Here is a 57,671-nt window from a genome sequence, read left to right as displayed (position 1 = left end):
CGGTGTTGGCGTTGAGCGTACTTTCCAGACTTACAGCCCGCAAATCGACAGCCTGGCTGTGAAACGTCGCGGTGACGTTCGCAAAGCCAAACTGTACTACCTGCGTGACCTGTCCGGTAAAGCAGCTCGCATCAAGGAAAAACTGGCTTAAGTCCAGCAATCCGATGCAAAAAAAGCAGCCTTCGGGCTGCTTTTTTGTGTCCGGGATTTTATTGTCCGTGTTCAATAGCGGTCTTTCGCGAAACAACACAAGCGCCCATCACCTATGCCTGCAATCGACCATCCGCTGATCGACCGTTTTCTCGACGCCCTGTGGCTGGAGAAGGGCCTTTCGGACAATACCCGCGACGCCTATCGCAGCGACCTGGCCTTGTTCAATGGCTGGCTGGAAGAGCGGGGCGTGGATCTGATCAGTGTCGGGCGCGAAGCCATTCTTGATCATTTGGCCTGGCGCGTGGACCAGGCCTACAAACCTCGTTCGACGGCACGCTTTCTGTCCGGAGTACGCGGTTTCTATCGCTATTTGCTACGCGAAAAACTGATCCAGATTGACCCGACATTGCAAATTGACATGCCGCAACTGGGCAGGCCCTTACCCAAGTCGCTGTCCGAAGCCGATGTCGAAGCCTTGTTGGCGGCTCCCGATCTGAGCGAAGCCATCGGCCAGCGGGATCGGGCGATGCTTGAAGTCTTGTACGCCTGCGGGCTGCGTGTCACCGAATTGATCAGTCTCACGCTGGAGCAAGTCAACCTGCGCCAGGGCGTGCTGCGGGTCATGGGCAAAGGCAGCAAGGAACGGCTGGTGCCCATGGGCGAAGAGGCCATCGTCTGGATCGAGCGCTACATGCGCGGTGCTCGCGATGAGTTGCTGGCCGGGCGCCCCAGCGACGTGCTGTTTCCCAGTTTGCGGGGTGAACAAATGACGCGTCAGACGTTCTGGCATCGCATCAAACATCAGGCTGCGGTGGCCGGTATTGGCAAGTCACTGTCGCCACATACCTTGCGCCACGCGTTCGCGACCCATTTGCTCAACCACGGCGCAGACCTGCGCGTGGTGCAAATGCTGTTGGGCCACAGCGATCTGTCGACCACGCAGATTTACACCCATGTCGCCCGTGCCCGCTTGCAGGACATGCACGCCAAGCATCACCCGCGCGGCTGAAGGTATCAATGGCAGGAATTGCCCGATATCCGGCGTCGGTCCGGGTCGGTGTTGCAGGCCTTATGTGATAGTCTTTGCCGGTTTCGCAAATGGATGCTGGCACCCGCTGTTTTCAGCGCCGCCCATTTGCCCACCGCCCGAGGAGTTTTCATGCGCGTGACCCAGATTTTCGCCGCCGCAGTCATTGCGCTGGCCAGTACCTTTAGCCTGTTCGCTCAGGCTGATGCGCCCGCCGAACAAGCGATTCGCAAGACGCTGGATTCACTCAAGCTGGAGTTGCCGGTCGACAGCATCGCTGCCAGCCCGCTGAACGGCCTTTACGAAGTCAAGCTCAAAGGCGGCCGCGTGCTGTATGCCAGCGGCGATGGGCAGTTCGTCATGCAGGGTTACCTGTTCCAGATCCAGGACGGCAAGCCGGTCAACCTGACCGAAAAAACCGAGCGCCTGGCGATTTCCAAAACCATCAACGGTATCCCGACCGCTGAAATGGTGGTTTACCCGGCCATTGGCGAGACCAAATCGCACATCACCGTATTTACTGACACCACCTGCCCGTATTGCCACAAGCTGCACGCCGAAGTGCCGCAGCTGAACAAGATGGGTATCGAAGTCCGCTATGTTGCTTTCCCGCGTCAGGGCCTGGGTTCGCCCGGCGATGAGCAGTTGCAGGCGGTCTGGTGTTCCAAGGATCGCAAGGGCGCCATGGACCGCATGGTCGATGGCAAGAACATCCAGGCGCCTAAATGCGCCAACCCTGTGACCAAGCAATTCGAAATGGGCCAGTCGATCGGTGTCAACGGCACACCGGCTATCGTTCTGGCTGACGGTCAATTGATCCCGGGCTACCAGCCTGCGGCGCAAGTGGCCAAACTGGCGCTCGGCGCCGAATAATCCAGCGTCATCAAGGTTTCCTTGAAGGCCGTGGGACGACAGATGTCAGTGTCGTCCCGTTAAATTGAGAGCCGCATGGTGACGTGCGGCTGTTTTCCACGGCCAGCCTCGAGTTGGCCGTTTTACGGGGAGTTCATAGTGAAACCGGTCAAAGTAGGCATCTGTGGGCTAGGTACTGTCGGTGGCGGTACCTTCAACGTACTTCAGCGTAACGCCGAGGAGATTGCCCGCCGCGCCGGGCGTGGAATCGAAGTGGCACAAATTGCCATGCGTACGCCGAACCCCAACTGCCAGATTACCGGTACCTCGACCACCAGCGACGTGTTCGCGGTGGCAACCAACCCTGAAATCGATATCGTCATCGAGCTGATCGGCGGCTATACCATAGCCCGCGACCTGGTCCTCAAAGCCATTGAAAATGGCAAGCACGTCGTCACTGCCAACAAGGCGCTGATTGCCGTGCACGGTAACGAGATTTTCGCCAAGGCGCGCGAGAAGGGCGTCATCGTCGCGTTCGAAGCGGCAGTGGCAGGCGGTATTCCGGTGATCAAGGCGATCCGTGAAGGTCTGTCGGCAAACCGTATCAATTGGGTGGCCGGGATCATCAACGGCACGGGCAACTTCATCCTCACTGAAATGCGTGAGAAGGGCCGCACGTTCCCGGATGTCCTGGCCGAAGCTCAGGCGTTGGGTTATGCCGAAGCCGATCCGACCTTCGACGTCGAAGGTATTGATGCCGCGCACAAGCTGACCATTCTGGCTTCCATCGCGTTCGGTATCCCGCTGCAGTTCGACAAGGCCTACACCGAAGGCATTACCAAGCTGACCACCGCCGACGTGAATTACGCCGAAGCGCTGGGTTATCGCATCAAGCACCTGGGCGTTGCGCGCAGCACTGCCGCTGGTATCGAGCTGCGTGTTCACCCGACGCTGATTCCGGCTGATCGACTGATCGCCAACGTCAATGGCGTGATGAACGCGGTGATGGTCAATGGCGATGCCGCAGGCTCGACGCTGTTCTACGGTGCCGGTGCGGGCATGGAGCCTACGGCTTCGTCGGTCATCGCTGATCTGGTAGACGTCGTGCGCGCCATGACTTCCGACCCGGAGAATCGCGTGCCGCACCTGGCTTTCCAGCCGGACTCGCTTTCCGCACATCCGATCCTGCCGATCGAAGCCTGTGAAAGCGCGTACTACCTGCGCATCCAGGCCAAGGATCATCCGGGCGTGCTGGCGCAAGTAGCGAGCATTCTGTCGGAGCGCGGCATCAACATCGAATCCATCATGCAGAAGGAAGTCGAAGAACATGACGGCCTGGTGCCGATGATTCTGTTGACCCATCGCGTGGTCGAGCAGCGCATGAATGACGCCATCCAGGCACTGGAAGCGTTGCAGGATGTGGTGGGTCCAGTGGTCCGGATCCGCGTGGAACATCTGAATTGAGGCAGTTGCAAGCGCCAAGCTGCAAGCTGCAAGTAAAAGCAAGTAAAAGCAATTAAATCAGCGGCAAGCGGCAAGCTATACGCTGTAAGTAAAGGCTAACTCGCTTTTAACTTGCAGCTTGTAGCTTGAAGCTTTTAGCCCAAACCGAAGGTTTGACCATGCGCTATATCAGTACTCGCGGCCAAGCGCCGGCCCTGAATTTCGAAGACGTGCTGCTCACTGGCCTGGCCAGCGATGGCGGCCTGTATGTGCCGGAAAACCTGCCGCGCTTCACGCAGGAAGAAATCGCTTCCTGGGCCGGCCTGCCTTATCACGAACTGGCCTTCCGCGTGATGCGCCCATTCGTGTCCGGCAGCATCCCGGATGCGGATTTCAAGAAGATCCTCGAAGAAACCTACGGCGTGTTTGCCCACAGTTCGGTGGCGCCGCTGCGTCAGTTGAATGGCAACGAATGGGTGCTGGAGCTGTTTCACGGCCCGACCCTGGCGTTCAAGGACTTCGCTCTGCAACTGCTGGGTCGCCTGCTCGACTACGTGCTGGCCAAGCGGGGCGAGCGTGTCGTCATTCTCGGTGCAACGTCTGGCGATACCGGGTCGGCGGCGATTGAAGGCTGTCGCCGTTGCGACAACGTCGACATCTTCATCCTGCACCCCAATAACCGCGTTTCCGACGTTCAACGTCGGCAGATGACCACCATCTTTGGCGACAACATCCACAACATCGCCGTCGAAGGCAACTTTGACGACTGCCAGGAAATGGTCAAGAACAGCTTCGCTGATCAGGCTTTCCTCAAGGGCACACGTCTGGTCGCGGTCAACTCGATCAACTGGGCGCGGATCATGGCCCAGATCGTCTACTACTTCCACGCGGCCCTGCAGCTGGGTGGGCCGGCGCGTTCGGTGTCGTTCTCGGTGCCGACCGGCAATTTCGGCGACATCTTCGCCGGTTACCTTGCCCGCAATATGGGGCTGCCGATCAATCAGCTGATCGTCGCAACCAACCGCAACGACATCCTGCACCGCTTCATGAGCGGCAATCAGTACGTCAAGGAAACCCTGCACGCCACGCTGTCGCCTTCGATGGACATCATGGTGTCGTCGAACTTCGAGCGTCTGCTGTTCGACATGCACGGTCGTAACGGTGCGGCCATTGCCGGTCTGATGGATACGTTCAAGCAAGGCGGCGGTTTCAGCGTCGAAGACGAGCGCTGGACCGAAACCCGCAAGCTGTTCGACTCCCTGGCCGTCAGTGACGAGCAGACCTGCGAAACCATTGCCGAGGTGTTCGCGCAAACAGGTGAGCTGCTGGATCCGCACACCGCCATCGGTGTCAAGGCGGCACGCGCCTGTCGTCGCAGCCTGGATACGCCGATGGTGATCCTCGGCACTGCTCATCCGGTCAAGTTTCCTGAGGCAGTGGAGAAGGCGGGTGTAGGAAAAGCGCTTGAGCTACCTGCACATTTGTCTGATTTATTCGAGCGTGACGAACGCTGCACGATTTTGCCGAATGACCTCAAAGCCATACAGGCCTTCGTCAGCCAGCATGGCAATCGCGGCAAACCGTTGTAACGGTATCGTTGTGTAACAACTTAAGGCCCGCCACCCGGCGGGCCTTCTCATTTCCGCATGCCAAACTTTGGGGGTTAAGAACCTTGCGGATGAGTCAGTTTTAGTGAAAGAAGCAAACATTCCGCGTGCTTTAAGGGCACCCGGCCACGCAGCGAACAGGCGCGTATTTCACGCGGTTCTCCTGTCGATATTGCTACTGCTCAGTCAACGGGCCTTCGCCGCCCAAAGCCTGCCGTTCAATCTTGTGGCGCCTTTCGTGGTGCTCGAACCCTTGGCGCTCGGCATCCCGGATCGGCAATGGCTGCAGCAGCGCAAAAAATTGCGCGTCGGCATTTCCATTGCTGACTATGAACCCATCGACATCACCAGCGACCACAACCGCTACCAGGGAATCAGCGCCGATTACCTGAGCCTGATTGGCAGCAAGCTGGGTACAACGATCGAGGTCGTGGGTTTTGCAAAAAGGCACGAGGCGGTTGTTGCACTGCGCAACGGGACGATCGACATTCTGACCAGCGCCAACGGCTACGAGCGCGGGCTCAGCGGGTTGGCCTACTCAAGCGACTATATGCCGGATCGCTCGTTCGTCATTGGTCGCGGCTCCGACACAGCGCTGCCGGCCAATCTGGCGGGAAAAAAGATCGTATTGCTGGACGGCTACGCAGATGACCATGTCATGCATACGACGTATCCCGACAGCGAGATCATCCTTGCTCCCAACCTGTTCAGTGCCCTGGAAGCCTTGAGTCACGGTGAAGCCGACGCCTTCATCGGTAACGAAGTGATCGCGCGTTCCTACATCGCCTTGCATCCGTATCTGGATTTCCAGATCAAGTTCGAGAGCTCGTTGCCGCCGATGGGGTTCGCGTTTGCGGTTCGCGACGACCAGAAACGGCTTTTAGCGCTGATCAATGAAGCGTTGCTCAGCCTTGGTGCGGCGCTCAACCGCGAAATCCTCGGTCGCTGGACGCTGGGCCTGGGGTCTGATGTGAATGGCCAGCGTATATCGTTGAGCAATGCCGAAAGAAAATGGATCGTCAAACACCCCAATGTCACGGTGGCCACCAGTCAGCATCCGCCCTATATCTACAAGGACGCGAACGGCCAGTGGGTGGGCTTGAATGTCGATATCCTGGCGAGAATCTCGCGTCTGACCGGGCTGCAATTCGTGCACACGGAAGTCGCTTCAACCCGAGCGACGTTGAACCTCCTGCAAAGCGCTCACGCCGATATGAACACCACCCTGGCGGAAAATAACGAGCGCAGGAAAGTCCTCGATTTCACCTATGCCTTTGGTGGCAACAGTTGGGTGTTCGTGGTCCGGGCAGGCAGCGAGTCGCCTGTTTCTCTCAATGATCTGACGGGTCGGACGCTGGCATTGCCCGCCCGGCATGCGCTGGAAGAAGTCATTCGACGTGAGTATCCCGACGTCAAGTTGCGCCAGGTGGCGACTTATGAAGAGGCGCGTCAGCAGGTCGCCAACGGCCAGGCCGATGCCACTCTGCAGAATGAAGCGGGCGCTCACCTCAATCTTCCCGACACACTCAAGGTCGGGCGCAGCGTCGATGGTCGCTGGTCGCCGGACCGATTTTCGGTGATCAAGGCCCAGCCTGAGTTGCTGAGTATTCTGAACAAGGCCCTTGAGGAGTTTCCAGTCCCTGAAATGCGCGCCATTCGCATGAAGTGGCTCGGTGCGGTGGTCCCGCAGCCTTCTATCTGGAACCGGATTCCGGCCTGGGTTTACTGGGTTCTGGTGCTGGCGTTGCTCATTGGCATGGTTTCGCTGATCTGGAGCAGTCGCCTGAAGATTCAGATTCGCCAGCGCCAGAAAGCCGAAGAAGCACTCAACGATCAACTTGCGTTCAAGCATGCGCTGCTCAACGGCATACCTAATCCGATCTACGTTCGTGATCTCATGGGCCGCCTGGTTTCCTGCAACAGCAGCTACGAAGAAAGTTTCGGGGTCAGTTTCGAACAGATGAATGGGCGGCGTTTGATTGACGTCGACGTGATTCCTCGGGACAGCGCTCAGCAATTGCATGCGGATTACCTGACGTTGCTGGAAACACGTAAACCGGTGTTCGTGGACCGCAGCATGCAGCTACTCGGCAAACAGATCGATGCCAGGCAATGGACCGTGCCGTTTTTCCGTGCCGACGGTCAGCTGCAAGGTCTGCTGGGCGGGTGGATCGATATTACCGACCGCAAACTGCTGGAATCCCGGTTGCAGGAAGCCCGACAGCAGGCGGATCGCGCCAGCGAAGCGAAGAGTGCGTTTCTGGCCAGCATGAGTCATGAAATCCGCACGCCGATGGGGGCAATCATCGGCTTGCTGGAGCTGGAGCGGGAAAAAGCGCTGCGCCTTGGCCTGCCGCCATCCCAAGGCCTGGAAACGGCCTTTCGGTCGGCAACGGAGTTGGTTGAACTGATCGGCGAAAGCCTCGATCTGGCAAAAATCGAAGCGGGAAGTCTGCAGCTGAACCTGGCCCCGGTGGCTTTGCAGCCGTTCATGGCAGGCATCGTTCAGCTGTTCGAGGCTCAGGCTGCCGAAAAAGGCTTGGACCTGTCTCTGGATTTCTCGGAAAGAGCCCAGGGCACTTATCAGCTGGACCCGCTGCGTATGCGTCAGGTTCTGCACAATCTGCTGGCTAACGCATTGAAATTTACCGAGCAGGGCTCCGTGGTTCTGAGCATCGACGCCACGCCCCATGACGCTGAGTCGGTGCAACTGCACATCAGGGTTCGAGACTCTGGTGTCGGGATCAGCCCCGAGCGGCAAATGGAGCTGTTCCAGCCATTCGTCCAGGGTAGCGAAGAGATCGCCGGCACTTATGGCGGAACAGGGTTGGGGCTGAGTATCTGTAAACAACTGGTCGAGCTGATGGGCGGCAAGATCAGTCTATCCAGCGAGATGGGGCAGCGCGGCACTGAAGTTATCGCTGAGGTCCCGGTCAAGCGTGGCGCTGAAGTGCCCGACACCTCGCTTGCAACACCGATTAAGAGCCCCGCGGTACGCCGCTTGCGTTTGTTGGTCGTCGATGATCTTTCCGCGAATCGTCTGGTATTGACTCAACAACTGGAGTTTCTCGGGCATTGGGTCGTGGCGGTTGAAGGCGGTGGGGCAGCGCTGAAGTTGTGGCGTGAAGAGGCGTTCGATCTGCTGCTCACCGATTGCAACATGCCTGGTATGACCGGTTATCAGCTGACTGAGGCGATTCGGCTGCTGGAGGACCAGGAGCAACGTCGGCGTTGCCCGATCATCGGCTGTACCGCCAATGCTTTAGTGGGCGAGGAACAGCGATGCATTGCCGCAGGGATGAATTCGGTCATCGTGAAACCTGTTTCGCTTGAGCGTCTGGCTCAGATCCTCGCGACCCATGCGCCGCCATTGAGCTTCGAGATGGACGCGTTAAGACGCCTGACCCAGGCCAACCATGAGCAAATGCAGCGCATGCTTGCCGAACTCTGGAGGAACCTGGACCAGGAGCAGGATTTGATTCAGCAGGCTGTCGAACGGCGCGACTGGAAGGCCTTGAGCGCCACCACGCACCGTTTGAAGGGGGCTGCGTGTCTGGTTGACGCCGTCGAGCTGGCCAGGGCCTGCGCTGTCGTTGACGAGCATGCGCGCAATGAGTCAGAAACCGCCCTGGATGAACACTGGCCAATCCTCCAGCGGTCCATGGTTCGTCTCAGAGCCGACATCATTTTGCAGCTGGATCGGCCCCCCATTTAGGACATGTCCTATAGAGCGCAGGGGAGTGGCTGGTTAAAGTGCAGACCATTCGGCCAGGCGGCCAGGAGTCAGGAAACAGATCGTGCGTTCACTTACCGTATTGATACTAGAGGACAACCCATTCCAGCTGATGGCGCTGCATCAAATGCTCAACGCCAATCAGATTTTCGATGTACTGACAGCGCCCAGCGTCGCTCAGGCACGGCAATCGTTGAACAAACGCGGCGGGGTCGACATCGCAATTTGCGATCTGATGATGGAAGGGCCGGATGGTCTGGAGCTGATTCGTCATCTGGCGCTGAGCGGTCAGGCGCGTGCCCTGATCATCCTCAGCAGCACCGAGCCCAGTATTCAGGAAAGCGTTGCACAGCTGGCTCGGCAGCAGGGCATCGCAGTGTTGGGCTGTCTGCAAAAACCGGCGTCAACAGTGGCAATCGGCGAGCTGCTGGAGGCCTACGATGCGCTGCCGGATGCTTGCGACGAGCCCTTGCCAGCGCCGTGTTCCGCCCTGAGCTTCGAGGAGCTGTACCCGGCGGCACAGTATGGGCCAATCGACTTGTCGGCGTTGTCCGAGCAATGGGTCGCCTGTTATCAGCCCAAGGTCAGTTTGCTTGGCGAAGTGCTCGGCGTAGAAGCCCTGGTGCGTTGGCAGCATCCCGAGTACGGGTTATTGACCCCCGACCGTTTCATGCCCGCCCTGCAAGACGCGGGATTGATGGTGCCGTTGACCTGGCGGGTACTTGGTCTGGCGTTGAAGCTGTCAGCCGACAGGTTGTGCGAGCAGGGCGAGGCGTTGCCGGTGGCGGTCAATATCACACCGCAAATGCTTGAACAGTCCGATTTTGCCGAGCAGGTGCTCGCCCGGCTGGTGCATTTCGGATTACCCGCTCATATCCTTACCCTGGAAATCGTCGAGCAGGCCGCCCCCGAACCTGCGACCTGGCAAGTCGAAGGCCTGCTGCGCTTGCGGATGCATGGCTGCAAGTTGTCCATCGATGACTTTGGGACCGGCGCTTCGAACCTTGAGCGGCTGCTGCAACTGCCTTTCACCGAACTCAAGGTGCCTGCTGAATTTGTTCGCGACATGGCAGACGACTCGCGCAAGGGTGCCGTGGTTGCCGGAGCAATGCTCATCGCCCGAAGGATGTCGCTGGAAGTGGTGTTCGAGGGGGTTGAGTCAATGGATGACTTCTATTCGGTAATGGCGCTGGGCGGTGCATCCCTGCAAGGATATTTCATCTCCCGGCCGTTGCTGGTGCACGATGTACTGCCCTGGATTGCAGAGCGCAAGGGGCTGGAAGCCAGGCAGGTCGGGCAGCAAAACGGTCTCAGCCGAGGCCATTCTCCTGCAGGTAAATGAACAGCGCGGCTTCGTTTGCCAAGCCCAGTTTGCGCATGGCGTTGATCTTTTGCGCACTTACGGTCTGTTTGCTGCGATTGAGTTGCATGGCGATCCCGCCGATTGTCATACCCGCCGCAAGCAGCCTTATGACTTCGAGCTCGCGTGGTGACAGGGGTTTTATGCTCCCGTTCATGTCATGTTCGGCGGCATCCAGCATGATTTGCCGCACGGAGTCGGCGATATACAGATGTTTGCGGCGCACGTGGGCGATGGCTGCTGGCAGTTCGCCGGCGACGCTGGCCTTGCTTAACAGCCCTTGGACTTTCAATTCGAGAATCGCACGAAACAATGCAGCGTTGTTGAGCATGGTGACCACGACAATGGGCAGCTCCGGAAAGTCCCGGCGGATTTTCTGCAACAACCGCAACCCATCGTTGTGATGTTCGTCGGGCATCATGAAGTCCGTCACCAGCACATCAGCTTCAACCCGTCGAAGGATCTCCAGCAGTTCATCCGGATTGCTGGCCTGGGCGATGACTTTGGCGCAGTTGTTCTGCTCCAGTACCACCCGCAAACCGATGAGAAATATGGGATGGTCGTCGGCCAGGATGATGCGCAAAGATTTCTCGGCGTAAGCGCTCACAGTGTTCATTCCATTTGAATTGCGTATCGGGCGCATCCTCATGAGCGGCGACAGGTTGCGCGGTCCTCATCCTGAGTAGATATCAGAACTCGGCATGCTGCCGCCCCATGGTGGTAGGACTCTGCGTAGGAACAGGTCGTGATTCTCCGCGAAATTTCCTACAGTTTGTTTGCGGTGGCCAGGCTGATCGCTGATACGTCGGAGGTTCTATGATCGGAATGCCTGGCAGTGTGGGAGAGGGGCTTTTGTGGGAGAGGACTTGTCCTCGACAGCCAGCCCAGACGCCCGTGATCCGCCTGACCCACATGCAGTGATGAAATTATAGCCATCGAGGACAAGTCCTCTCCCGCAGGAAGTGGGCGTAACCTTGGATTGTGCTTTACATGGAGCATCGGGTACTTCGCGGGCAAGCCTCGCGCCAACGAATAACACTCTGGCTTTCTGATTCATGAGTTTTTTCTCTGTCACATTCCGCTGGCATGCTCAAGTGCTCGGTTAGTTGCACCCTCTGGTCAAGCAATAAGAACTTTCTGATGACGCCGATGGTCATTGATAAGCACCTTTGCATTCAAACTGTTGAGTGGTGATCTAGATGGAAAATATCAGCTTACTGCTAAGTCAGGCTCTGGCCCCTTACCAAGCCCACCTTGGGCCGGCCGGACCTCAGGGTGAGCGTTTGGTCTCGCTCAAGGATGCGGTTGGAGCGGTAGTGATCAAGCGTGTTTTCAGCGCAGCGCAGCTTGGCGACAAACGCCAGTTGACGGATGTGGTCGACGGATTGCGCCGTGATTTGATGGTTGCCGAGGGGCGAATCGAGCCTTCGGTGATTGCCGCCATGCGCCACGCGGCGTTGAGTCGTCCGTTTATCTCGTCTCCCGTTTTTGTTTAACCAGTCCGGGAACCTTATGGTGGCCGTACGCTCTGATTAATTACGGCAGGTTCAAACATTGTGCTCCGGTGATTGATGCCTGCCGTACTGGTCCCGATGGACCACGGTTTACCCCGAGTAGTCTCCCCGCTGCTCGGGGTTTCTTTTTTTCAGGGCATGCACATTCTTGCCGCCCGATGCTGTTTACCGCTGTTCATCCTCAAAGAACGCCTTGGCATCCTGCAGATATTCTTCGCGTTGTCCGCTGGGCAGCCATTGCGCATAAAGATCGATCAAGCTGGTCTTGCGCAGCACCCGCATCTCCCGATTGATGATCTCCATGGCCTGCAGGCCTTGGGAGGAGTTCGAGCAGCCGACATGGGTAAATTGGTACTTCGGCGTGTCCTTGACTGGCAGGAACTCCAGCTCCTCCGCAACAATGCCCTGCTGGCGGGACTGATACAGCGCTTCCGGCCAATAGCTGATCAGGGCTTGCAAGCGGCCGAGACGTTCCATTTGCAGCAGGCTGCCGATGGCGTCGTTGCCGTAATGCAGATTGAGCTCATGTGCTGGCGTCTCGCGCAGGATCCGGTCGATGACCGGTCCGTAACTGCGTTCAGCAACCACGCCGAGCTTGATCGTCCTGCTCTTGAGCAACGCCGCCAGATCGATCTGGTTGCCGGACATAAACGGCGTGAAGCTATCCAGATTGTCGTGACGCACCACCAGACCATTGCTGCGCACCGCATAGATCGGAATCGAAAACAGCAGGTTTTTCGCCCGCTCGGCAGTCCAGAGCAGCATTGGATCACAGGTGAACAACGACTTGTCGAGAAGCATCTGCATGCCTCTGGCGCGATTCACGTGCATCAGCAGGTGCTCGTATTCGGGCATTCGGGCAATCAGCAGCGGCAACAGCCTGTCGATAGCGCCCTGACCCTGTTGCGGTCCGGAGAAAATCGTCACTGGCGGCATGTCGCGCAGCAGCCAGATCAGTGTTTCTTTCGCCTGACCGCTGGACGGCAGGGCGCCCAGCGTCAGCAAGGCCAGTAAAGAAGCCATGCAGGACCTGGCGGACAGTGCGCTGCAATAAGGCATTCGCGAATGTCTTCCCCGTAAAATGGCTGAGTATAGGACGTCAAAAAAGACGCGGGTGTGATCAGCGCTTGAAACAGACATATTCAGCAACAATGCCAGCTATGCCGACGAGGATATCGTTTTTTTTGATGGAATATCAAAGCCTTGAAACCATTGAGCACCAATTGAACCAATGTGCACGACAGCGGGCTGGATTTCCAGCGATCTGACGCGTTGCAGGTTCGCCGCAAGCGCCCATGAGTGCTTGCCGTCAGATGATCGGCCGGCTTTGGTCGTTCAATGGGGCTGCATCGGGTAGACTTGCCGCCTTTCTCCGCATCTAGAAGCCCGTTCATGGCCCAGCCGTCCACGACCTACAAATTCGAACTGAACCTCACCGACCTGGATCGTGGGGTGTACGAGAGTGTCAAACAGACCATCGCCCGTCACCCTTCGGAAACCGAAGAGCGCATGACCGTGCGCCTGCTTGCCTATGCTTTCTGGTACAACGAGCATTTGTCGTTCGGTCGTGGTTTGTCGGAAGTCGACGAGCCCGCACTCTGGGAAAAAAGCCTCGACGATCGCGTGCTGCACTGGATTGAAGTCGGCCAGCCTGATGCCGATCGCCTGACCTGGTGTTCGCGTCGTACCGAGCGCACCAGCCTGCTGGCTTACGGTAGTCTGCGCGTCTGGGAAGGCAAGGTCATCCCGGCGGTGAAGAACCTGAAGAACGTCAATATCGCTTCGGTGCCGCAAGAGATTCTGGAAGTGCTGGCCAAGGACATGCCCCGCGTTATCAAGTGGGACGTCATGATCAGCGAAGGCACGATTTTCGTGACCGATGATCGTGGTCAGCATGAAGTCCAGTTGCAATGGCTCACGGGCGAACGCGGCTGATTGGCAGGCTCCACGCTTTAGATCGATAACCACAGAGAACCAGCGAAAACCGCATGCGCATCGAACCTCGTCTGTTGCCGGAAACCCTGCCTTTTCTCGGCGATTTGCCGCCATTGCTTACCCGTCTGTACGCCTCGCGGGGTGTATTGTCGGAAGCCGAACTCGACAAGAGTCTGGCGCGGCTGATCCCGTATCAGCAACTCAAAGGCATCGATGCGGCGGTGGATCTGCTGGTGACAGCGCTCAACGAACGCCAGCGTATTCTGATCGTCGGCGACTTCGACGCGGACGGCGCCACGGCAAGTACTGTTGGCGTGCTTGGTTTACGTCTGCTGGGCGCGGCCCATGTGGATTATCTGGTCCCCAATCGCTTTGAATATGGCTACGGCCTGACCCCGGAAATCGTCGCCGTCGCTTTGCAGCGCCAGCCGCAATTGCTGATGACCGTGGATAACGGCATTTCCAGCGTCGAAGGCGTGGCAGCCGCCAAGGCCGCCGGCTTGCAGGTGTTGGTCACCGATCACCACTTGCCCGGCCATGAACTTCCGGCGGCTGACGCCATCGTCAATCCCAACCAGCCGGGTTGCACCTTCCCGAGCAAGGCGTTGGCCGGTGTCGGAGTGATTTTTTATGTGTTGATGGCCTTGCGCGCGCGGCTGCGGGAAAACGGCTGGTTCGAGGCCAATCAACGCACGCAGCCGAATCTGGGCGAGTTACTGGATCTGGTCGCATTGGGCAGCGTTGCCGACGTCGTGCCGCTGGATGCCAATAATCGCATCCTTGTTCATCAGGGCCTGATGCGTATTCGCGCCGGGCGCGCGCGTCCCGGACTCAAAGCCATTCTCGAAGTCGCCCGCCGCGAAGCGTCGCGCATCACTTCCACGGATCTGGGCTTCATCATCGGCCCGCGTCTCAATGCGGCGGGGCGTCTGGATGACATGAGTCTGGGCATTGAATGCCTGCTCTGCGAAGACGAAACCCTGGCGCGGGAAATGGCCGGCCAGCTGGATGAGCTGAATCAGGACCGCAAATCCATCGAGCAAGGCATGCAACGTGAAGCGTTGGCCCAGCTCAAGGATCTGCCGCTGGAATCCATGCCGTTCGGCCTGTGTCTGTTCGAACCGGACTGGCACCAGGGCGTGATCGGCATTCTTGCTTCGCGTCTCAAAGAACGTTATCACCGGCCGACCATTGCTTTTGCCAGCGCTGGCGACGGCGTGCTCAAAGGTTCGGCGCGCTCGGTGCCGGGTTTTCATATTCGTGACGCGCTGGATGCGGTCGCGGCGCGGCATCCAGAACTGATCAGCAAGTTCGGCGGGCATGCCATGGCGGCAGGGTTGTCCTTGCCCGAGGCCAATTTTCCCGCGTTTGCCGAGGCGTTTGATGTCGAGGTGCGGCGTCAGCTCAATGAAGACGACCTGAGCGGCCGCCTGCTGTCCGACGGCGCTCTGGCGGTCGAGGAATTCCATCTGGAACTGGCCCGTGCCCTGCGCAATGCCGGCCCTTGGGGACAACATTTCCCCGAACCGCTGTTTCATGGCGTGTTCCAGTTGGTGGAACAGCGGGTCGTGGGTGAGCGGCATCTGAAGATGGTGCTCAAAAGCGAATGCGGCACGGTCAAGCTTGATGCCATCGCGTTCGGCGTGGATCGTGACATTTGGCCCAACCCGAATATTCGCTGGGTCGAGCTGGCTTACAAACTTGACCTGAACGAGTTTCGCGGCAATGAAACGGTGCAACTGATGGTGGCCCACATCGCCCCACGCTAGCGATCGGCAGGAACCCTCGGTTGCAAAGGATTGTCGACTACTCTCTTGGTACGCTTTACAGCCAGCCAAAACGACATTATTCAGCCTGAGAGGTCCCCATGAGCCTGTTGCTAGAACCCTACACCTTGCGCCAGCTGACCCTGCTCAATCGCATTGCCGTATCGCCGATGTGTCAGTATTCATCGGTGGATGGTCTGGCCAATGACTGGCACCTGGTTCATCTCGGCAGCCGCGCAGTCGGCGGCGCTGGCCTGATTTTCACCGAAGCTACTGCGGTGACCAAGGACGGCAGGATTACTCCCGAAGACCTCGGGCTGTGGAACGACGAGCAGATTGAACCCCTGCAACGCATTACCCGCTTCATCACTGCGCAAGGTGCGGTCGCCGGTATTCAGCTGGCTCACGCCGGACGCAAGGCCAGCACCTGGCGGCCATGGCTGGGCAAGTCTGGCAGCATCAAGGCAGACGAGGGCGGCTGGACACCTTGGGGGCCGTCGCCGATTGCCTTCGATCCGAAACACACTGCCCCGGTGCAGCTCAGCGAAGGACAAATCCAGGAAGTTATTCAGGCGTTCGTCGATGCCGCCAAGCGTGCGTTGACTGCTGGCTTCAAAGTCGTGGAAGTGCATGCTGCCCATGGTTATCTGCTGCACCAGTTCCTTTCGCCGCTGAGCAATCAGCGTCAGGATCAATACGGTGGGTCTTTCGAGAACCGCATTCGCCTGACGCTGGAAGTGACCCGTGCAGTGCGCGCTGTATGGCCCGAAGAGTTGCCGCTATTCGTTCGCGTGTCGGCCACTGACTGGGTCGAAGATGGCTGGAATCCGGATGAGACGGTCGAGCTCGCGCGACGCCTCAAGGATCTTGGCGTGGACCTGATTGATGTTTCCTCGGGCGGCACTTCGGCCAACGCAGAAATCCCGGTCGGCCCCGGCTATCAGACCCGTTTCGCCGAACGCGTGCGCAAGGAATCGGGAATGGCCACCGGCACCGTAGGCATGATCACCGAACCCGCCCAGGCCGAGCACATCCTGCGCACCGGTCAGGCCGATATCATCCTGCTCGCCCGCGAACTGCTGCGCGACCCTTACTGGCCGCTGCACGCCGATGACGACCTGGGCGGCCGCCTGGCAACCTGGCCTGCGCAATACCAGCGCGCGACCCATCGCGATCAGCCGATTCATGAGTCTGATTTGCGCGATTGAGTCGGATCCAAGTTAAATGTCGACCGCAGGTTGCACGTGCTACTTGCGATCGATTGCCATCAAGCCCTCAGTTTAAGTGGTAAGCCTACTCGCCCAAGAAGCGCGCGACGAACCATTGGTAGTCTATGCTCATGGCTGTTGCCAAAATTTTTCCATCGTCTTGCCGTACAAGGTAATAACTTTCGTTACCTGAGTATTCCCACCAGCCTGGCTTGTTGCCAAAGCCAGCATCGGGTGTCCCATCGAGAAAATACCGCGTCAATGCGATGTTTCCCATGTCGCCCAGTAATATGACCCCGTCACCGTCAATAAGGATGTCTTTTAAAGTACATCTGAAGCTGCTGGCACCCAATGCCATCTCAACCGGTTTACCTCCGTTAAACCCTGAATCCCAGGCTCCGCTCGATGTTAAACACATAAGCACCCCGTTCCAGGGGGCGGCTGAGTCGTTATAGTATTTATTGGCCCCAATAATAATCCTCCCGTCCTCATGAAGAGCGATGGCCGTAATATGGCCGCCATCTAGAATTCCTGGTCTTAAAGGCTGTTCGCTGAAAGTAAAAGTTGGGTCCGGCGTACCATTTTCTAAATAACGGCGGACGTAGATTATCGTGTGTTCTTTTTCGATTTGTCCGCAGACTAATATTTTTCCGTCTGGCTGTACCACGTGACTGTCCGCTGTATTGGGATTTCCGACAAGGTCCAGATACCCTTTGGATGCAAATGAATGATCCAATGAGCCGTCTGGGTTCAAGCGACCCAAGATACTTCTACGAGAGGCCAAGAAACCCCGAGTCGGTTCAAGCATGCCACAGAAAACCAGTTTTCCATTGGGTAAAGGTGTTATAGAAAAACTATATGCGTGGGGCTGCTTATCGGGTGGGCCGCCTTTCGGCTGCTCAGTGTCATTGCCAGTATCGGTGACGGATGGGGGGATGAGAAAGTCGAGATGCACGATTCCATTCTCGCCGAAGCTTTCGTCCAGCTGACCGGTGCTTAGATACCCTGCAAGTGCAGGTCGACAAGGGGTGAGGGCTTTTGTTGTGTGGTATCCGGAGAGGATGATCTTCCCTTCTTGCGTAATTGCAACTGATGCTCCGAACGACTCGCCTTCTGCGGTGAAGCGCCCACTCACCGCTCCATTTGTGCCAAAATTTTGGTCAGGGGTGCCATCTTCATTTAACCGAGCCACCAGATAAGCTGCAAGTCGCAGAGGCTGAGTTAGATTGATCGCCGGGATGAGGATCTTTCTATCTTGCGCAGTCGTAGCTTTACCTATACCGAAGAGTTCGAAACCGTATATGGCTTCGGAAAACGTAAAAATGCCCTTATCTGCGAATGTCGGATCCAGTTCGCCAATCGAGCGGGGTCTTGAAGTTGGTGAGTTGTCCATAGGGTGAATCTCCATTTAAAATCTGATCGAGACACTGGTCAGTGGGCTCGGTTCTTTTGATAACGAGTTTTATTGGTCAACAGTCACAGTCTGTTCTGGAATTCTGGCATAAGGTACTGTCATAAATGACAGTGGCCGATGGCAACCATTCAATATGGGACCTAGCTTATTGAATTTTCATCATTTTTTTCTTAAAGTTGTTCTAATAATTATTGGAAGTTAAAACGCAATTTTAATTACGACCTGTCGTACGACCGATTCATGAGTCTGATTTGCGCGATTGATTGAGTGCGCTTGGTGCTTGCTGAGTCCCATGATCAGCAAGCACGGTCCCTGTATAGGCTGTGTGAAAACTACTGCGCTCGGCAATACTGCGTTAAAAACAGGCGGAAAATGCTCATTTAGAACACCTGGACTCCGCTTTTCCGCCTGTTTTTGCCTTGTCTTGCCTTCGCTCGTGACGTTTTCACACAGCCCACGGTTTGAATGCGGTCATCCCGTGGGACCGGATTTATCCGGGAAGGCTTGGAGGCAGACACTGAATCTGCGGCGTCAGGAAACCTTCGCGGGCAAGCCTCGCTCCAACGGGGGCGGTATTTGCTGCCCTACAGCTCCCCTCAATGCTTAAACATCACATGCCTCACCGTGGTGTAGTCCTCCAACCCATACATCGACAAGTCCTTGCCGTAGCCGGACAGTTTTTGCCCGCCGTGGGGCATTTCGCTGACCAGCATGAAGTGCGTGTTGACCCAGGTGCAGCCGTATTGCAGGCGTGCGGCCAGGCGGTGGGCGCGGCCGATGTCCTGGGTCCAGACGGACGAGGCCAGGCCGTAGTCGGATTCGTTGGCCCAGGCCAGCACTTGCGCTTCATCCTCGAACTTCGTCACCGAAACCACGGGGCCGAACACTTCGCGGCGGACGATTTCGTCGTCCTGCTGGGCATCGGCAATGACCGTGGGTTCGAAGAAGAAGCCATTGCCCTCAACGGCTTTGCCGCCGGTAATCAGTCGCGTGTGGGACTGGGCGAGGGCGCGTTCGACGAAACCGGCGACGCGGTCGCGATGCTGGGCACTGATCAGCGGTCCGAGTTCGGTTTGCGGATCGTTTTGCAGGCCGTATCTGATGCTGCTGACCGCTTCCCCCAACTTCTCGACAAACTTGTCGTAGATGCCTTGCTGCGCGTAGATCCGGCACGCGGCGGTGCAGTCCTGACCGGCGTTATAGAAGCCGAAAGTGCGAATCCCTTCGACGGCCGCGTCGATGTCGGCGTCATCGAAAATGATCACCGGCGCCTTGCCGCCCAGTTCCATGTGCATCCGTTTGACCGTGCCAGCGGTGCTGGAAATGATGTGCGAACCGGTGGCGATCGAGCCAGTCAGCGACACCATGCGCACTTTGGCGTGGGTGATCAGCGCATTGCCAACGGTCGAGCCGCGCCCGAACACCAGGTTCAGGACGCCAGCGGGAAAGATATCCATCGCCAGCTCCACCAGCCGCAAGGCGGTCAGCGGCGTTTGTTCGGACGGCTTGAGCACCACCGTGTTGCCCGCTGCCAGCGCCGGGGCGATTTTCCAGGCGACCATCATCAGCGGGTAGTTCCATGGTGCAATAGACGCGATCACGCCAACCGGATCGCGGCGGATCATCGAGGTGTGGCCCGGCAAGTATTCACCGGCTGCCGATCCACCCATGCAGCGGCTGGCGCCGGCAAAGAAGCGGAACACATCGGCAATCGCCGGGATTTCGTCGTTCAAGGCTGCGCTGTAGGGTTTGCCACAGTTGTCTGATTCCAGTCTGGCCAGCTCCTCGCCGTGGGCTTCGATGGCGTCGGCGAGTTTCAGCAGCAACAGCGAACGGTCCTTGGGCGGGGTTTGCGACCAGCTTTGGAAGGCGATGTCGGCGGCGCGCACGGCGGCATCCACCTGAGCTTCGCTGGCTTCCTTGAGTTCCACCAGCACCCGGCCCAATGCCGGGTTGAACACTGCCTGGCTCGGACCTTCACCCGCCACAAGCTGGCCGTTGATCAGCAGTCTGGTTTGCATGATGTTCTCCTCGTTGAAGCCTTCAGGTTATTTACCGCCGCTGCCCGCCACGCTTTCACCACCGCGCGTCAGGTAGTACGCGCCGAGAATCGGCAACATGGTCACCAGCATGACCAGCATCGCTACGACGTTGGTGACCGGTACGTCCCGCGGGCGACTGAGCTGGTTGAGCAGCCAGATCGGCAGCGTGCGTTCATGACCCGCCGTAAACGTGGTGACGATGATTTCGTCGAACGACAAGGCAAACGCCAGCATGCCCCCGGCCAGCAGTGCCGAGCCAAGATTGGGCAGGATGATGTAGCGAAAGGTTTGCCAGCCGTCGGCGCCCAGGTCCATCGAGGCTTCGATGAGGCTGTGGGACGTACGACGCAAGCGGGCGATGACATTGTTATAGACGATGACCACGCAAAATGTGGCGTGGCCGACAATGATCGTGAACATGCCCGGCTCGATGCCGAGGGTCTTGAACGCCGCCAACAGCGCCAGCCCGGTAATGATGCCGGGCAGGGCGATGGGCAGGATCAGCATCAGGGAAATCGCATCCTTGCCGAAAAAGTCCCGCCGATACAGCGCGGCCGACGCCAGGGTGCCGAGGACCATCGCGATCAGCGTCGCCACACAGGCGATTTCCAGGGAAAGCTTGATCGCCTCCAGCACGTCAGGCCTGGCGAACGCCACGCTGAACCATTTCAAGGTGAAACCCTGCGGCGGAAAGCTGAAGGCCGCGTCCTGGGTGTTGAAGGCGTACATGAAGATGATCAGGATCGGGAAATGCAGAAACACCAGCCCGCCCCAGGCCGCGATGCGCAAACCGAGGGAAGGCCGGTCTGTTTGTGGCGCAGGTTTAGAGCGCATCGAAAGCCCCCAGACGCTTGACGATGGACAGGTAAATCGCGATCAGCACAATCGGCACCAGGGTAAATGCCGCCGCCATGGGCATATTGCCAATCGCGCCTTGCTGGGCGTAGACCATGCTGCCGATGAAATACCCCGGCGGGCCGATCAGCTGCGGCACGATGAAATCGCCCAGGGTCAGGGAGAACGTAAAGATCGACCCGGCAGCGATCCCCGGAATCGACAGCGGCAGAATCACCTGCATGAAGGTCTGGCGCGGTCTGGCGCCGAGGTCCGCCGACGCTTGCAGCAGGGACGGCGGCAGTCTTTCCAGTGAGGCCTGGATCGGCAGAATCATGAACGGCAGCCAGATATAAACGAACACCAGAAAACGACCCAGATACGACGTCGATAATGTGCTGCCGCCAACTCCCGGAATGCCGAGAATAAACTGCAACAGCGGCTCCACCCCCAGGTGCTGGACAAACCACTGCGCGACACCGCCTTTGGCCAGCAGCAAAGTCCAGGCGTAGGCCTTGACGATATAACTGGCCCACATCGGCAGCATCACTGCGATGTAAAAGAACGCCTTGACGTTGCCGGTGGTGTAGCGCGCCATGTAGTAAGCAATCGGGAAGGCGATCACGCCACTGGCGATGGAAACCGCGACCGCCATGGCCAGCGTACGCTTGATGACGTCGAAGTTGGCCGGCTGGAACAGCGCAGCGAAGTTGGCCAGGGTCAATTCCGGAGTGACCGCCATGGTGAAGTCGTCGAACGTATAGAAACCCTGCCAGATCAGGCTGAGCAGCGAGCCGAAGTAAACCGCACCGAACCAGAGCAGCGGCGGAATCAGCAGTAACGCCAGATACAGGTTCGGCCGTGTGTACAACACATCGCAAAAGCGTCGCATCGCTGAATGGCTCGGACCCGATGCGACCTGGTTCATGTCAGCGGTCCTGAGGCATCGCTGGCGGCTGCATCCAGCAAGGCAACCATGGCTTCTTTCGCCCAGCGCACCGCCATGCGCTGGCCGGGCAAATGCTGCCCGGCATCGTCCAGCCATTGCGTATTGGCCTGGCTGATGCTCAGCAACTGGCCGCTGTCCAGGGCCAGTTCGTAGCGCGTTGAACTGCCCTGATATTGAATGTCGTGCAGCAGGCCGGTGACTTCCATTTCATCGCTGGCCAATGGCCCGGCGGCGAAGCGGATATGTTCCGGGCGAATGGAAAAAGGCTGGGCGTTGCCGCTCAGCTGTCGGGCCAGGTCGCCACGCACGACATTCGAGGTGCCGACGAACTCGGCGACGAAGATCGTGGCGGGCCTCATGTACAGATTGCGCGGGGTGTCGACCTGCTCGATGCGCCCTTTATTGAACACCGCTACCCGGTCGGACATGGACAGCGCTTCGGTCTGGTCATGGGTGACGAAGATGAAGGTGATGCCCAGCTGGCGTTGCAGCTTCTTCAGTTCGCCCTGCATCTGCTCGCGCAACTTGAGGTCCAGCGCGCCCAACGGTTCGTCCAGCAACAGCACCCGAGGACGATTGACCAACGCTCGGGCCAGCGCGACCCGCTGACGCTGACCGCCGGACAACTGCACGGGCTTGCGCTGGCCGTAACCCTCCAGCGCAACCATCGCCAGGGCTTCGTCGGCGCGGGCGTAGCGTTCGGCCTTGCCCACGCCCTTGACCTTCAATCCGTAGGCAACGTTATCGCGCACGTTCATGTGCGGGAACAGCGCGTAATCCTGAAACACCGTGTTCACGTCGCGCTGGTAAGGCGGCAGACCCGCGGCTTCTTCGCCATGAATGCGGATCGAGCCAGCGCTGGGCTGTTCGAAGCCGGCGATCAGTCGCAGGCAAGTGGTCTTGCCCGAACCTGACGGCCCGAGCATGGAGAAGAACTCACCGTCCTCAATCTCGATGGAAACCCGGTCAACGGCCTTCACCTCGCCAAACTGGCGGGAGACATTGGTGAACTGAACTGCTAAGGGCATTGTGGTTGCTCCGCCAGGCCCTGTTGGAGCGAGGCTTGCCCGCGAAGGCGGTGTGTCAGGCGCTGATGTTTTGCCTGAAAAACCTTCGCGAGCAAGGTCGCTATCGGCCACCCATAATCGCAATGTAATCCTGGGTCCAGCGGCTGTAGGGCACGAACTTGCCGCCTTCAGCCTGCGGGGTTTTCCAGAATGCAATGTGCTCGAACTGATCGAAGCCATTGGTCGCGCAGCCTTGAGGGCCAAGCAATTCATTGGTCTTGCAGGCTTCCGGTACGGCGGGGAGCGAGCCGAACCAGGCCGCTACGTCGCCCTGGACTTTCGGTTGCAGCGACCAGTCCATCCATTTGTAGGCGCAATTGGGGTGTTTGGCGTCGGCGTGCAGCATGGTCGTGTCAGCCCAGCCGGTGGCGCCTTCCTTGGGAATGGTCGAGGCGACAGGCTGCTTGTCGGCCTGCAGGCCATTGACCATGTAGCCCCACGAACTGGAAGCCGCGACGCCTTCGTTCTTCACGTCGCTCATCTGCACAGTCGCGTCATGCCAGTAACGGTGGATCAACGGTTGCTGTTTGCGCAGCAGGTTCAGCACGGCGGCGTACTGGGTCTCGGTCAGCTGGTAGGGATCGACGATGCCCAGTTCCGGCTTGGCGGATTTGAGGTACAGCGCGGCGTCGGCGATATAGATCGGGCCGTCGTAAGCCTGGACCCGGCCTTTGTTGGGTTTGCCGTCGGGGAGATCCTGCGCTTCGAACACCACGCTCCAGCTTACCGGCGGCACCGGGAACACTTTGGTGTTGTACATCAGGACGTTCGGTCCCCATTGATAGGGCGTGCCGTAGGTCTGCTGGTCAACCACGTACCACGGGCCGCCCTTGAGGCGCGGGTCGAGGTTTTTCCAGTTGGGGATCAACGCGGTATTGATCGGCTGGACGCGTTTGCCGGCGATCAATCGCAACGATGCATCGCCTGAGGCCGTCACCAGGTCGTAACCGCCTTTGGTCATCAGGCTGACCATTTCGTCGGAAGTCGCGGCGGTCTTGACGTTGACCTTGCAGCCGGTTTGCTGCTCAAAGCCCGTCACCCAGTCGTACGCTTTGTCGCTTTCGCCCCGCTCGATATAACCCGGCCAGGCAACGATATCCAATTGACCTTCGCCGTCGCCGACGGCTTTGAGCGTTTCGGCAGCCTGTACGCTGGCACTGGCGATCAGGCCGGTGACGAATGCGCTCAGGAGTGCGGTTTTGTGTGCTGACATAAGGATCCCTCTTCTATAGTTATGTTCGGGGCAGTTATCAACAGCGGTGGTGCGACGACGGTAACGCGACTTTATTGGAATGCTCACAATGTGCCGGAGCGCCGGTTGCCTTGCAACATCCAGAAGCACACCTGAAGCCAGTGTCGGCACACTTCGTTTTAATCTGCTTGGCACTGAACTGCCTGACACAGTCAACGGAGGCTTTCCATGAACACACGTGGCTTACTCGACCAACTTCTTAAATCCGGCCAGCAGATGCTGCAAGACAAGGCTGGCGGCTCGCAACCGGCTGGCAAATCCTCGTCTGGCGGTCTGGGTGATCTACTCGGCGGCGCGGGCAAGTCCTCTTCCGGCGGCCTCGGCGATCTGCTGGGCGGCGCTGGCAAGGGCGGCTTGGGCGGCCTGTTGTCGGGCGCCGGTGGTGGCGCGCTGGCGGCGGGTGCCCTCGGCATGCTGCTGGGCAATAAAGGCGGGCGCAAAATGGGCGGCAAAGTGCTGACTTACGGCGGTCTGGCAGCGCTCGGGGTTCTGGCCTACAAGGCCTATGGCAACTGGCAGGCCAACCAGGGTTCCGCGCCACAGCAGGAGCCGCAAACCATCGATCGCCTGCCGCCCGCGCAGGTCGAGGAGCACAGCCAGGCGATCCTGCGCGCGCTGGTCGCTGCCGCCAAGTCCGACGGCCATGTCGATGAGCGTGAACGCGCGTTGATTGAGGGTGAATTCACCAAACTGACTAACGATCAAGAGCTGCAACACTGGCTTCAGGCCGAGTTGAACAAGCCTCTGGACCCGGCAGAAGTCGCCCGCGCCGCCGCGACACCGGAAATGGCCGCAGAGATGTACATCGCCAGCGTCATGCTCGTGGATCAAGAGCACTTCATGGAGCGCGCCTACCTCGATGAGCTGGCGCGGCAACTGAAGCTCGATCCGGCGCTCAAGGTGGAACTGGAAACGCAGGTGCGCGAAGCGCAATAGACCATTCATCGGCGGCGTCGCGCGTTGTTTTCAATAGCCCGCTGACCCGAAGGCTCTTCTCGATACGGGGAAGGGCCTTTTTAGTGTGGGAACACTCGTTTGTGAAGTCTTGAATAATCCGGTCAATTCGTTTGTGTGCATTGGTCGCGTACGAAATTTCCGATAATTCGGCGGAATAACTCTCTAACTATCTGTGAAACATCCCCTTATTGCGTAAGGTGCTGGGCTATAATCACGCCGCTTTGGGCCGTCTGTCGGTCCGCTTCTTGAACTCGGTGATCAAGCCGATGTTGAACTCTTGAGGGCTGACTGTGAAGAACTGGACCTTGCGCCAACGGATTTTGGCGAGTTTTGCTGTAATCATCGCCATCATGCTGTTGATGGTTGTCGTGTCTTACTCGCGTTTACAGACGATCGAATCCAGTGAAGAGCAGGTCCGCGTCGATGCACTTCCCGGCGTCTACTTCAGTACGCTGCTGCGCAGTGCATGGGGCGAAAGCTACATTCGCACCCTAGAACTGATCGGCGAAGGCAAGGGGCGCGAGCTGACGGCAGCGGAAAAAGACCAGTTTCATGAATTCGAGGCGCGGCTTCAGGAGCAGGTCGATAACTATAAACGGACCATTTTCGACGACGCCGACCAGACCAACTTCACCGATTTCGAGAAAAGCCGCGCAACGTACTACCGTCTTCTGGCCCAGGTCCACGAGGCCTACCAGCATGGCGACTATGCCACTGCACGCGCAACCTTCTACGACGATATTCGGCCGGTTTGGTCGCTGGGGCGCAAGCAGCTGAATGACATCATCGTCGTCAACAAGAAAGTCGCTGATGACGCAACGGCCCGTATCGACTCGGGGGTGAAGGCCGCGCAACTCAACATGGTCGTCTCGCTGTTCGTGGCGATCATTGCTGCCGGCCTGTGTGGCCTGTTCCTGATGCGCTCGATCATGGCGCCGATGCAGCGCATCGTGCAGATTCTCGAAGTCATGCGTACCGGCGACTTGAGCAAGCGGCTCGACCTGGATCGTAAAGACGAGTTCGGCGCGGTGGAAACCGGCTTCAACGACATGATGACCGAGCTGACCGGGCTGGTTTCTCAAGCCCAGCGTTCGTCGGTGCAGGTCACGACTTCCGTTACCGAAATTGCCGCCACCTCCAGGCAACAGCAGGCGACGGCCACCGAAACCGCCGCCACCACCACCGAAATTGGCGCGACCAGCCGCGAAATCGCAGCAACCTCCCGTGATCTGGTGCGCACCATGATCGAGGTGACCTCGGCGGCGGATCAGGCTTCGATCCTCGCCGGCTCCGGTCAGCAAGGTCTGGCGCGCATGGAAGACACCATGCATTCGGTGATGGGCGCTGCGGATCTGGTCAACGCCAAACTGGCGATTCTCAATGAGAAGGCCGGCAACATTAATCAGGTTGTCGTGACCATCGTCAAAGTGGCCGACCAAACCAACCTGCTGTCCCTCAACGCCGCCATCGAAGCTGAAAAAGCCGGTGAATACGGTCGCGGATTTGCGGTTGTCGCCACCGAAGTGCGGCGTCTTGCCGATCAGACGGCCGTGGCCACGTATGACATCGAACAGATGGTCCGCGAAATCCAGTCGGCGGTGTCGGCGGGTGTGATGGGCATGGACAAATTCTCCGAGGAAGTGCGCCGCGGCATGTTCGAAGTCACCCAGGTGGGCGAGCAATTGTCGCAAATCATTCATCAGGTGCAGGCGCTTGCACCTCGGGTGTTGATGGTCAACGAAGGTATGCAGGCGCAGGCCACCGGTGCCGAGCAGATCAATCAGGCGCTGGTTCAGCTGGGCGATGCCAGCAGCCAGACCGTGGAATCCCTGCGCCAGGCCAGCTTTGCCATCGACGAGCTGAGTCAGGTCGCGGTGGGGCTGCGCAGCGGCGTCTCGCGTTTCAAGGTCTGAGCCCAGTCCATGAGTGTTCATCCAGTCAGGCGCGGCAGCCACTCGACGTGCAACAACAAGTTGTTTTTGTTGTTTCGCATCGGCGAGGAGCGTTACGCACTGGACGCGTTGGAAATCGCTGAAATATTGCCGCGCCTGCAACTCAAGCCGATCGCCCATGCGCCGCATTGGGTGGCCGGGGTGTTGGCCCATCGCGGCACGATGATTCCGGTCGTTGATCTGAGTGCGCTGACCTTCGGCCAGCCAGCGCGAGCGCGCACCAGCACCCGCCTGGTGTTAGTGAATTATCGCGTCGATGCCCAACGCCCGGCGCAACTGCTTGGTCTGATTCTGGAGCAGGCCACCGACACGTTGCGTTGCGCGCCCGGCGAGTTCAAGGCATATGGGCTGGACAGTCCTGACGCACGCTATCTGGGACCGGTTCGCGAAGACGCGTCGGGCCTGTTGCAATGGATTGGTGTGCAGGATCTGCTCAGCGATGCGGTGCGGGCGCTGTTGTATCCGCTGCCAACTGATGCGGGCGGGGAGCAGTAATGAGCGAATTGACGCGCTTTTTTGCCTTTCTCAAGGATCGCATTGGTCTGGACGTCGCGTCCGTTGGCGAAGCGATCATCGAACGTGCGCTGCGCCAACGTTGCGCTGCCTCCGCGTCGGCCAACTACGACAGTTATTGGGCGCTGTTGCACGGTTCGGCCAGCGAACAGCAGGCGTTGATCGAAGTCGTGATCGTGCCCGAAACCTGGTTTTTTCGTTATCCGGAATCCTTTGTCACTCTGGGCAAACTGGTCAGCGAAAAACTCGCAGTGCTGCAGGGTGTGCGTCCGGTACGCATCCTCAGCTTGCCGTGTTCGACGGGTGAAGAGCCTTATTCCATCGCCATGGCGTTGTTCGATGCGCATATCGGCGCGCAGCAGTTCCAGATCGACGCCGTGGACATCAGCCCCCTGTCCATCGCCCGTGCCGAGCATGGGGTGTACGGCAAGAATTCTTTTCGCGGGAACGACACCGCCTTTCGCGAGCGCTATTTCAGTGCCGTGGAGGATGGGCTTCTGATAGACGAACGAGTGCGTGGTCGTGTTCGTTTCCGCGCCGGCAATTTACTCGACCCGACGCTGCTGACCCAGGTGGCTTACGATTTCGTGTTCTGCCGCAACCTGCTGATCTATTTCGACCAAGTGACGCAGAAACAAGTATTCGAGGTGCTCAAACGCCTGACCCGCGATGACGGCGTGCTGTTCATCGGGCCTGCCGAGGGCAGTCTGCTGACGCGCATGGGCATGCGTTCCATTGGCGTGCCGCAGACGTTTGCATTCAGTCACCACGTCGAGCCGCCTCAGGAAGCCAGTACGATCCAGGTGCCGCTGCCGCTGGCAAGCCTTGCCCGCAGCATGCCGGGCACGGCGGTCGCGCCGCCCGTGCGGATGCCCGCACGTGCATACCCGCGAGCCACCGCGCCAGTGCCAGCGGCGCGCCCCGCGTCCGTTGCGGCGAAAGCGGCGAGCGGCACCACGGACGACGTCGCGACCCTGCTGGCCACCATCGCCAGCCTCGCCAACGAAGGGCGGAGCGCTGAGGCACGTGCAGCCTGCGAGCGCTTCCTGCAACACCACGAACCGGTCGCGCAGATTTTCTATTGGCTTGGGCTGCTCAGCGAAGTGGAGGGCAAGGCCGCGCTGGCGCAAGGTTTCTACCGCAAGGCCCTTTATTTGCAGCCTCAGCACGCCGAGACGCTGGCGCAACTCGCTGCGTTGCTGGAGGCTCAGGGCGACAGCAGTGGTGCGCGTCGCTTGCAGGAGCGCGCAGCCCGTGGCGTGAATAAACAAGGAAACAGGCAATGAGCGGCAGTTACGGCTATGCGAGTTTTACGCACGAAGACGCTCAAGCCATCGATGACTGCTGGAATCGCATCGGCATTCACGGCGACCGTTCCTGTCCGTTGCTGGTCGAGCACATTCACTGCCGCAACTGCCCGGTTTACTCGGCCGCAGCGACGCGTCTGCTCGACCGTTATGCGCTGACCCGCGACGATCATGATTACTCGCTGACCAGCGCGATGCACATCGACATCAAGACCCGTTCGACGCTGGTGTTTCGCCTGGGCGAAGAATGGCTGGCTTTGCCGACCCGGTGTCTGGTGGAGGTCTCGCCATTGCAGGCGATTCACTCGTTACCCCATCAGCGTTCCCGGGCGTTGCTCGGCGTGGCCAATGTGCGCGGCGCGCTGGTTGCCTGCCTGTCGCTGGTGGAATTGCTGGGCCTGGACCCTGCACCGGCCCTCGCGCACTCGCTACGGATCATGCCGCGCATGCTGATCATCGCTGCGCAGGGCGGTTCGGTCGTGGTGCCGGTGGATGAAGTTGACGGCATTCATGCCATGGACGAAACCCTGCTGGATTCGGCGTCCGCCTCCGGCGCTCACGCCAACGCGCGGTTCACCCGGGGGGTGCTGCAGTGGAAGAATTACAGCCTGCGCCTGCTGGATGAAGAGCAATTGATCTCGGCGATCAATCGGAGCCTGACATGACCCCGGATCAAATGCGCGACGCTTCGTTGTTCGAGCTGTTTACTCTGGAAGCCGAGGCCCAGACCCAGGTCCTGAGCGCCGGCCTGCTGGCCCTTGAACGCAACCCTACCCAGGCCGAATACCTGGAATCGTGCATGCGCGCCGCCCACTCGCTCAAGGGTGCGGCGCGCATCGTCGGGGTTGAGTTCGGGGTCAGTGTTTCCCACGTCATGGAAGACTGTCTGGTCAGCGCCCAGGAAGGTCGCCTGTACTTGCAACCCGAGCATATCGACGCCTTGTTGCAGGGCACCGATCTGTTGCTGCGTATCGCCACGCCCGGCGCGAGCAATGTCGAGCAAGCCGACGTCGATGCCTACGTGGCGCGGATGAACACCGCGCTGAAACAGGGCACGGGCATGTTGCGCGGCGCGACGTTGCTGCCGGCCGCGACCGAATCCACTGCCGACTCCGCCCTGCTGGCCAGCGCCTTGCTGTTGGCTGACGCGGCGCTATCCGGTGCCGCGATCCAGTCGACCGCCAACAGCGCTGTGCAGCCTGCGCCCGAGGCGGCAACGGCCGAGCCGCAAACCCGAGCCACCGCTTCGCCGCGCCGCAACCGACGGGCCAGCGAAGGTGGTGAACGGGTTTTGCGGGTCACCGCCGAGCGCTTGAACGGCTTGCTGGACATGTCCAGTAAATCCCTGGTCGAGACCCAGCGCCTCAAACCGTTTCTGACCAATATGCAACGCCTCAAGCGTCTGCAAGGCAGCAGTCAGCGCGCACTGGATGACCTTGAAGCCGGGTTCGGCGAAACCGGCATGGCGCCAGAGGCCCAGAAAGCCCTGCACGAAGCACGTCGGATGTTGGCCGAGGCGCAACAGATGCTGATCCAGCAGACTGCCGAGCTGGATGAATTCGGCTGGCTGGCAGCGCAGCGTTCCCGGCAGCTGTACGACATGGCGCTGGCCTGTCGCATGCGGCCGTTTGCCGACGTGCTGAGTGGTCAGGTGCGGATGGTCCGCGATCTGGGCCGCGAACTGGGCAAGCAGGTGCGCCTGGAAATCGAAGGCGAGAAAACCCAGGTCGACCGCGATGTGCTGGAAAAACTTGAAGCGCCGCTGACCCATCTGCTGCGCAACGCTGTGGACCATGGCATTGAACTGCCGGAAGAACGCATCGCGGCGGGCAAACCGGCGGAGGGCCTGATCCGGCTCAAGGCCTCGCATCAGGCCGGGCAGTTGCTGGTTGAACTGAGTGACGACGGCAACGGCGTCGATCTGGAGAAACTGCGCAGCAATATCGTCAAGCGGCAGTTGTCGCCCGCCGAAACCGCCGCGCAGTTGAGTGAGGAGGAGTTGTTGAGCTTCCTGTTCCTGCCGGGCTTCAGCATGCGCGACAAGGTGACCGAAATTTCCGGGCGCGGCGTCGGGCTGGATGCGGTTCAGGACATGGTGCGCCAGTTGCGCGGCGGTGTCGGGCTGGAGCAGGCCGCAGGGCAGGGCAGCCGCTTCCTGCTGGAAATGCCCCTGACCCTTTCGGTGGTGCGCAGTCTGGTTGTGGAAGTGGGCGGTGAAGCCTACGCCTTCCCGCTGGCGCACATCGAACGCATGAGCGACGTGGCGTCTGACGAAATCATCCAGCTCGAAGGCCGCCAGCATTTCTGGCACGAGGGCCGGCATGTGGGGCTGGTTGCCGCCAGTCAGTTGCTGCAACGTCCGTCCGGTCAAAACACCGATGGCGTGCTCAAAGTGGTCGTGATCCGCGAACGTGATGCCGTGTATGGCGTGGCGGTGGAGCGCTTCATCGGCGAGCGCACGCTGGTAGTCCTGCCCCTGGATCCGCGTCTGGGCAAAGTCCAGGACATCTCGGCCGGGGCATTGCTGGACGATGGTTCGGCGGTACTGATTATTGATGTCGAAGACATGCTGCGCTCGGTAGAAAAGCTGCTGAATACCGGGCGTCTGGAGCGCATTGATCGACGTAATCGCCAGGTCGACGCGGTCACCCGCAAGCGCGTGCTGGTGGTGGATGACTCGCTGACGGTGCGCGAGCTGGAGCGCAAGCTGCTGGTCAATCGCGGCTATGAAGTCGCGGTTGCGGTGGACGGCATGGATGGCTGGAATGCCTTGCGTGCCGAAGATTTTGACTTGTTGATCACTGACATCGACATGCCGCGCATGGACGGCATCGAACTGGTCACGCTGTTGCGCCGGGACACACGTCTGCAGTCGCTGCCGGTGATGGTGGTTTCGTACAAGGATCGTGAGGAAGATCGACGCCGAGGCCTGGATGCCGGTGCTGATTATTATCTGGCCAAGGCCAGTTTTCATGACGACGCGCTGCTCGATGCCGTTGCCGAATTGATCGGGGATGCTCAAGGATGAAAATTGCAATCGTCAACGACATGCCGCTGGCTATCGAAGCGTTGCGTCGTGCGCTGGCCTTCGAGCCTGCGCATCAAGTGGTTTGGGTGGCGTCGGACGGCGCCGAAGCGGTGCGCCGCTGTGCCGAGCAGACACCGGACCTGATCCTGATGGACCTGATCATGCCGGTGATGGATGGCGTGGAGGCAACGCGACAGATCATGGCGGCCACACCCTGCGCCATTGTCGTGGTCACCGTGGACCGTGAGCAGAACGTGCACCGCGTATTCGAAGCCATGGGCTACGGCGCGCTGGACGTGGTGGACACACCGGCCATCGGTGGCAGCAACCCTAAGGAAGCCGCCGCGCCTTTGCTGCGCAAGATCCTCAACATCGGCTGGTTGATCGGTCAGCGCGGTACGCGCGAACCCGCTACCGCAACCCCGATCCGCACTGCCGTGCAGCGTAGGGGGCTGGTCGCCATCGGCTCTTCGGCGGGCGGTCCGGCAGCACTGGAAATCATTTTGAAGGGGCTTCCGGTGAACTTCCCGGCGGCCATCGTGCTGGTGCAGCACGTGGATCAGGTTTTCGCCGCCGGTATGGCCGAATGGTTGAGCAGCGCTTCCGGTTTGCCGGTGCGCCTGGCCAGGGAAGGCGAGCCGCCGTGCAGCGGCACGGTTCTGCTGGCGGGCACCAATCACCATATCCGCATGTTGAAGAACGGCACGCTGGCCTATACCGCCGAGCCGGTTAACGAAATCTATCGGCCCTCGATCGATGTGTTTTTCGAGAGTGTGGCCCGCTATTGGAACGGTGACGCAGTGGGCGTTTTGTTGACTGGAATGGGACGAGACGGCGCGCAGGGACTCAAGTTGATGCGTCAGCAAGGTTATCTGACCATCGCGCAGGATCAGCAGTCCTGCGCGGTTTATGGCATGCCCAAGGCTGCCGCCGCCATCGATGCAGCTGCCGAAATCCGACCGCTGGACACCATTGCGTCTCGCTTGAGAGAGGTGTTCGCCCTATGACATCCCCGTTGAGTCCACTGCCAACCGGTGCTCAGGAGTTCCCAAATGAATGACCTGCAGATGGGCAATTTCAAGTCCTCCGATGTAAACGCTGCAATGGTATTGCTGGTCGACGATCAGGCCATGATCGGCGAAGCGGTACGTCGCGGGCTGGCCAATGAAGAAAACATCGATTTTCATTTTTGCGCCGATCCTCATCAGGCCATTGCCCAGGCAGTCCAGATCAAGCCCACGGTGATTCTCCAGGACCTGGTGATGCCGGGGCTGGATGGCCTGACGCTGGTGCGCGAGTACCGCAACAATCCGCTGACCAGGGACATCCCGATCATCGTGCTCTCCACCAAGGAGGACCCGCTGATCAAGAGTGCGGCGTTCGCCGCCGGTGCCAACGATTACCTGGTCAAGCTGCCGGACAACATCGAGCTGGTGGCACGCATCCGCTATCACTCGCGGTCCTACATGACGCTGCTGCAACGTGACGAGGCCTACCGCGCCTTGCGCGTCAGCCAGCAACAGCTGCTCGACACCAACCTGGTGCTGCAGCGCCTGATGAACTCCGACGGTTTGACCGGGTTGTCCAACCGGCGTCATTTCGACGAATACCTGGAGCTGGAATGGCGTCGTGCGATCCGTGAACAGTCGCAGTTGTCGCTGATGATGATCGATGTGGACTATTTCAAGGCCTTCAACGATAACTTCGGGCACCTGGAAGGTGACGAAGCGTTGCGTCAGGTCGCCAAGGCGATTCGCGCCAGCTGCGCGCGCCCGTCGGACCTGCCGGCGCGCTACGGCGGCGAAGAGTTCGCGCTGGTGCTGCCCAATACATCCCCCGGCGGCGCGCGCCTGCTGGCCGAAAAACTGCGCATGAGCGTGGCCGGCATGAACATCCCGCACATCGCCCCGGCACCGGGTTCGAGCCTGACCGTCAGCATTGGCGTGGCCACCATCATTCCGCCGGTGGGCAGCAACAGCCGGCAATTGATCCAGGAAGCCGACAAAGGCCTGTATGCCGCCAAGAACAATGGGCGTAATCAGGTTTCGGTGGGGTAAACACGACCTGCTGGAGATTCTATGTCTGGGGGGAACGCTAGGCGCCGCAGACGTATTGTCTGAACCGGCGCCTTCCCGGCTAAAGCCGGTCCCACTGGATCGCGCTGATTTTGTGGGACCGGATTTATCCGGGAAGAGGGCATTCCGGTAGACAACGATTCGCGGGCAAGCCTCGCTTCAACGGGAATTATTGGTCCCGGCTCAATCCACTGCCCAACGGACTGCCCTCTGCGCCGACAGCGGTGTATACTCGCCGGCTTTGAAAATTTCGCCTGCGAGTGCTGCCTACCATGGAAATCAACCCGATCCTAAACAGCATCAAGGACCTGTCCGAGCGCTCCGAAACCATTCGGGGGTATCTTTGACTACGATCACAAACATGATCGTCTGACCGAAGTAAACCGCGAGCTCGAAGATCCCAACGTCTGGAACAAACCCGAATACGCCCAGAGCCTGGGCCGCGAGCGCGCCTTGCTCTCGCAGATCGTCGACACCCTGGACGAAATGTCCACCGGGCTGGTCGATGCCAAAGACCTGCTGCTGATGTCCGCCGAAGAAGAAGACCAGGCTGCCGTCGATGACGTCGCCGCTGAAGTCGAGCGTCTGCGCGAGGCGCTGGAGAAGCTGGAATTCCGTCGCATGTTCAGCGGTGACATGGACGCGAACAACGCTTACCTGGACATCCAGGCCGGTTCCGGCGGAACCGAGGCGCAGGACTGGGCCAACATCCTGCTGCGCATGTACCTGCGCTGGGCTGACAAGCGCGGTTTCGAAGCGATCATCATGGAGCTGTCGGCCGGTGAAGTCGCCGGTATCAAAGGCGCCACGGTCCACATCAAGGGCGAATACGCCTTCGGCTGGCTGAAGACCGAGATCGGTGTGCACCGTCTGGTGCGCAAAAGCCCGTTCGACTCCGGCAACCGTCGCCACACCTCGTTCTCGGCTGTGTTCGTTTCGCCGGAAATCGATGACAACATCGAAATCGACATCAACCCGTCGGACCTGCGCATCGACACCTACCGCTCCTCGGGCGCGGGTGGTCAGCACGTAAACACCACCGACTCGGCGGTACGTATCACTCACGTTCCGACCAACACCGTGGTCTGCTGCCAGAACGAGCGTTCCCAGCACGCCAACAAAGACACCGCCATGAAGATGTTGCGCGCGCGTCTGTACGAACAGGAAATCCAGAAGCGCAATGCCGCTTCCCAGGCCGTGGAAGACACCAAGTCCGACATTGGCTGGGGTCACCAGATCCGCTCGTATGTGCTCGATGCCTCGCGGATCAAGGATCTGCGGACCAACATCGAACGCAGCGACTGCGACAAGGTGCTCGACGGCGACATCGACGAATACCTGATCGCAAGCCTCAAGCAAGGGCTGTAACCACGCGCAGCCACCCCGGCCCTGCCGGTGCGTGGCTTGCCCGCGATCCCCTGCCGCAGGCGGGGGACAACGAACCTGTGATGGAATATCTAAAGACATGAGCGACCAACAACTCGACCCGCAAGCCCTGCAACAGGAAGAAAACACCCTGATCGCCCTGCGCAAGGAAAAGCTTGCTGCCGAGCGCGCCAAGGGTCAGGCCTTCCCGAACGACTTCCGCCGTGACAGCTACTGCGAAGACCTGCAGAAGCGGTACGTCGACAAGACCAAGGAAGAACTGGCGGAAGCGGCGATCCCGGTCAAGGTTGCCGGTCGTCTCATGCTCAATCGCGGTTCGTTCATGGTGATCCAGGACATGTCCGGGCGCATCCAGGTCTACGTCAACCGCAAGACCCTGTCCGAAGAAACCCTGGCCGCCGTCAAGACCTGGGACCTGGGCGACATCATTGCCGCCGAAGGCACCCTGGCGCGTTCCGGCAAGGGTGACCTGTATGTCGAAATGACCAATGTGCGCCTGCTGACCAAATCGTTGCGTCCACTGCCGGACAAGCACCACGGCCTGACCGACACCGAAACCCGCTATCGCCAGCGTTATGTCGACCTGATCGTCAACGACGACGTGCGTCAGACGTTCCGCGTGCGCTCGCAAGTCATCGCGCACATTCGCAGCTTCCTGATGAAGCGCGACTTCCTCGAAGTCGAAACGCCGATGTTGCAGACCATTCCGGGTGGCGCAGCCGCCAAGCCGTTCGAGACTCACCACAACGCGCTGGACATGGACATGTTCCTGCGCATCGCGCCTGAGCTGTACCTCAAGCGTCTGGTTGTCGGTGGCTTCGAGAAGGTCTTCGAGATCAACCGCAACTTCCGTAACGAAGGCGTCTCGACCCGTCACAACCCTGAGTTCACCATGCTTGAGTTCTATCAGGCGTACGCGGACTACGAAGACAACATGGACCTCACCGAGGAACTGTTCCGCGAGCTGGCGCAGCTGGTTCTGGGCAGCACCGACGTGCCTTACGGCGACAAGGTGTTCCATTTCGGCGAACCCTTCGTGCGCCTGTCGGTGTTCGATTCGATCCTTAAATACAATCCGGAACTGAACGCTGCCGACCTCGAAGACATCGACAAGGCGCGGGCCATCGCCAAGAAAGCCGGCGCCAAGGTGCTGGGTTTCGAAGGCCTGGGTAAATTGCAGGTGATGATTTTCGAAGAGCTGGTCGAGCACAAGCTTGAGCAGCCGCACTTCATCACTCAGTACCCGTTCGAAGTGTCGCCGCTGGCGCGCCGCAACGACGATAACCCGAACGTCACTGACCGCTTCGAGCTGTTCATCGGTGGCCGTGAAATCGCCAACGCCTATTCCGAGTTGAACGACGCGGAAGACCAGGCTGAGCGCTTCATGGCTCAGGTGGCGGACAAGGATGCCGGTGACGACGAAGCCATGCATTACGACGCTGACTTCGTTCGTGCTTTGGAGTACGGCATGCCGCCAACCGCCGGTGAAGGTATCGGCATCGACCGCCTGGTGATGCTGCTCACCAACGCCCCGTCGATCCGCGACGTGATCCTCTTCCCGCACATGCGCCCGCAAGCGTAAGTGACGTGAAAACAAGCCGCCTTTGATGGGCGGCTTTTTTTTGCTCTGCTGGTCGATAGGGTCAGGTGGGAGAGGACTTGTCCTCGAAGGCGGTGGCTCAGGCGGCGACAATATCTGAATAATCTCCGTGACCGTCCAATCGTATTCGAGGACAAGTCCTCTCCCACAGACTTGCAGTGTTAATAATTCCCAATTCTAGAGAGAACCCCCGTCGTGACCCGTTCTATCGCAAAAAATGGAGCTGCAGGAGCCGCCACCGCCGTGGCGCAAAGTGTCGAGTATCGCGGCCGCAAGGCGAGCCGGGAAGGCAGCGAGCAGCGCCGCCAGCAGATTCTCGACGCAGCCATGCGCATCGTGGTGCGTGACGGCGTGCGTGCTGTTCGGCACCGGGCCGTTGCGGCCGAAGCCAGCGTGCCGCTCTCGGCAACCACCTACTATTTCAAGGACATCGATGACCTGCTCACCGATGCCTTCTCGCAATACGTCGAGCGCAGCGCCGCGTATATGGCCAGGCTCTGGCAAAACACTGAAGTCGTTCTGCGCGACATGCTCGCCCGCCACGATGGCTCGGCCGCCGCGCGTTCACGCCTGGCCGATGAAATCGCCGGCATGGCCATGGAGTACATTCGTCACCAATTGCTGACCCGGCGCGACTTTCTGATTGCCGAACATGCCTTCCACCACGAAGCCTTGATCAACCCGCGTCTGGCGCGTCTGGTCAGCGCGCATCAGGAAATTCTCCTGCAAGGCACCTGTCAGTTTTTGCAGGTCATGGGCTCGGCGCAGCCACTTCAGGATGCGCAAGTGTTGACGGGGGTAATGTGCCGGATGGAGTATCAGGCTCTATTGCACGGCCCGCAGCCCGACGCGGACAAAGAAAACCTCGGTATTCTTACTCGCCAGATGCATCTGGTGCTGGGTACAGCGAATCCTGCTGGCGAGTGACATGCCCTTTCGGGAGCAACCCATGAAAGCCTGGCGTCTGGTCATAGTCTTGTCGTTCCTGCTGCTCAGCGGCTGTCTGGTGACCTTCAAGGACCCGATCCCCGCCCATGACGCTGCGCCAGCGCAGTTGCTGGGAACCTGGACCAGCAAGAACGCCTGGGGCGAACCCCTTGAGCTGGAGATCAAACGCGCCGGCAGCAATGAATACAAGGCCACCAGCTATCGTAAAGGTGATCGCAAGAACCGCGATGAATACGCTTTTACCGTGGCGCGACATGGCAGTCGCTGGTACCTGTCGGCGGGCCTGCCGCAGCGATACGGGTCTAATTACGTGATTGCCGGTTTTGAATTGACGGAAAACGATGAACTGGTGGTCTACAACCTGGATCTGGATCACATCAGGCAATGGACCGAGCAAAAGCTGCTTGACGGGCAGACGATGGAAACCGAGAAAGGCGACGGTGTATTGATCACCAGTCCGCTTGAAACCGTGTTCGGATACCTTGACGATCCGGCCAATTCAGATGTTTTCCTTGAGGTGGCGCGGTACCAGCGCATACCCAAGTAGGGCTACACGCCCAACCAACCAAGGCCTGACCAACGAAGGAGCACCGGGTGGACGAGTACCAGCAGACTATTCGCACGTTGTCGGATCGAATCGTATTGGCGCAGACGCCGATTCGGGTTCTGGATGCAGTGAAGTGGGACGACACCGTCCGCCAGGAATTCCTCGCCGCCAAAGGCAAGGCGATGCCCAATGTGGACCGCGCCTACTACGACAACCGACCTCTGGGTTTTGACTCCGGCGCCGTCAAGCTGGAGTTCCAGAACATCGAGCGTGACCTCACCCGGCAACTGGGTCAGTTCAACCCGGTGGGGCAGATCATGCGGCGCATGTGCAAGGAATACCGCATGGTGATCCGCATGCTCGAAGCGCGGGGCACGCCGGATTTCGGCCTGATCTCCCAAGAGCTCTACGGGGCGGCATCGGATGCCTTTCATGCGGGCGATCCGACGCTGTCCGATCTGGGCCTGATGCTGTCGGATTACCTGAACAACATCGCCGGGCGCGGCGACCTCAAGGATGAAGCCAAGACGCTCACTGCCAAGGACGCTGTGGCGATGCTGCAAAGCCGCCTGAACAAGGTCTTTGGCGAAGCCGAGGAAACCATCCGGGTGTTCGAGTCTGATGGCATCGTCGCCGACGCTGCCGCAGGTGCCGACTACATCAAGATCCGCACCGACGCGATGTTCAACGAACGCGACGTGCGCGCCCTGGAAGTTCACGAAGGGCTGGTGCACGTGGGCACGACGCTGAACGGCCAGAACCAGCCGATCTGCACTTTTCTGTCCAAGGGCCCGCCGTCGTCGACCGTGACTCAGGAAGGTCTGGCGATTCTCATGGAAGTCATCGCCTTTGCGTCCTACCCGAGTCGCCTGCGCAAGCTGACCAACCGCACCCGCGCGATTCATATGGCCGAGGAGGGCGCCGACTTCCTGCAAGTCTTCGAGTTCTACCGCGAGCAGGGCTTCGGCATGTCGGAAAGCTATGGCAATGCCAGTCGGGTTTTCCGGGGATCGGTGCCCAATGGTCTGCCATTCACCAAAGACTTGTCCTACCTCAAGGGCTTCATCATGGTTTACAACTATATTCAGCTGGCGGTCCGCAAAGGCAAGCTGGAACAAGTTCCGCTGCTGTTCTGCGGCAAGACCACCCTTGAAGACATGCGCACGATGCGTCAATTGGTCGATGAAGGCTTGGTGGTGCCGCCCAAATACCTGCCCGAACAGTTTCGCGACATGAATGCCTTGTCAGCCTGGATGTGTTTCTCGAACTTCCTCAACCACTTGAGCCTGGACCGGATCGAAGCGGATTATTCGAATATTTTGTAGCGCAATCTGTGGGAGCGAGCTTGCTCGCGAAGACATTTTTTCAGGCGGAAAAAATCTGCCGAATGTACTGACCCCTTCGAGAGCGCCCACTTTGTAAGGAATCCCGCTTGAAGTTGCTGACCACCCTTGCGCTGATGTTCACCCTGTCCGGCTGCAGTTCCATGCTCTTCTACCCGGAGCCCGGTCTGCCGTTCACGCCGGAAAAGGCCCATCTGCAATTTCGCGACGTCTCCTTGACCGCCGCCGATGGCACGCGCTTGCACGCCTGGTGGCTGCCAGCCAAGGAAGGCGTCCCGGTCAAAGGCACGGTGCTGCATCTGCATGGCAACGGCGGAAATCTGGCCTGGCATCTGGGCGGCAGTTGGTGGTTGCCGGAGCAGGGTTATCAGGTTCTGCTGCTGGATTACCGCGGTTATGGGCTGTCGGAAGGGCAACCGGGCTTGCCCGCCATTTATCAAGACATTGACGCCGCGTTCGCCTGGCTCGATCAGTCCTCCGAGGTCCAGGGCAAGCCGCTGGTGGTGCTCGGGCAAAGTATCGGCGGGGCGCTGGGCGTGCATTATCTGGCTGAACATCCTGCGCAACGCGCCAGACTCAAGGCGCTGGTGCTGGACGGAACGCCGGCGAGTTATCGGCAGGTCGCGCGCTACACCTTGGGCACTTCGTGGTTGACCTGGCCGCTGCAAACTCCGCTGTCGTGGCTGATTCCCGATGCAGACAGCGCCATTAATGGCCTGCCACAGCTGGCCGGTACGCCGATGCTGATTTTCCAGAGCATGGACGACACCCTTGTACCGCTGAACAATGGCATCAGCCTGTATCAGGCCGCGCCGCCGCCGCGTGTGCTGCAACTGACCCGTGGCGGTCATGTGCAGACATTCTCCGATCCAACGTGGCGCGCGGTCATGCTGCGCTATCTGGAAGACCCGCTGCACTTCAATGGCCTGCGGCGCCTGGCCGAAGTGCCGAACTATCCCGCTGCCACACCGAATCCGAAAACTGCTGAGTCCGAGAAAACGCAATGAACGAAGAACGTAACGCCATCCCGCTGATCATCACCGGAATCTGCTGCATCCTGGGCACGGTCGGCACCCTCTGGTACTACGGCTACCTGCATTTCGCCAAGCCAGAAGATGCCTTGCTGCTCAACCAGTTCACGATGCTCAAGACCGTGCCGGGCGAGGACTACAAGATATCCGTGACCCCGGCCACTGAAGTGGCGCAGTGCATCGATGGCGTGCTGGTGCTGTTCGACACTTCGCAAAAAGGGCTGTCGGGCGTACTGATCAACGACAAGAAACAGGCCGTACGTTGCGCCGGCGAGGAAACGCCGCAGCAGTTGCAGCCTTGAACATCCACTATCCGTTGAAGCGAGGCTGGCGTTGCTTTTGTGGGAGAGGACTTGTCCTCGAAGGGGCTGGCAGGCAATGAAGCTCTGTCGGGCAGATTGAGGTTGCCCGGGCTGACTCAGCGAGGACAAGTCCTCTCCCACAAAGGACGGGACAAGCGAACAGCAAAAAGCCCGGCCAGTGAACACTGGCCGGGCTTTTCAGTATTGCTTCAGCGTTTTAGTGCATCGACGAACGCGGTGCTACTGGCTGGTTGTCGTTGGAAATGGTCACTTCCACGCGACGGTTCTGGGCACGGCCCGAGTTGCTGGTGTTGTCGGCAACCGGGTATTCCTTGCCGTAACCCTGAGCAACGATGCGCGCTGGATCAACGCCCATCTGCACCAGAGCATTGCGCACGGAGCCAGCGCGGCGCTCGGACAGCGACTGGTTGTACGCAGCCGAACCCGAGCTGTCGGTGTAGCCTTCGACAATCACTTTACGGTCCGGGTTGTCCTGCAGGAACTTGGCGAGCTGGCTAACATTGGTCAGGCCGCTGGAGCGCAGTTCGGCCTTGTTCAGGTCAAACAGCACGTCGCCGAAGGTCACCAGCGTACCGCGTTCGGTCTGCTTGGCGTTCAGGCTGCTCTGCAAGGCCTTGATCTGAGCGTCACGGGCATCCAGACGAGCCTGGGCGCGAGCAGCGGCGGCACCTTTCAGATTTTCTTCAGCGGTGCGCAGGTTGATCGTCTGCTTGGCGAGCTCGACGCGCTGGTTGGTCAGGTAAGCCAGCTGATCGACTTTCTTCTCGTTTTCCTTGGCGCGGTATGCAGCGTCAGCCTTGTTCAGCCAGTCGCTGGCATCCTTGGTTTCAAGGGCGGCGACCTGGGTGGCTTTCGGGTTGCTTTGCAGCGCGGAGAAATTGGTACGCGCCGATTCCAGATTAGGATTGGGCGGCGTGGAGCAAGCAGCAAGAGCGACGCTCATGGCCAGCAGGGCAGGGATCATCAATTGTTTGCGCATAGTAGTCTCGTCCTTTAAATCGAATTCGAAATGCATGAAAAACAGGTGTTATTGCGCCGGTGCCGGTTGTACCTGGCGCATGCCTTCTTCACGTAGTTCGTTGACGCCCTGACGGGCATCCTGCACAGCTTTTTCAGCCTTGGCGGCCTGAGCCTTGCGCTCGGCTACGCGTGCATCCCATTCGGCCTGCTCAGCCAGACGACGTGCTTCGTCGTATTTCTGGTCCTGCATGGCGGTTTCGGCTTGCTTGAGCTTGTCCTGAGCCGATTTCATTTCTACCGCTGCGTACTCGGTGCCGCCGGCGCTAACTGCACTGTTAACGGCCGATTGAGTGACTGCGTACTGCTCGCTTGGCGGATTGCCTGCGCAACCGGCCAGCACAAAGCTGGCGCCGAGGGCCAGTGCGGCGAGTTTCAAAGCTTTGAATTTGGATTTGGCAGTAACGGTGTTCATGGTGTGCGATTCCATTGTTTATCTCCTGAAAACTTTGGTTTCCATGACAGTCATGCTTAGGGCTGAAGCGAGCGAGGTAGCGCTGGCAATGCCATCTGCTATCCGTAGGCTTTTCTGTAATGGCTAACGGCTCGGACCTGTGCAGTTTTTGAATAGTTCAGGTTTTTTTTGAGCGGCGTCTGAAAACTGACGTCGTTTGTCAGGCACCTGACAACACAGCCGTGTGTTGTCGTTGCCGGGCTCTAAAGCGGTCAACCGGGAGGAAAATCCAGCGAAATCAGGATGGCTCAGCTTCCTGCTGCTCGGAAAGTTCGTGCAAATGGCGTCGTGACAACTCCAGGAAACGCGGCGTGGGGCCCACATCTTCGTAAAGTGGATCGCCTTCTTCATCGGTCGCAATCACATGCTGGCCTTTGACGTAGGGGAAGCTGGTCTCCAGCTCTTCCAGCGCCGCGCCGATCAGCTCCCCCAGCAGTTCTTCGGCATGGCGTTTCGGGTACATCTCGGTCAGAGCCGCCAGCCGGGCGGCGGATTCCACATCCAGGTGAATCGCATAGCTGGTCCTGGTCAGGCGACCTTTGGCATTCTGTTCCCAGTGGTTGGCGAGCTCACGGATTTTCATAGATACCCCTTTATTGGCCCGCGCTGGCGGGCCTGATCGAATAACGAGCCCATCAAAATAGCCCGTCACTGAGATTAGCTTGAGTCCTGGCAAACGGTTGCCTGAAGCCAGGGGTTTGTCGAACCGCAGGGTTTTGGTGCACTGTTGGTAGATCAGATTTCTGCACGCTGGTTCGGTGGTGAAGGTAACGAACCGGACAGCGCCCCTATAAAAACGCTGGGAGAGGGAACGATGGCTGATATCGATGCACGTTTGCGTGAGGACGTTCACCTGTTGGGCGAGCTGTTGGGCAACACCATCCGCGAGCAACGTGGCGCGGAGTTTCTCGATACGATCGAACGCATTCGCAAAGGCGCCAAGGCTGGTCGACGGGGCTCCGCAGCGGGTGCCGAACAGCTGAGTTCCAGCGTAAATGCGCTGGAGGAAGGTGAGTTGCTGCCCGTCGCGCGGGCCTTCAATCAGTTCCTCAATCTGGCCAACATCGCCGAGCAATATCAGCTGATTCGTCGTCGCGACGATGCTCAGCCGCAACCCTTCGAATCCCGAGTCCTGCCCGAGTTGCTCGACCGTTTGAAGGGCGCGGGACATTCCCCGGAAGCGCTGGCGCGGCAACTGGGCAAGCTGGAGATCGAACTGGTCCTTACTGCGCACCCGACCGAAGTCGCGCGGCGCACGTTGATCCAGAAGTACGACGCCATCGCCGCACAACTGGCGGCACTGGATCAGCGAGACCTCAGCAGCGACGAGCGCGAGCAGATCACCTCACGCCTGCAACGCTTGATCGCCGAGGCCTGGCACACCGAAGAGATTCGCCGCACCCGGCCAACTCCGGTGGACGAAGCCAAGTGGGGCTTCGCCGTCATCGAGCATTCGCTGTGGCAGGCGGTGCCCGATTACCTGCGCAAGGCCGATCATGCACTGCACGCCGCAACCGGCCTGCATCTGCCGCTGGAAGCCGCGCCGATCCGCTTTGCGTCGTGGATGGGCGGCGACCGTGACGGCAACCCGAATGTCACGGCTGCGGTCACCCGCGAAGTGCTGCTGCTGGCGCGCTGGATGGCGGCGGATCTGTACTTGCGCGATGTCGATCAGCTGGCGGCCGAACTGTCCATGCAACAGGCCAGCGCCGCGCTGCTAGCCCATGCCGGAGAAAATGCCGAACCTTATCGCGCGTTGCTCAAACAACTGCGTGAACGTCTGCGCGCGACGCGCAATTGGGCGCACGCATCGCTGACCGTCACCCAGCCGATGCCGGAGAACGTGCTGAACGACAACCGTGATCTGCTCGACCCGCTGCTGCTGTGTTTTCAGTCGCTGCACGAATGCGGCATGGGTGTGATTGCTGATGGCCCGTTGCTCGATTGTCTGCGCCGCGCTGTCACCTTTGGTTTGTTCCTGGTGCGGCTGGATGTGCGTCAGGACTCCAGCCGACACAGCGCCGCCATGACCGAAATCACTGATTATCTCGGTCTGGGTCGCTATGAAGAGTGGGATGAATCCGCGCGCGTTGAGTTCCTGCTGCGCGAGCTAAATAACCGTCGGCCATTGTTGCCCAGCCATTTCAAACCTGCGGCAGACACCGCCGAAGTTCTCGCCACCTGCCGCGAAGTGGCGGCGGCGCCTGCGGCATCGCTCGGTTCGTACGTGATTTCCATGGCTGGCGCAGCGTCGGACGTGCTCGCCGTGCAGTTGCTCCTCAAGGAAGCCGGGCTGCAACGGCCGATGCGCGTGGTGCCGCTGTTCGAAACCCTCGCGGATCTGGACAACGCCGGGCCGGTGATTGAGCAATTACTCAGCCTGCCAGGCTATCGCGCACGGTTGCACGGGCCGCAGGAAGTGATGATCGGCTATTCCGACTCCGCCAAGGACGCTGGCACCACCGCGTCGGCCTGGGCGCAGTATCGGGCGCAGGAAAAACTGGTGGATATCTGCCGTGAGCAACAAGTCGAACTGCTGCTGTTTCATGGCCGTGGTGGCACGGTCGGACGCGGTGGCGGCCCGGCGCATGCGGCGATTCTGTCTCAGCCACCGGGCTCGGTAGCCGGTCGCTTTCGCACCACCGAGCAAGGCGAGATGATTCGCTTCAAGTTCGGCCTGCCAGGCATCGCCGAACAAAACCTTAACCTGTACCTGGCTGCCGTGCTGGAGGCCACCTTGCAACCGCCACCACCGCCGGAACCCGCCTGGCGCAAGATGATGGATCACCTGGCGGCCGATGGCGTCAAAGCCTACCGCGCCGTGGTGCGGGAAAATCCCGAATTCGTCGAGTATTTCAGTCAAGCCACGCCGGAACAGGAGCTGGGTCGTTTGCCGCTGGGCAGCCGTCCGGCCAAGCGTCGCGCTGGCGGTGTGGAAAGCTTGCGCGCGATCCCGTGGATTTTCGCCTGGACCCAGACACGGCTGATGCTGCCGGCCTGGCTGGGCTGGGAATCAGCGCTGAGCAAGGCGCTGGAACGGGGCGAAGGCGAGGTGTTGGCGCACATGCGCGAGCAATGGCCATTCTTCCGCACGCGCATCGATATGCTGGAGATGGTGCTGGCCAAAGCCGACAGCGACATTGCACGTTTATACGACGAACGTCTGGTGGCGCCCGAGCTGCAACATTTAGGTACGCATTTACGCGACCTATTGTCGCAGGCCTGCGCCGTGGTGCTCGGTCTGACCGGCCAGTCCCAGCTACTGGCACATAGCCCTGCGACCCTGGAATTCATCAGCCTGCGCAATACCTATCTGGACCCGTTGCACTTGCTGCAAGCGGAACTGCTCGCCCGATCCCGTAGCCGCGAGGCAAGTCTGGACAGTCCCCTGGAGCAGGCGTTGCTGGTGTCTGTGGCGGGAATCGCGGCGGGCTTGCGTAATACCGGCTGATGTCAGTTGTCGGTCGGGCTGTCGGCGATTGCCTGCGCAGCCCGTGCCGGCAAAGCGTTGCGAGCCTGCAGTTGCGCGGCGCCGAACTCGCTGGTGCCGCTACTTGCAACCGCCATCAGGACTAGGGTTACTGCGACTTTCGGCGGCTTGTGCCACCTGTGTCTGCTGTGTATCTTGATCAGCCTTTGGCCATTCTTCGGCTTTAAACCTTATTTAGAGATTGGTCCTGTAGTGGCGAATCCGACGATTCCATATAAAAAATTTGAGGAGCACATCGATGCGCGTAATTCTGCTGGGAGCTCCCGGGGCCGGTAAAGGTACTCAGGCAAAATTCATCACCGAGAAATTCGGCATCCCGCAAATTTCGACAGGCGACATGTTGCGCGCAGCGGTCAAGGCTGGCACTGAGCTGGGCTTGAAAGCCAAAAGCGTAATGGACAGCGGCGGTCTGGTGTCCGATGACCTGATCATCGGCCTGATCAAGGATCGTCTGTCCGAACCCGATTGCGCCAACGGCGTGCTGTTTGACGGTTTCCCGCGCACCATTCCGCAGGCTGAAGCCTTGCTGGCCGCCGGTCTGGAAATCGACAATGTGCTGGAGATCGCTGTGGATGACGAAGAAATCGTCAAGCGCATGTCCGGTCGCCGCGTTCATGAAGGTTCGGGTCGCATTTACCACACGATCTTCAATCCGCCGAAAGTCGAAGGCATCGACGACGTCACCGGCGAGCCCTTGCTGCAACGCAAGGACGACGTTGAAGAAACCGTGCGCCATCGCCTGGCCGTCTACCACGCGCAGACCAAGCCGCTGGTGGATTTCTACAGCAAACTCGAAACCGCGAATGGCAAGCCCAAGTGCAGCCATATTGCCGGTGTCGGTTCTGTAGAAGAGATCACTGCCAAGGTGCTCGCAGCGCTGAGCTGATCGAGTCCTTCAGTCAACAACGGCCCGCTTGCGGGCCGTTTGTCGTTTATAATGCGCCACTTTTTTCCTGCGACGGATACATCGATGACCACCTTGCTGGCCCTGGACACCGCCACTGAAGCCTGCTCGGTCGCTTTGCTGCATGACGGCAAAGTGCTGAGCCACTACGAGGTGATCCCGCGCCTGCATGCCCAGCGTCTGTTGCCGATGATCAAGACCTTGCTGGCGGAGGCGGGCATCGGCCTGTCGGCGCTGGACGCCATCGCCTTTGGGCGTGGCCCCGGGGCTTTTACCGGCGTGCGCATCGCTATCGGCGTGGTTCAAGGCCTGGCTTTCGCCCTGGAGCGGCCGGTGCTGCCGGTTTCCAATCTGGCGGTACTGGCGCAACGCGCATTGCGCGAACATGGCGCCCATCAGGTAGCGTCGGCAATCGATGCGCGCATGGATGAGGTGTATTGGGGGTGCTATCACAACGTGGCGGGTGAAATGCGCCTGCTCGGCGCTGAAGCCGTATTGCCGCCGGAGCTGGCGGCATTGCCCGCCGATGCCTGCGGCGACTGGTTCGGTGCAGGCACCGGCTGGGGCTATGCCGAGCGCATACCCGTGCAGCCGATCGGCCACGACGCCAGCATGTTGCCCCATGCTCAGGATCTGCTGACCCTGGCGACCTTCGCCTGGAACCGAGGCGAAGCCATCATCGCCGACGACGCCCAGCCGGTTTACCTGCGCGACAAAGTGGCGACGCCCAAGGCGCGGTGACAGGCATTGTGGGAGCGAGCTTGCTCGCGAAAAGGCCAGTACAATCCAGTACTCTTCGGCGGCGAAGCGACTGTCTTCGCAAGCAAGCTTGCTCCCACGGATTCGCCCTGCCTATTGCCTGGCGACACACCTTTCATCGCCTAAATCCCTGAATCCACCAGCCGGCGTCAACCTTTTGGGAAATGTGTGGTCTAGTTATCGTTCGAACATTTGCTAAGTGCCTGTTCGTGACGTTAAATTGCCACTATAAGATGCCGAGTACGCACACATGCGCATAGACGGACCCTCACATCGCTCCACCCCCATCAAGCGCAGGCCGCAAAAGGCTCCTGCGACTGTTGAGGGTACCTTCGAAGAAGTGAACGACGACCTTGAGGTTCCGCAAAAGCCTGCACAAAACGCTGCAAAACCGGGCGCCGGTGCGCAAGCCAGCTCTACCGCCAACGTCCCCGCCCGTCAGCAAGACATCATCTTCCCGCGCTCCATGAGCAGCCGCGTTGCCAATGCCCTGGCCAGTTATCTGACCACCGCGAGTTTTGTCGATTGGGATCTTGAAGTCTCGGGCCTCGATCTGCACGTTTGAACGTTCCCCGCCTGCCTTATTACTTGGGTTGCCCGTCCTGGAGTGAAAACGCCTGGCGCGATTTCCTGTATCCCGCAGATGCCCGTCCTAATGAAATGCTCGGTCTGTACGCGCAAGTCTTCAATGCCGTAGAAGGCAACACCACGTTTTATGCGCGACCCAAGCCTGAAACAGTGCAGCGTTGGGCCGAAGTCTTGCCTGGGCATTTTCGTTTTACCGCCAAATTCCCCGGCGACATCAGCCACAACGGCGATTTGCGCCTGCAGTTGCACGCCGCAGGGGATTTCATCCGGCTGCTGGCGCCGCTGGGTCAGCGCGTAGCGCCGCTCTGGCTGCAACTCGCGAAGAGTTTCACTCCGTTGCGCCTGGGTGAACTGGCCACCTTCATCGATGAGCTGCAATACCCGCTCGCCGTGGAGGTGCGCAATCACGCGTTTTTCGACAAGGGTGAAGATGAGCGCATGCTCAATCGGCTGCTGCTGGATCGCGGCGTAGAGCGCATTTGCCTGGACTCGCGGCCGCTGTTCAGCTGCGTGTCCACGGACCCTGCGGTTTTGCATGCGCAGTCGAAAAAGCCCAAGGTGCCACCTCGACCTGCGGCGCTGACCCAATTTCCCCAGGTGCGCTTCATTGGCCATCCCTTGCTGGAGGCCAACGAGCCGTTTCTGCAGCAATGGGTCGAGAAAGTCGCAGGCTGGATCGAAGAAGGGCGTACGCCTTACGTGTTTCTGCACACCCCGGACAATATCCAGGCGCCGCTGCTGGCCCAGCGCTTTCATCAACTGTTGATGACCCGCCTGCCAGGCTTGCCGAGCTTGCCGGAACTGGATCGCGCACCTTCCGTGGAGCAACTGGGCTTGCTCTGAGGTCTGTAGTTGTGGGCTTATAGCAGCCCACACCAATGACTTGAGCAGGACTCGCCCATGGATGACCGTCAATTGCTACGTGCCCAGACCTTCCAGGCCTTGCACGCGCGCGACAGCGCGTTTGTGATCCCTAATCCGTGGGACGCAGGTTCCGCGAAGCTGCTGGCGTCCATGGGCTTCGAGTCCCTGGCGACCACCAGCGCAGGCCTGGCCTTCGCTTTGGGGCGCGCCGATGCTGAAGGCGCGATAAGCCGGGATGAAGCGCTGGAAAATATCCGCGCCATCGTTGCCGCGACCGATCTGCCGGTAGCTGCCGACCTGGAGAATTGCTTTGCCGACAGCCCCGAAGGCTGCGCCGAAACCCTGCTGAAAGCGGCGCAGACCGGCATTGTCGGCGGATCCATCGAAGACGCCAGCGGCAATCCTGATGACCCGATTTATGCGTTCGATCTGGCTGTCGAGCGCGTCAGAGCGGCCGTCGCCGCCGCCCGCAGTTTGCCGTTTCCGTTCATGCTTACAGCCCGTGCGGAAAATCTTCTCAACGGCCGGATGGATTTCGCTGACACGCTGCGGCGGCTCGAAGCCTATGCCGACGCCGGGGCCGACGTGCTGTACGCCCCAGGTTTGCGCACTCGCGAGCAAGTCATCGCCGTAGTGCAGGCTGTGGCGCCGCGCCCGGTGAACGTGTTGATGGGCTTGAATGGCGTCAACCTCAGCGTCCAGCAGCTCAGCGAATGCGGGGTGCGGCGCATCAGCGTCGGTTCATCCCTGGCCCGTGCGGCGTTCGGCGGGCTGTATCGCGCCGCTGAAGAAATCCGCAGCCAAGGCACCTTCACCTATGCCGGGCAGGCGCTGCCGTTCGATCAACTCAACGCATTGTTCAAAAGCTGAAGATGCGGGGTTCGACGGTATTGCTGGTCTTTGTGCTGCTGTGTGGCGTTGCCGTTGCGGCAGTGTGGCGTGGCTGGATCGAGGTGCCTGACCTGTGGAATCCCTGGGCGCCGCTGGACATCCGGGCCGAACCGAACGTCCTGACGCCATACAAGCTGTCGCGCCTGCAAAACGATCCGCAGCTGTGTGATCAAGCGCTCGGCAGTTCGTCGCTGCGCTTCAGTCATCAGGCGGACAGCGACCCATCGGCAGCCTGTCCGCTGCAAAACATCCTGCGCGTGCAGGGCGGGGATGTGGCCTTGAGCAGCAGCTTTCTCGCCAGTTGCCGGTTGGCGGTGGCCTATGCGCTGTTTGACGTCCACACCTTGCAACCCGCCGCCCAGGCCGTATTCGGCCAGAAAGTGACGCGCATCGATCATCTGGGCAGCTTTGCCTGCCGCAATGTCTACAACCGCAGCGAAGGTCGCTTGAGCCAGCACGCGACGGCCAATGCGTTGGATATCGCCGGTTTTCGTCTGGCGGATGGTCAGCGGATCAGTGTTTTGGAGGACTGGAAGGAGGCGGGCGACAAAGGCCGGTTTTTGCGTCAGGTGCGCGACGGTGCCTGCAAGAACTTCAATACGGTGTTGGGGCCGGACTATAACGCTGCCCATCGCAACCATTTCCATCTGGATATGGGGCGCTGGAGTGTTTGTCGTTAAGCAGCCATGCGCAGGTTTTGCAGGACGATTGGGCGTGCCCAGCCGTTTTCGTAGTCGAACTGGCGCTGTTGGGCTACGACGATGGCGTCGTCCAGCGGCAGCGCAGGCTTGTCGGCCAATTCCCATTCGAACTCGGCAATCGGCAGATGCAGTGGGCGTGGCTCCGGGCCAGGGCCTGGAATGACGCTGTCGTCGTATGGATTGAGTACGCTCGGACGCACCCAGGTGCTGTCGAACTCAAGGTGGCGCTGTTGGGCAATCATTTCGCCAAGGCTGAACGGTTCGTTCGGTGGCGGCAGCAAGTCCAGTTCGAACTCGGCAATCGGCAGGAACAACGGCTCAGGCGGCTTGCGCTGCACATCGGCAACCGGGCAGGCGCGTTGTTCGACGATCTTGCCCAGGGTGCGAGCCCCGGCAATCGGTTCGCCGGTGGCGATATCAGTCACAACGGCGGCGGATTCTGCCGAGACCTCGGTGGTGTCGCCGATCTGTTCAGCCATCGCACGGGCAAATGCATCCGACCAGAGCTGGGTAACGCTACCCAATGCTCGGGAATTACGCAGGCTGAAGTCACCCGCGTGGGATAAGTAGCCTATGGATGTTTGCTGAATCTCTGACATAGCGATCAGTACACGTCTTGGGTCTGGCAAAATGCCTGATACTTGGTTATCGGCCGTTTTTGTCGATCATTAACAATTTTTGAGCGTGTGGACACAATGAGTGAGCAACCAGCGGGCAGCCGCATCCGGGTCGAAGCCCTGGCAAGCAATGGGCAGGAGCAGGCAGCGCAATGGGCCCAGCGCCTGGGCTTGCCGTTACAGGACGCCGAAGCGGATTTCGCCTTGCAAGTCACCGACGACGGTTTGCAGTTGCAGCAACTGAGTGATGATGCGCCGGGCCCGGTGCGCGTGGACTTTGTCGAAGGCGCGGTCGCCCATCGCCGGCTGTTCGGTGGTGGCAGCGGACAGATGATCGCCAAGGCGGTAGGCATCCAGCCCGGTGTGCGCCCGCGGGTGCTGGACGCCACGGCCGGGCTGGGCAAAGACGCGTTCGTGCTCGCCAGTCTGGGTTGCGAGATGAGTCTGATCGAACGTCAGCCGATCATCGCTGCGTTGCTTGAGGACGGTTTGCTACGCGGTCGGCAGGATCGCGAAGTGGGTTCGATCATTGGCCAGATGCGCTTGCTGACGGGCAATTCCATCGAGCTGATTCACAACTGGGAAGGCGAACCGCCGCAGGTGATCTACCTTGATCCGATGTTCCCGCACAGGGAGAAAACCGCGCTGGTGAAGAAGGAAATGCGCCTGTTCCGGCCGTTGGTGGGCGACGACATGGATGCTCCGGCGCTGCTCGAAGCCGCGCTGGCCCTGGCAACCCACCGCGTGGTGGTCAAACGCCCGCGCAAAGCGCCCTGCATCGACGGCCCGAAACCGAGTTATGCGCTGGATGGCAAATCCAGCCGTTATGACATCTATCCGAAGAAGGCGTTGAAATCCGGTTGATCTGACGCAACAGCGAACCTATGTGGGAGCGAGCTTGCTCGCGAAGGAGCTTACGAGCAGCGCGAGGCAGCGATATCGATGTGCCTGACACACCGCTTCGCGGCCGTCGTAACCTCCGAACGCTCCCACAAAAACGCCATCGTCAATCTGTAGGGGCTACGTCTCGCCAACAGCTAAACCCGATAAGCCCGCATAAACAATCCCACCACATCCCGCACATGCCTTTCGGCGCTGGCGTCGTCCGGCAGCTCGCCGCAGCCCACCAGCAAACGGAAGTTGCAGGTGCCTTTGATCAGGCTCAGGAAGTGTTCGGCTGCGGTCCTTGCCGAGTCAAAGCGCAGCTCACCGGTTTTTTCCAGGCGCGCGAGGAAACGCTCCATTTCCTGAAGAATCCGCTGCGGGCCCGCTTCGAAGAAGGTCTGCGACAGCATCGGGTCCTGAGTCCCCAGGGTCACCATCAAACGATGCAACTCGATGGACTCCGGGCTGTTGATCAGTCTGTTGAAGCTGCGCGCAATGTTCAGCAGCAACGTCTCGACGGGCAACTCGCTGTGCAGATCAAAAAACAATTCCGGCATCTGTTCTTCGCAGCGGGCTACCACGGCCGAGGAGAACAACGTCTCTTTATCAGTGAAATGGCTGTAGACCGTGAGCTTGGAAACACCTGCTTCCGCAGCCACCGCATCCATGCTGGTGCTGGCGTAACCGTTGCGCACGAACAGGTTTTTCGCCGCGTCGAGAATGGCCTGGCGTTTTGCCAGATCCTTGGGGCGGCCGGGGCCGGAGGGTGGTAATGAGGTGTCAGGCATATTCGTTTTAATAATGTACTGGTGAGTTTGATAATTTTTAATATACTCGCCAGTACAATTATTCCAAGTCTCAATTGCGAAGGTGTTGTCACCATGTTACGCAATGCGCTCTCTGTCGTGCTGCCTGTCACTCTGATTTCGTTGCTCGCCGCTTGCGGCCAAGAGGTCGCTGCGCCGGTTTCCGTGCGTCCGGCGATGGTGGTGCAGCCATTGCCGTCGTCCCAGTCCATGGACAGCTATCCCGGTGAAGTACGGGCGCGATTCGAGCCGGACCTGGCATTTCGCATCGCTGGCAAAGTCAGCAAGCGCTGGGTCGAAGAAGGCCAGCGGGTCAAGGCCAACCAACCGTTGGCCGAACTGGATGCTCAGGACGTCCGCCTGCAACTGGACGCCACTCGCGCCCAGGTGGCGGCAGCCGAGGCCAATTTGCAGCTGGTGCGCTCCGAACGCGATCGCTACAAGACGCTGATGGAGCGGCAGATGGTCAGTCGTTCGCAGTTCGACAACGCAGAAAACCTCTACCGCTCCGGCGAAGCGCGGCTCAAGCAGATCCGTGCCGAGCTGACCGTTGCCGACAACCAGACCAGCTATGCCGTACTGCGTGCGCCGCAGGATGGCGTGGTTGCCAAGCGTCTGGTGGAAGTCGGCCAGGTCGTCGCAGCGGGACAAACGGTATTTACCCTGGCGGCGGATGGCGAGCGTGAAGTGCTGATCAGCCTGCCGGAACAGAACTTCTCGCGCTTCAAGGTCGGCCAGCCAGTGGCGGTGGAATTGTGGACCCAGCGCGAGCAACGTTTCCCGGGCCGGATTCGCGAGCTGTCACCGGCCGCCGATCCGCGTTCGCGCACCTTCGCGGCGCGCATCGCCTTTGCTGGCGGCAAGATCCCCGCCGAACTGGGGCAGAGCGCCCAGGTGTTTATCCAGGCCGAACAGGTCGTGCCGCTCGCCGTGCCGCTGTCGGCAGTGACGTCCGAGAACGGCGTGCATTACGTCTGGCGTGTCGAGGCCGGCAATACGCTGAAGCGCGTGACGGTGCGGCTTGGTCCTTACGGGCAGGAGTCGGTGCCGGTGCTCGACGGGCTGGCGGCCAGCGACTGGATCGTGGCTGCGGGTGTGCATGTGCTGCACGAAGGTGAGCAAGTCCGCCCGGTGGATCGCGAGAACCGCGCGGTCAAGCTGGCGGCGAAGGAGTAAGCCCGGATGCACTTCAATCTATCCGAATGGGCGCTGCGCAATCGGCAAATCGTCCTGTACCTGATGATCGTTCTGGCTGTCGTCGGGGCTCTTTCCTACACCAAGCTGGGGCAGAGCGAAGATCCACCGTTCACCTTCAAAGCCATGGTGATTCGGACGATGTGGCCGGGCGCCAGCGCTGAAGAAGTGGCGCTGCAAGTCACTGATCGCATCGAGAAGAAACTGATGGAAACCGGCGAATACGAGCGCATCGTTTCGTTCTCGCGACCCGGTGAATCGACCGTGACCTTCGTGACCCGCGATTCGATGTTCTCCGCCGCGCTGCCGGAACTGTTCTATCAGATCCGCAAGAAAATCAGCGACATCCGCCAGAACCTGCCGCCGGGTATTCAGGGGCCGTTCTTCAACGATGAGTTCGGCACCACGTTTGGCAACATCTACGCGCTGACCGGCAAGGGTTTTGATTATGCCGTGCTCAAGGACTACGCCGACCGTATCCAGTTGCAATTGCAGCGGGTCAAGGACGTCGGCAAGGTCGAGCTGATCGGCTTGCAGGACGAGAAGATCTGGATCGAACTGTCCAACGTCAAACTGGCCACCCTGGGCCTGCCGCTGGCCGCCGTCCAGCAGGCGCTTGAAGCGCAGAACGCCGTCGCGGCCACCAGTTTCTTTGAAACCCCCACCGAGCGGGTTCAGTTGCGGGTCAGTGGACGTTTCCAGACCGTAGAAGAGATTCGTGAGTTTCCGATCCGCGTCGGCGACCGGACGCTGCGCATCAGTGATCTGGCCGAGGTGCATCGCGGCTTCAACGACCCGCCTGCGCCGCGCATGCGCTTCATAGGTGAGGATGCGCTGGGCCTGGCGGTGGCGATGAAGGAAGGCGGCGATATTCTGGTGCTGGGCAAGGCGCTGGAAGGCGAGTTTTCCCGCATCCAGAAAAACCTCCCGGCCGGCATGGAGCTGCGCAAGGTCTCCGATCAGCCTGCCGCTGTGAAGACCGGCGTCGGCGAGTTCGTCCGGGTGCTGGCGGAAGCCTTGGGCATCGTCTTGCTGGTGAGTTTCTTTTCCCTCGGTATGCGTACTGGCATGGTCGTGGCGCTGGCGATTCCGCTGGTGCTGGCGATGACTTTCGCCTGCATGTATTACCTGGGGATCGGCCTGCACAAGATTTCCCTGGGTGCGCTGGTGCTGGCGTTGGGCTTGCTGGTGGATGACGCGATCATTGCTGTGGAAATGATGGCAATCAAAATGGAGCAGGGTTACGACCGGATGCGCGCGGCGAGTTTCGCCTGGACCAGCACCGCGTTCCCGATGCTCACCGGGACGCTGATCACAGCGGCGGGTTTCCTGCCGATTGCCACGGCGCAGTCGAGTACTGGCGAGTACACCCGCTCGATCTTCCAGGTGGTCACCATTGCGTTGCTCGCGTCATGGGTCGCGGCGGTGGTGTTTGTGCCGTATCTGGGCGAACGGCTGCTGCCGGACCTGGCGAAAATCCATGCCGAGAAACACGGCGCGGGGGTCTTTGATCCCTATGCAATGCCGTTCTATAAGCGCGTTCGAGGTCTTGTCGGCTGGTGCGTTCGTCGTCGCAAGACAGTGATCGTGTTGACGGTAGGACTGTTCGTGCTGTCGGTGGTGATGTTCAAGTACGTGCCCCAGCAGTTTTTCCCGGCTTCGGGTCGGCTGGAGTTGATGATCGATATCAAACTCACCGAAGGCGCTTCGTTGAGCAACACCGCCGAACAGGTCAAGCGGCTGGAGCAGATGCTCAAGGATCACGACGGCATCGACAATTACGTGTCCTACGTGGGCACCGGTTCGCCGCGTTTCTATCTGCCGCTGGATCAGCAACTGCCGGCAGCGAGTTTTGCCCAGTTCGTCGTTCTCGCCAAATCCATTGAGGACCGGGAAACCCTGCGGACTTGGCTGATTACCAACCTCAATGAGCAGTTCCCGACCTTGCGTTCGCGAGTCACGCGCCTGGAAAACGGCCCGCCCGTGGGTTATCCGGTGCAGTTCCGGGTCAGCGGCGAGCACATTGACGAGGTCCGCGCACTGGCGCGCAAAGTGGCGGCCAAGGTCCGCGACAATCCCCATGTGGCCAATGTCCATCTGGACTGGGAAGAACCCAGCAAAGTGGTGTACCTCAATGTCGATCAGGACCGCGCCCGCGCACTCGGCGTGACCACAGCCAGTCTGTCGAAATTCCTGCAAAGCTCGCTCACCGGTTCCAGCGTGAGTCAGTACCGCGAGGACGATGAACTGATCGAAATCCTCCTGCGCGGCACCGCCAACGAACGTCAGCAATTGGGCGCGCTGGCGAGTCTTGCGGTACCCACCGACAACGGCGCGAGTGTTGCCTTGTCGCAAGTGGCGACCCTGGAATACGGCTTTGAAGAGGGCATCATCTGGCACCGCAACCGCCTGCCCAATGTCACGGTGCGCGCCGATATCTACGGCAAGGAGCAACCGGCGACGCTGGTCCAGCAAATCATGCCGACCTTGCAAGGTGTGCGCGATGAATTGCCGGATGGCTATTTGCTGGAAGTGGGCGGTACGGTCGAGGATTCGGCGCGAGGCCAGAACTCGGTCAAGGCGGGCGTGCCGCTGTTCATCGTGGTCGTGCTGACCTTGCTGATGATCCAGTTGCGCAGCTTTTCGCGGATGTTCATGGTGTTTCTGACTGCGCCGTTGGGGCTGATTGGCGTGACGCTGTTCCTGCTGGTGTTCAATCAGCCATTCGGTTTCGTTGCCATGCTGGGCACCATCGCCTTGTCGGGGATGATCATGCGCAACTCGGTAATTCTGGTGGATCAGATCGAACAGGATATTGCCGGCGGACTGGATCAGTGGCAGGCGATTATCGAAGCCACAGTGCGGCGCTTCCGGCCTATCGTGCTGACCGCGCTGGCGGCGGTGCTGGCGATGATTCCGCTGTCACGCAGCGTCTTCTTCGGCCCGATGGCGGTAGCGATCATGGGCGGCCTGATCGTCGCGACCGCGCTGACCTTGCTGTTTCTGCCCGCGCTGTATGCGGCTTGGTTTCGGGTGAAGAAGGTTGATTGACCTGTGGGAGCTGTGGGGGATTCAATGTTTGAGGGCAACCCACAGATGCCTCAGATGTGTTGTCTGCACCGACGTCTTCACGGATAAATCCGGTCCCACGGGATGACCGTGTTCCATCTGTGGGAGCGAGCTTGCTCGCGAAGAGGTATTCATATCCAGCGCATCTGAAGTGCACCCCAAAAGTTGGACACCCATCCAACCTCTGGGGTGTTTTTCATGAGCAAGTACACAACACAATTCAAGCTGTCCGCCATCGAAGCCTTTCTTGAACGAGGCAGAGGCTT

50 protein-coding genes (1 of these 50 running past the window's edge) are annotated in these 57,671 nt (G+C 59.7%); 36 read left to right on the top strand and 14 right to left on the bottom strand.

Annotated features, from left to right (window positions below; all coding sequences use genetic code 11):
• The 7 genes from rplS to ACP7E4_RS04775 all read left to right on the top strand — a co-directional run.
• Window positions 1-151: the end of a 50S ribosomal protein L19 gene (rplS, locus tag ACP7E4_RS04805; protein WP_020289544.1), read on the top strand. It extends 200 nt beyond the left edge of the window; only the last 151 of its 351 coding nucleotides appear in the window; its start codon lies off the left edge, out of view; the stop codon is at window positions 149-151.
• A gap of 114 nt (window positions 152-265) precedes the next feature.
• The gene (gene xerD / locus ACP7E4_RS04800; protein WP_426112166.1) at window positions 266-1,162 is read left to right on the top strand and encodes a site-specific tyrosine recombinase XerD; all 897 of its coding nucleotides are present in this window, start codon (window positions 266-268) and stop codon (window positions 1,160-1,162) included.
• 150 nt (window positions 1,163-1,312) lie between these two features.
• Window positions 1,313-2,053, top strand: coding sequence for a thioredoxin fold domain-containing protein (locus tag ACP7E4_RS04795; protein ID WP_426112164.1), 741 nt, complete (start codon window positions 1,313-1,315; stop codon window positions 2,051-2,053).
• Window positions 2,054-2,191: 138 nt separating this feature from the next.
• Entirely contained in the window at window positions 2,192-3,496 is a 1,305-nt protein-coding gene (locus tag ACP7E4_RS04790; RefSeq protein ID WP_426112162.1) for a homoserine dehydrogenase, read from the top strand.
• A 158-nt stretch (window positions 3,497-3,654) separates the two neighbouring features.
• On the top strand, window positions 3,655-5,064 hold the full coding sequence (thrC, locus tag ACP7E4_RS04785) for a threonine synthase (RefSeq protein WP_426112160.1): 1,410 nt from the start codon (window positions 3,655-3,657) through the stop codon (window positions 5,062-5,064).
• Between the two features lie 187 nt (window positions 5,065-5,251).
• Entirely contained in the window at window positions 5,252-8,797 is a 3,546-nt protein-coding gene (locus ACP7E4_RS04780) for a transporter substrate-binding domain-containing protein (protein ID WP_426112547.1), read from the top strand.
• An 82-nt stretch (window positions 8,798-8,879) separates the two neighbouring features.
• Window positions 8,880-10,157, top strand: coding sequence for an EAL domain-containing response regulator (locus tag ACP7E4_RS04775; RefSeq protein ID WP_426112158.1), 1,278 nt, complete (start codon window positions 8,880-8,882; stop codon window positions 10,155-10,157).
• Here ACP7E4_RS04775 and ACP7E4_RS04770 read toward each other — a convergent pair.
• Window positions 10,126-10,782 carry a response regulator gene (locus ACP7E4_RS04770; protein ID WP_426112156.1) on the bottom strand — a complete coding sequence of 219 codons (657 nt, stop codon included), beginning with the start codon at window positions 10,780-10,782 and terminating at the stop codon, window positions 10,126-10,128. The two genes, ACP7E4_RS04775 and ACP7E4_RS04770, sit on opposite strands and share 32 nt — an antisense overlap.
• A 592-nt stretch (window positions 10,783-11,374) precedes the next feature.
• Here ACP7E4_RS04770 and ACP7E4_RS04765 point away from each other — a divergent pair.
• On the top strand, window positions 11,375-11,671 hold the full coding sequence (locus ACP7E4_RS04765) for a DUF3509 domain-containing protein (protein WP_426112154.1): 297 nt from the start codon (window positions 11,375-11,377) through the stop codon (window positions 11,669-11,671).
• Window positions 11,672-11,854: 183 nt separating this feature from the next.
• Here ACP7E4_RS04765 and ACP7E4_RS04760 read toward each other — a convergent pair whose 3' ends face one another.
• The gene (locus ACP7E4_RS04760; RefSeq protein ID WP_426112545.1) at window positions 11,855-12,700 is read right to left on the bottom strand and encodes a TIGR02285 family protein; all 846 of its coding nucleotides are present in this window, start codon (window positions 12,698-12,700) and stop codon (window positions 11,855-11,857) included.
• A 381-nt stretch (window positions 12,701-13,081) separates the two neighbouring features.
• On the opposite strand from ACP7E4_RS04760, the gene ACP7E4_RS04755 reads away from it, so the two are divergent.
• The 3 genes from ACP7E4_RS04755 (at window position 13,082) to ACP7E4_RS04745 (ending at window position 16,598) form a co-directional block, all read left to right on the top strand.
• Window positions 13,082-13,624 (top strand): YaeQ family protein, encoded by a 543-nt coding sequence (locus ACP7E4_RS04755; RefSeq protein ID WP_065834754.1) that lies wholly within the window; start codon window positions 13,082-13,084, stop codon window positions 13,622-13,624.
• 53 nt (window positions 13,625-13,677) lie between these two features.
• Window positions 13,678-15,393 (top strand): single-stranded-DNA-specific exonuclease RecJ, encoded by a 1,716-nt coding sequence (recJ, locus tag ACP7E4_RS04750; RefSeq protein WP_426112152.1) that lies wholly within the window; start codon window positions 13,678-13,680, stop codon window positions 15,391-15,393.
• 98 nt (window positions 15,394-15,491) lie between these two features.
• A complete protein-coding gene (locus ACP7E4_RS04745; protein WP_426112150.1) occupies window positions 15,492-16,598 on the top strand; it encodes an NADH:flavin oxidoreductase/NADH oxidase in 1,107 nt (368 codons plus the stop codon).
• An 85-nt stretch (window positions 16,599-16,683) separates the two neighbouring features.
• On the opposite strand, the gene ACP7E4_RS04740 is transcribed toward ACP7E4_RS04745, so the two are convergent.
• The 6 genes from ACP7E4_RS04740 to ydcS form a co-directional block, all read right to left on the bottom strand.
• Window positions 16,684-17,991 carry a delta-60 repeat domain-containing protein gene (locus tag ACP7E4_RS04740; RefSeq protein WP_426112148.1) on the bottom strand — a complete coding sequence of 436 codons (1,308 nt, stop codon included), beginning with the start codon at window positions 17,989-17,991 and terminating at the stop codon, window positions 16,684-16,686.
• A 617-nt stretch (window positions 17,992-18,608) separates the two neighbouring features.
• Entirely contained in the window at window positions 18,609-20,033 is a 1,425-nt protein-coding gene (locus tag ACP7E4_RS04735; protein WP_426112146.1) for a gamma-aminobutyraldehyde dehydrogenase, read from the bottom strand.
• Between the two features lie 27 nt (window positions 20,034-20,060).
• A complete protein-coding gene (locus ACP7E4_RS04730) occupies window positions 20,061-20,888 on the bottom strand; it encodes an ABC transporter permease (protein ID WP_341522921.1) in 828 nt (275 codons plus the stop codon).
• On the bottom strand, window positions 20,878-21,816 hold the full coding sequence (locus ACP7E4_RS04725) for an ABC transporter permease (RefSeq protein ID WP_426112143.1): 939 nt from the start codon (window positions 21,814-21,816) through the stop codon (window positions 20,878-20,880). The genes ACP7E4_RS04730 and ACP7E4_RS04725 overlap by 11 nt, the downstream gene beginning before the upstream one ends.
• A complete protein-coding gene (locus ACP7E4_RS04720; RefSeq protein ID WP_426112141.1) occupies window positions 21,813-22,865 on the bottom strand; it encodes an ABC transporter ATP-binding protein in 1,053 nt (350 codons plus the stop codon). The genes ACP7E4_RS04725 and ACP7E4_RS04720 overlap by 4 nt, the downstream gene beginning before the upstream one ends.
• 100 nt (window positions 22,866-22,965) lie before the next feature.
• Window positions 22,966-24,117 carry a putative ABC transporter substrate-binding protein YdcS gene (gene ydcS / locus ACP7E4_RS04715; protein ID WP_426112139.1) on the bottom strand — a complete coding sequence of 384 codons (1,152 nt, stop codon included), beginning with the start codon at window positions 24,115-24,117 and terminating at the stop codon, window positions 22,966-22,968.
• Window positions 24,118-24,324: 207 nt separating this feature from the next.
• Here ydcS and ACP7E4_RS04710 point away from each other — a divergent pair, with 207 nt between their 5' ends.
• The 15 genes from ACP7E4_RS04710 (at window position 24,325) to ACP7E4_RS04640 (ending at window position 41,145) form a co-directional block, all read left to right on the top strand.
• A complete protein-coding gene (locus ACP7E4_RS04710) occupies window positions 24,325-25,092 on the top strand; it encodes a tellurite resistance TerB family protein (protein ID WP_426112137.1) in 768 nt (255 codons plus the stop codon).
• A gap of 311 nt (window positions 25,093-25,403) precedes the next feature.
• Window positions 25,404-27,026, top strand: coding sequence for a methyl-accepting chemotaxis protein (locus ACP7E4_RS04705; RefSeq protein ID WP_426112135.1), 1,623 nt, complete (start codon window positions 25,404-25,406; stop codon window positions 27,024-27,026).
• A gap of 9 nt (window positions 27,027-27,035) precedes the next feature.
• Window positions 27,036-27,560 carry a chemotaxis protein CheW gene (locus ACP7E4_RS04700; protein ID WP_426112133.1) on the top strand — a complete coding sequence of 175 codons (525 nt, stop codon included), beginning with the start codon at window positions 27,036-27,038 and terminating at the stop codon, window positions 27,558-27,560.
• Entirely contained in the window at window positions 27,560-28,864 is a 1,305-nt protein-coding gene (locus ACP7E4_RS04695; RefSeq protein ID WP_426112131.1) for a CheR family methyltransferase, read from the top strand. Before ACP7E4_RS04700 ends, ACP7E4_RS04695 begins: the two co-directional genes overlap by 1 nt.
• A complete protein-coding gene (locus ACP7E4_RS04690; RefSeq protein ID WP_426112129.1) occupies window positions 28,861-29,550 on the top strand; it encodes a chemotaxis protein CheW in 690 nt (229 codons plus the stop codon). The genes ACP7E4_RS04695 and ACP7E4_RS04690 overlap by 4 nt, the downstream gene beginning before the upstream one ends.
• Window positions 29,547-31,913, top strand: a complete 2,367-nt coding sequence (locus ACP7E4_RS04685) for a hybrid sensor histidine kinase/response regulator (protein ID WP_426112127.1) — start codon at window positions 29,547-29,549, stop codon at window positions 31,911-31,913. Before ACP7E4_RS04690 ends, ACP7E4_RS04685 begins: the two co-directional genes overlap by 4 nt.
• Window positions 31,910-32,920: a chemotaxis response regulator protein-glutamate methylesterase gene (locus ACP7E4_RS04680; protein WP_426112125.1), complete on the top strand. Its 1,011-nt coding sequence runs from the start codon at window positions 31,910-31,912 to the stop codon at window positions 32,918-32,920. The genes ACP7E4_RS04685 and ACP7E4_RS04680 overlap by 4 nt, the downstream gene beginning before the upstream one ends.
• 45 nt (window positions 32,921-32,965) lie before the next feature.
• Window positions 32,966-33,970 carry a diguanylate cyclase domain-containing protein gene (locus ACP7E4_RS04675; protein ID WP_426112123.1) on the top strand — a complete coding sequence of 335 codons (1,005 nt, stop codon included), beginning with the start codon at window positions 32,966-32,968 and terminating at the stop codon, window positions 33,968-33,970.
• A gap of 290 nt (window positions 33,971-34,260) precedes the next feature.
• A protein-coding gene (gene prfB / locus ACP7E4_RS04670; RefSeq protein ID WP_426112121.1) for a peptide chain release factor 2 occupies window positions 34,261-35,356 on the top strand; the annotation gives its coding sequence in 2 pieces (ribosomal slippage) (window positions 34,261-34,332 and window positions 34,334-35,356; 1,095 coding nt in all).
• Window positions 35,357-35,453: 97 nt separating this feature from the next.
• Window positions 35,454-36,956: a lysine--tRNA ligase gene (lysS, locus tag ACP7E4_RS04665; RefSeq protein ID WP_426112119.1), complete on the top strand. Its 1,503-nt coding sequence runs from the start codon at window positions 35,454-35,456 to the stop codon at window positions 36,954-36,956.
• 213 nt (window positions 36,957-37,169) lie between these two features.
• Window positions 37,170-37,901, top strand: coding sequence for a TetR/AcrR family transcriptional regulator (locus tag ACP7E4_RS04660; RefSeq protein WP_426112117.1), 732 nt, complete (start codon window positions 37,170-37,172; stop codon window positions 37,899-37,901).
• Between the two features lie 22 nt (window positions 37,902-37,923).
• On the top strand, window positions 37,924-38,469 hold the full coding sequence (locus ACP7E4_RS04655; protein ID WP_426112115.1) for a hypothetical protein: 546 nt from the start codon (window positions 37,924-37,926) through the stop codon (window positions 38,467-38,469).
• Between the two features lie 47 nt (window positions 38,470-38,516).
• The gene (locus ACP7E4_RS04650) at window positions 38,517-39,794 is read left to right on the top strand and encodes a flavohemoglobin expression-modulating QEGLA motif protein (protein ID WP_426112113.1); all 1,278 of its coding nucleotides are present in this window, start codon (window positions 38,517-38,519) and stop codon (window positions 39,792-39,794) included.
• 134 nt (window positions 39,795-39,928) lie between these two features.
• Window positions 39,929-40,819: an alpha/beta hydrolase gene (locus ACP7E4_RS04645; RefSeq protein ID WP_426112543.1), complete on the top strand. Its 891-nt coding sequence runs from the start codon at window positions 39,929-39,931 to the stop codon at window positions 40,817-40,819.
• The gene (locus tag ACP7E4_RS04640) at window positions 40,816-41,145 is read left to right on the top strand and encodes a hypothetical protein (protein WP_331151976.1); all 330 of its coding nucleotides are present in this window, start codon (window positions 40,816-40,818) and stop codon (window positions 41,143-41,145) included. The genes ACP7E4_RS04645 and ACP7E4_RS04640 overlap by 4 nt, the downstream gene beginning before the upstream one ends.
• A gap of 217 nt (window positions 41,146-41,362) precedes the next feature.
• On the opposite strand, the gene ACP7E4_RS04635 is transcribed toward ACP7E4_RS04640, so the two are convergent.
• The 3 genes from ACP7E4_RS04635 to ACP7E4_RS04625 form a co-directional block, all read right to left on the bottom strand.
• Complete coding sequence (locus tag ACP7E4_RS04635; protein ID WP_426112111.1) at window positions 41,363-42,145, bottom strand: OmpA family protein; 783 nt, start codon at window positions 42,143-42,145, stop codon at window positions 41,363-41,365.
• A 48-nt stretch (window positions 42,146-42,193) separates the two neighbouring features.
• Window positions 42,194-42,613: a DUF4398 domain-containing protein gene (locus tag ACP7E4_RS04630; RefSeq protein ID WP_426112109.1), complete on the bottom strand. Its 420-nt coding sequence runs from the start codon at window positions 42,611-42,613 to the stop codon at window positions 42,194-42,196.
• A gap of 262 nt (window positions 42,614-42,875) precedes the next feature.
• Window positions 42,876-43,220 (bottom strand): pilin assembly protein, encoded by a 345-nt coding sequence (locus tag ACP7E4_RS04625; RefSeq protein WP_426112107.1) that lies wholly within the window; start codon window positions 43,218-43,220, stop codon window positions 42,876-42,878.
• A gap of 231 nt (window positions 43,221-43,451) precedes the next feature.
• On the opposite strand from ACP7E4_RS04625, the gene ppc reads away from it, so the two are divergent.
• The 7 genes from ppc to ACP7E4_RS04590 all read left to right on the top strand — a co-directional run bounded on the left by ppc (window position 43,452) and on the right by ACP7E4_RS04590 (window position 50,813).
• Complete coding sequence (gene ppc / locus ACP7E4_RS04620; protein ID WP_426112105.1) at window positions 43,452-46,088, top strand: phosphoenolpyruvate carboxylase; 2,637 nt, start codon at window positions 43,452-43,454, stop codon at window positions 46,086-46,088.
• Window positions 46,089-46,365: 277 nt separating this feature from the next.
• A complete protein-coding gene (adk, locus tag ACP7E4_RS04615; protein ID WP_426112103.1) occupies window positions 46,366-47,013 on the top strand; it encodes an adenylate kinase in 648 nt (215 codons plus the stop codon).
• A gap of 84 nt (window positions 47,014-47,097) precedes the next feature.
• The gene (gene tsaB, locus ACP7E4_RS04610) at window positions 47,098-47,772 is read left to right on the top strand and encodes a tRNA (adenosine(37)-N6)-threonylcarbamoyltransferase complex dimerization subunit type 1 TsaB (RefSeq protein ID WP_426112101.1); all 675 of its coding nucleotides are present in this window, start codon (window positions 47,098-47,100) and stop codon (window positions 47,770-47,772) included.
• Between the two features lie 268 nt (window positions 47,773-48,040).
• Complete coding sequence (locus tag ACP7E4_RS04605; RefSeq protein ID WP_426112099.1) at window positions 48,041-48,355, top strand: hypothetical protein; 315 nt, start codon at window positions 48,041-48,043, stop codon at window positions 48,353-48,355.
• Window positions 48,352-49,221 (top strand): DUF72 domain-containing protein, encoded by an 870-nt coding sequence (locus ACP7E4_RS04600; protein ID WP_426112097.1) that lies wholly within the window; start codon window positions 48,352-48,354, stop codon window positions 49,219-49,221. Before ACP7E4_RS04605 ends, ACP7E4_RS04600 begins: the two co-directional genes overlap by 4 nt.
• Window positions 49,222-49,278: 57 nt before the next feature.
• Window positions 49,279-50,112 carry an isocitrate lyase/PEP mutase family protein gene (locus tag ACP7E4_RS04595; RefSeq protein WP_426112095.1) on the top strand — a complete coding sequence of 278 codons (834 nt, stop codon included), beginning with the start codon at window positions 49,279-49,281 and terminating at the stop codon, window positions 50,110-50,112.
• A gap of 2 nt (window positions 50,113-50,114) precedes the next feature.
• Entirely contained in the window at window positions 50,115-50,813 is a 699-nt protein-coding gene (locus tag ACP7E4_RS04590; protein WP_426112093.1) for an extensin family protein, read from the top strand.
• On the opposite strand, the gene ACP7E4_RS04585 is transcribed toward ACP7E4_RS04590, so the two are convergent.
• Entirely contained in the window at window positions 50,810-51,433 is a 624-nt protein-coding gene (locus tag ACP7E4_RS04585) for an energy transducer TonB (protein ID WP_426112091.1), read from the bottom strand. The two genes, ACP7E4_RS04590 and ACP7E4_RS04585, sit on opposite strands and share 4 nt — an antisense overlap.
• Before the next feature lie 96 nt (window positions 51,434-51,529).
• Between ACP7E4_RS04585 and ACP7E4_RS04580 the strand changes: the two genes are divergently transcribed.
• Window positions 51,530-52,315, top strand: a complete 786-nt coding sequence (locus ACP7E4_RS04580) for a class I SAM-dependent methyltransferase (RefSeq protein ID WP_426112089.1) — start codon at window positions 51,530-51,532, stop codon at window positions 52,313-52,315.
• A gap of 173 nt (window positions 52,316-52,488) precedes the next feature.
• On the opposite strand, the gene ACP7E4_RS04575 is transcribed toward ACP7E4_RS04580, so the two are convergent.
• Window positions 52,489-53,124 (bottom strand): TetR/AcrR family transcriptional regulator, encoded by a 636-nt coding sequence (locus ACP7E4_RS04575; protein WP_426112087.1) that lies wholly within the window; start codon window positions 53,122-53,124, stop codon window positions 52,489-52,491.
• Between the two features lie 93 nt (window positions 53,125-53,217).
• Between ACP7E4_RS04575 and ACP7E4_RS04570 the strand changes: the two genes are divergently transcribed.
• Both ACP7E4_RS04570 and ACP7E4_RS04565 read left to right on the top strand, forming a co-directional pair.
• Window positions 53,218-54,318, top strand: a complete 1,101-nt coding sequence (locus ACP7E4_RS04570; RefSeq protein WP_426112085.1) for an efflux RND transporter periplasmic adaptor subunit — start codon at window positions 53,218-53,220, stop codon at window positions 54,316-54,318.
• A gap of 6 nt (window positions 54,319-54,324) precedes the next feature.
• Window positions 54,325-57,387 (top strand): efflux RND transporter permease subunit, encoded by a 3,063-nt coding sequence (locus ACP7E4_RS04565; RefSeq protein ID WP_426112083.1) that lies wholly within the window; start codon window positions 54,325-54,327, stop codon window positions 57,385-57,387.
• 21 nt (window positions 57,388-57,408) lie between these two features.
• Here the strand turns inward: ACP7E4_RS04565 and ACP7E4_RS04560 are convergent.
• Window positions 57,409-57,671: hypothetical protein (locus ACP7E4_RS04560; protein WP_426112081.1), on the bottom strand; the 263-nt coding region annotated here is incomplete at its 5' end.

Source organism: Pseudomonas sp. DSP3-2-3 (genome assembly GCF_049898225.1).
Lineage (GTDB): Bacteria > Pseudomonadota > Gammaproteobacteria > Pseudomonadales > Pseudomonadaceae > Aquipseudomonas.
Note: the sequence above shows the minus strand (reverse complement) of the source record. Positions and strands in the feature narration are given on the sequence as shown.

Coding starts and splice junctions, on each gene's coding strand:
- xerD (WP_426112166.1), top strand. CDS start 266: ATGCCTGCAATCGACCATCCGCTGATCGACCGTTTTCTCGACGCCCTG.
- ACP7E4_RS04795 (WP_426112164.1), top strand. CDS start 1,313: ATGCGCGTGACCCAGATTTTCGCCGCCGCAGTCATTGCGCTGGCCAGT.
- thrC (WP_426112160.1), top strand. CDS start 3,655: ATGCGCTATATCAGTACTCGCGGCCAAGCGCCGGCCCTGAATTTCGAA.
- ACP7E4_RS04765 (WP_426112154.1), top strand. CDS start 11,375: ATGGAAAATATCAGCTTACTGCTAAGTCAGGCTCTGGCCCCTTACCAA.
- ACP7E4_RS04755 (WP_065834754.1), top strand. CDS start 13,082: ATGGCCCAGCCGTCCACGACCTACAAATTCGAACTGAACCTCACCGAC.
- recJ (WP_426112152.1), top strand. CDS start 13,678: ATGCGCATCGAACCTCGTCTGTTGCCGGAAACCCTGCCTTTTCTCGGC.
- ACP7E4_RS04745 (WP_426112150.1), top strand. CDS start 15,492: ATGAGCCTGTTGCTAGAACCCTACACCTTGCGCCAGCTGACCCTGCTC.
- ACP7E4_RS04740 (WP_426112148.1), bottom strand. CDS start 17,991: ATGGACAACTCACCAACTTCAAGACCCCGCTCGATTGGCGAACTGGAT.
- ACP7E4_RS04735 (WP_426112146.1), bottom strand. CDS start 20,033: ATGCAAACCAGACTGCTGATCAACGGCCAGCTTGTGGCGGGTGAAGGT.
- ACP7E4_RS04730 (WP_341522921.1), bottom strand. CDS start 20,888: ATGCGCTCTAAACCTGCGCCACAAACAGACCGGCCTTCCCTCGGTTTG.
- ACP7E4_RS04725 (WP_426112143.1), bottom strand. CDS start 21,816: ATGAACCAGGTCGCATCGGGTCCGAGCCATTCAGCGATGCGACGCTTT.
- ACP7E4_RS04720 (WP_426112141.1), bottom strand. CDS start 22,865: ATGCCCTTAGCAGTTCAGTTCACCAATGTCTCCCGCCAGTTTGGCGAG.
- ydcS (WP_426112139.1), bottom strand. CDS start 24,117: ATGTCAGCACACAAAACCGCACTCCTGAGCGCATTCGTCACCGGCCTG.
- ACP7E4_RS04710 (WP_426112137.1), top strand. CDS start 24,325: ATGAACACACGTGGCTTACTCGACCAACTTCTTAAATCCGGCCAGCAG.
- ACP7E4_RS04700 (WP_426112133.1), top strand. CDS start 27,036: ATGAGTGTTCATCCAGTCAGGCGCGGCAGCCACTCGACGTGCAACAAC.
- ACP7E4_RS04695 (WP_426112131.1), top strand. CDS start 27,560: ATGAGCGAATTGACGCGCTTTTTTGCCTTTCTCAAGGATCGCATTGGT.
- ACP7E4_RS04690 (WP_426112129.1), top strand. CDS start 28,861: ATGAGCGGCAGTTACGGCTATGCGAGTTTTACGCACGAAGACGCTCAA.
- ACP7E4_RS04685 (WP_426112127.1), top strand. CDS start 29,547: ATGACCCCGGATCAAATGCGCGACGCTTCGTTGTTCGAGCTGTTTACT.
- ACP7E4_RS04680 (WP_426112125.1), top strand. CDS start 31,910: ATGAAAATTGCAATCGTCAACGACATGCCGCTGGCTATCGAAGCGTTG.
- ACP7E4_RS04675 (WP_426112123.1), top strand. CDS start 32,966: ATGAATGACCTGCAGATGGGCAATTTCAAGTCCTCCGATGTAAACGCT.
- lysS (WP_426112119.1), top strand. CDS start 35,454: ATGAGCGACCAACAACTCGACCCGCAAGCCCTGCAACAGGAAGAAAAC.
- ACP7E4_RS04655 (WP_426112115.1), top strand. CDS start 37,924: ATGAAAGCCTGGCGTCTGGTCATAGTCTTGTCGTTCCTGCTGCTCAGC.
- ACP7E4_RS04645 (WP_426112543.1), top strand. CDS start 39,929: ATGTTCACCCTGTCCGGCTGCAGTTCCATGCTCTTCTACCCGGAGCCC.
- ACP7E4_RS04640 (WP_331151976.1), top strand. CDS start 40,816: ATGAACGAAGAACGTAACGCCATCCCGCTGATCATCACCGGAATCTGC.
- ACP7E4_RS04635 (WP_426112111.1), bottom strand. CDS start 42,145: ATGCGCAAACAATTGATGATCCCTGCCCTGCTGGCCATGAGCGTCGCT.
- ACP7E4_RS04630 (WP_426112109.1), bottom strand. CDS start 42,613: ATGGAATCGCACACCATGAACACCGTTACTGCCAAATCCAAATTCAAA.
- ACP7E4_RS04625 (WP_426112107.1), bottom strand. CDS start 43,220: ATGAAAATCCGTGAGCTCGCCAACCACTGGGAACAGAATGCCAAAGGT.
- ppc (WP_426112105.1), top strand. CDS start 43,452: ATGGCTGATATCGATGCACGTTTGCGTGAGGACGTTCACCTGTTGGGC.
- adk (WP_426112103.1), top strand. CDS start 46,366: ATGCGCGTAATTCTGCTGGGAGCTCCCGGGGCCGGTAAAGGTACTCAG.
- tsaB (WP_426112101.1), top strand. CDS start 47,098: ATGACCACCTTGCTGGCCCTGGACACCGCCACTGAAGCCTGCTCGGTC.
- ACP7E4_RS04605 (WP_426112099.1), top strand. CDS start 48,041: ATGCGCATAGACGGACCCTCACATCGCTCCACCCCCATCAAGCGCAGG.
- ACP7E4_RS04595 (WP_426112095.1), top strand. CDS start 49,279: ATGGATGACCGTCAATTGCTACGTGCCCAGACCTTCCAGGCCTTGCAC.
- ACP7E4_RS04590 (WP_426112093.1), top strand. CDS start 50,115: ATGCGGGGTTCGACGGTATTGCTGGTCTTTGTGCTGCTGTGTGGCGTT.
- ACP7E4_RS04585 (WP_426112091.1), bottom strand. CDS start 51,433: ATGTCAGAGATTCAGCAAACATCCATAGGCTACTTATCCCACGCGGGT.
- ACP7E4_RS04580 (WP_426112089.1), top strand. CDS start 51,530: ATGAGTGAGCAACCAGCGGGCAGCCGCATCCGGGTCGAAGCCCTGGCA.
- ACP7E4_RS04575 (WP_426112087.1), bottom strand. CDS start 53,124: ATGCCTGACACCTCATTACCACCCTCCGGCCCCGGCCGCCCCAAGGAT.
- ACP7E4_RS04570 (WP_426112085.1), top strand. CDS start 53,218: ATGTTACGCAATGCGCTCTCTGTCGTGCTGCCTGTCACTCTGATTTCG.
- ACP7E4_RS04565 (WP_426112083.1), top strand. CDS start 54,325: ATGCACTTCAATCTATCCGAATGGGCGCTGCGCAATCGGCAAATCGTC.